The organism is Streptomyces sp. NPDC046985, from assembly GCF_040644415.1.
Taxonomy (GTDB): domain Bacteria; phylum Actinomycetota; class Actinomycetes; order Streptomycetales; family Streptomycetaceae; genus Streptomyces.
Window position 1 is genome coordinate 57,672 of sequence record NZ_JBEYWK010000011.1, and the last position, 57,671, is coordinate 115,342.

General features: G+C 74.4%; 38 protein-coding genes and 1 pseudogene (2 of these 39 cut by a window edge). 20 read left to right on the forward strand and 19 right to left on the reverse strand.

Translation table 11 applies throughout. From position 1 onward, the window contains the following. Nucleotides 1-857, reverse strand: the 5' portion of a protein-coding gene (locus ABZ861_RS16270; RefSeq protein ID WP_361630103.1) for a LysR family transcriptional regulator. 79 nt of this gene lie to the left of the window's left edge; the window shows 857 of its 936 coding nt (coding positions 1-857); its start codon is at nt 855-857; its stop codon lies beyond the left edge, outside the window. Between the two features lie 132 nt (nt 858-989). On the opposite strand from ABZ861_RS16270, the gene ABZ861_RS16275 reads away from it, so the two are divergent. Continuing rightward, on the forward strand, nt 990-2,231 hold the full coding sequence (locus tag ABZ861_RS16275; protein ID WP_361630106.1) for an MFS transporter: 1,242 nt from the start codon (nt 990-992) through the stop codon (nt 2,229-2,231). A 314-nt stretch (nt 2,232-2,545) separates the two neighbouring features. Next, nucleotides 2,546-4,111, forward strand: coding sequence for an alpha-L-arabinofuranosidase B (locus ABZ861_RS16280; RefSeq protein WP_361630109.1), 1,566 nt, complete (start codon nt 2,546-2,548; stop codon nt 4,109-4,111). A gap of 157 nt (nt 4,112-4,268) precedes the next feature. On the opposite strand, the gene ABZ861_RS16285 is transcribed toward ABZ861_RS16280, so the two are convergent. The 5 genes from ABZ861_RS16285 to ABZ861_RS16305 all read right to left on the reverse strand — a co-directional run bounded on the left by ABZ861_RS16285 (nt 4,269) and on the right by ABZ861_RS16305 (nt 11,106). Next, a complete protein-coding gene (locus ABZ861_RS16285; protein ID WP_361630112.1) occupies nt 4,269-4,880 on the reverse strand; it encodes a DUF4232 domain-containing protein in 612 nt (203 codons plus the stop codon). A gap of 482 nt (nt 4,881-5,362) precedes the next feature. Next, complete coding sequence (locus ABZ861_RS16290; protein ID WP_361630115.1) at nt 5,363-5,812, reverse strand: response regulator; 450 nt, start codon at nt 5,810-5,812, stop codon at nt 5,363-5,365. Beyond that, nucleotides 5,809-7,350: a CHASE3 domain-containing protein gene (locus tag ABZ861_RS16295; protein WP_361630440.1), complete on the reverse strand. Its 1,542-nt coding sequence runs from the start codon at nt 7,348-7,350 to the stop codon at nt 5,809-5,811. The genes ABZ861_RS16290 and ABZ861_RS16295 overlap by 4 nt, the downstream gene beginning before the upstream one ends. A gap of 167 nt (nt 7,351-7,517) precedes the next feature. Next, on the reverse strand, nt 7,518-8,687 hold the full coding sequence (locus ABZ861_RS16300) for a fused response regulator/phosphatase (RefSeq protein ID WP_361630118.1): 1,170 nt from the start codon (nt 8,685-8,687) through the stop codon (nt 7,518-7,520). A gap of 868 nt (nt 8,688-9,555) precedes the next feature. Continuing rightward, a complete protein-coding gene (locus ABZ861_RS16305) occupies nt 9,556-11,106 on the reverse strand; it encodes a sulfatase (RefSeq protein ID WP_361630121.1) in 1,551 nt (516 codons plus the stop codon). A 208-nt stretch (nt 11,107-11,314) separates the two neighbouring features. On the opposite strand from ABZ861_RS16305, the gene ABZ861_RS16310 reads away from it, so the two are divergent. Further along, the gene (locus tag ABZ861_RS16310; RefSeq protein WP_361630124.1) at nt 11,315-13,102 is read left to right on the forward strand and encodes a GAF domain-containing SpoIIE family protein phosphatase; all 1,788 of its coding nucleotides are present in this window, start codon (nt 11,315-11,317) and stop codon (nt 13,100-13,102) included. Next, a complete protein-coding gene (locus ABZ861_RS16315) occupies nt 13,099-13,572 on the forward strand; it encodes a response regulator (RefSeq protein ID WP_361630127.1) in 474 nt (157 codons plus the stop codon). The genes ABZ861_RS16310 and ABZ861_RS16315 overlap by 4 nt, the downstream gene beginning before the upstream one ends. Here ABZ861_RS16315 and ABZ861_RS16320 read toward each other — a convergent pair. Then, entirely contained in the window at nt 13,527-15,845 is a 2,319-nt protein-coding gene (locus tag ABZ861_RS16320) for an ATP-binding protein (protein ID WP_361630130.1), read from the reverse strand. The two genes, ABZ861_RS16315 and ABZ861_RS16320, sit on opposite strands and share 46 nt — an antisense overlap. A 189-nt stretch (nt 15,846-16,034) precedes the next feature. Then, nucleotides 16,035-16,625 (reverse strand): TspO/MBR family protein, encoded by a 591-nt coding sequence (locus tag ABZ861_RS16325; protein WP_361630133.1) that lies wholly within the window; start codon nt 16,623-16,625, stop codon nt 16,035-16,037. A 296-nt stretch (nt 16,626-16,921) separates the two neighbouring features. Between ABZ861_RS16325 and ABZ861_RS16330 the strand changes: the two genes are divergently transcribed. The 4 genes and pseudogenes from ABZ861_RS16330 to ABZ861_RS16345 all read left to right on the forward strand — a co-directional run bounded on the left by ABZ861_RS16330 (nt 16,922) and on the right by ABZ861_RS16345 (nt 20,265). Next, nucleotides 16,922-17,623 (forward strand): DUF899 family protein, encoded by a 702-nt coding sequence (locus tag ABZ861_RS16330; RefSeq protein ID WP_361630136.1) that lies wholly within the window; start codon nt 16,922-16,924, stop codon nt 17,621-17,623. Continuing rightward, nucleotides 17,614-17,913, forward strand: a pseudogene (locus ABZ861_RS16335) (helix-turn-helix transcriptional regulator); the annotation flags it as partial. The gene ABZ861_RS16330 and the pseudogene ABZ861_RS16335, both read left to right, overlap by 10 nt. Before the next feature lie 239 nt (nt 17,914-18,152). Further along, entirely contained in the window at nt 18,153-18,962 is an 810-nt protein-coding gene (locus tag ABZ861_RS16340; RefSeq protein ID WP_361630139.1) for a hypothetical protein, read from the forward strand. A gap of 517 nt (nt 18,963-19,479) precedes the next feature. After that, the gene (locus ABZ861_RS16345; protein ID WP_361630142.1) at nt 19,480-20,265 is read left to right on the forward strand and encodes an SDR family oxidoreductase; all 786 of its coding nucleotides are present in this window, start codon (nt 19,480-19,482) and stop codon (nt 20,263-20,265) included. Between the two features lie 75 nt (nt 20,266-20,340). On the opposite strand, the gene ABZ861_RS16350 is transcribed toward ABZ861_RS16345, so the two are convergent. From ABZ861_RS16350 to ABZ861_RS16365, 4 genes are read right to left on the reverse strand one after another with little or no spacing between them, the layout of a single operon-like run. Beyond that, nucleotides 20,341-22,245 (reverse strand): glycogen debranching N-terminal domain-containing protein, encoded by a 1,905-nt coding sequence (locus ABZ861_RS16350; protein WP_361630145.1) that lies wholly within the window; start codon nt 22,243-22,245, stop codon nt 20,341-20,343. Next, complete coding sequence (locus ABZ861_RS16355) at nt 22,242-23,597, reverse strand: trehalase family glycosidase (protein ID WP_361630148.1); 1,356 nt, start codon at nt 23,595-23,597, stop codon at nt 22,242-22,244. Before ABZ861_RS16355 ends, ABZ861_RS16350 begins: the two co-directional genes overlap by 4 nt. Next, nucleotides 23,594-24,394, reverse strand: a complete 801-nt coding sequence (locus ABZ861_RS16360; protein WP_361630151.1) for a sugar phosphate isomerase/epimerase family protein — start codon at nt 24,392-24,394, stop codon at nt 23,594-23,596. The genes ABZ861_RS16355 and ABZ861_RS16360 overlap by 4 nt, the downstream gene beginning before the upstream one ends. A 19-nt stretch (nt 24,395-24,413) precedes the next feature. Further along, nucleotides 24,414-25,460 (reverse strand): zinc-binding alcohol dehydrogenase, encoded by a 1,047-nt coding sequence (locus ABZ861_RS16365; RefSeq protein ID WP_361630154.1) that lies wholly within the window; start codon nt 25,458-25,460, stop codon nt 24,414-24,416. Nucleotides 25,461-25,585: 125 nt separating this feature from the next. Here ABZ861_RS16365 and ABZ861_RS16370 point away from each other — a divergent pair, with 125 nt between their 5' ends. The 7 genes from ABZ861_RS16370 (at nt 25,586) to ABZ861_RS16400 (ending at nt 32,050) form a co-directional block, all read left to right on the forward strand. Next, nucleotides 25,586-26,989 carry an extracellular solute-binding protein gene (locus ABZ861_RS16370; RefSeq protein WP_361630157.1) on the forward strand — a complete coding sequence of 468 codons (1,404 nt, stop codon included), beginning with the start codon at nt 25,586-25,588 and terminating at the stop codon, nt 26,987-26,989. Nucleotides 26,990-27,017: 28 nt separating this feature from the next. Further along, the gene (locus ABZ861_RS16375; protein ID WP_361630160.1) at nt 27,018-28,040 is read left to right on the forward strand and encodes a sugar ABC transporter permease; all 1,023 of its coding nucleotides are present in this window, start codon (nt 27,018-27,020) and stop codon (nt 28,038-28,040) included. Next, nucleotides 28,040-28,906, forward strand: a complete 867-nt coding sequence (locus ABZ861_RS16380) for a carbohydrate ABC transporter permease (RefSeq protein ID WP_361630443.1) — start codon at nt 28,040-28,042, stop codon at nt 28,904-28,906. Before ABZ861_RS16375 ends, ABZ861_RS16380 begins: the two co-directional genes overlap by 1 nt. A 16-nt stretch (nt 28,907-28,922) precedes the next feature. Further along, a complete protein-coding gene (locus ABZ861_RS16385) occupies nt 28,923-30,125 on the forward strand; it encodes an ROK family protein (RefSeq protein ID WP_361630163.1) in 1,203 nt (400 codons plus the stop codon). Nucleotides 30,126-30,202: 77 nt separating this feature from the next. Then, nucleotides 30,203-31,099, forward strand: coding sequence for a Gfo/Idh/MocA family oxidoreductase (locus ABZ861_RS16390; RefSeq protein ID WP_361630166.1), 897 nt, complete (start codon nt 30,203-30,205; stop codon nt 31,097-31,099). A 285-nt stretch (nt 31,100-31,384) separates the two neighbouring features. Beyond that, nucleotides 31,385-31,648: a hypothetical protein gene (locus tag ABZ861_RS16395; protein ID WP_361630169.1), complete on the forward strand. Its 264-nt coding sequence runs from the start codon at nt 31,385-31,387 to the stop codon at nt 31,646-31,648. Between the two features lie 15 nt (nt 31,649-31,663). After that, a complete protein-coding gene (locus tag ABZ861_RS16400) occupies nt 31,664-32,050 on the forward strand; it encodes an SRPBCC family protein (RefSeq protein ID WP_361630172.1) in 387 nt (128 codons plus the stop codon). Between the two features lie 30 nt (nt 32,051-32,080). On the opposite strand, the gene ABZ861_RS16405 is transcribed toward ABZ861_RS16400, so the two are convergent. Together ABZ861_RS16405 and ABZ861_RS16410 are read right to left on the reverse strand one after the other, a co-directional pair. Next, nucleotides 32,081-32,512, reverse strand: a complete 432-nt coding sequence (locus ABZ861_RS16405; protein WP_361630175.1) for a response regulator — start codon at nt 32,510-32,512, stop codon at nt 32,081-32,083. Continuing rightward, nucleotides 32,509-32,871 carry a hypothetical protein gene (locus tag ABZ861_RS16410; RefSeq protein ID WP_361630178.1) on the reverse strand — a complete coding sequence of 121 codons (363 nt, stop codon included), beginning with the start codon at nt 32,869-32,871 and terminating at the stop codon, nt 32,509-32,511. Before ABZ861_RS16410 ends, ABZ861_RS16405 begins: the two co-directional genes overlap by 4 nt. A 115-nt stretch (nt 32,872-32,986) precedes the next feature. On the opposite strand from ABZ861_RS16410, the gene ABZ861_RS16415 reads away from it, so the two are divergent. After that, on the forward strand, nt 32,987-34,564 hold the full coding sequence (locus tag ABZ861_RS16415) for an ATP-binding protein (RefSeq protein ID WP_361630181.1): 1,578 nt from the start codon (nt 32,987-32,989) through the stop codon (nt 34,562-34,564). Between the two features lie 124 nt (nt 34,565-34,688). Here ABZ861_RS16415 and ABZ861_RS16420 read toward each other — a convergent pair whose 3' ends face one another. Next, nucleotides 34,689-36,830 carry an MMPL family transporter gene (locus tag ABZ861_RS16420; RefSeq protein WP_361630184.1) on the reverse strand — a complete coding sequence of 714 codons (2,142 nt, stop codon included), beginning with the start codon at nt 36,828-36,830 and terminating at the stop codon, nt 34,689-34,691. A gap of 96 nt (nt 36,831-36,926) precedes the next feature. On the opposite strand from ABZ861_RS16420, the gene ABZ861_RS16425 reads away from it, so the two are divergent. The 4 genes from ABZ861_RS16425 (at nt 36,927) to ABZ861_RS16440 (ending at nt 38,954) form a co-directional block, all read left to right on the forward strand. Then, nucleotides 36,927-37,406 carry a MarR family transcriptional regulator gene (locus ABZ861_RS16425; RefSeq protein ID WP_361630187.1) on the forward strand — a complete coding sequence of 160 codons (480 nt, stop codon included), beginning with the start codon at nt 36,927-36,929 and terminating at the stop codon, nt 37,404-37,406. A gap of 292 nt (nt 37,407-37,698) precedes the next feature. Beyond that, nucleotides 37,699-38,223: a sigma-70 family RNA polymerase sigma factor gene (locus tag ABZ861_RS16430; RefSeq protein ID WP_361630446.1), complete on the forward strand. Its 525-nt coding sequence runs from the start codon at nt 37,699-37,701 to the stop codon at nt 38,221-38,223. Nucleotides 38,224-38,550: 327 nt separating this feature from the next. Next, complete coding sequence (locus tag ABZ861_RS16435; RefSeq protein ID WP_361630190.1) at nt 38,551-38,772, forward strand: hypothetical protein; 222 nt, start codon at nt 38,551-38,553, stop codon at nt 38,770-38,772. A 2-nt stretch (nt 38,773-38,774) separates the two neighbouring features. Then, nucleotides 38,775-38,954 (forward strand): DUF6480 family protein, encoded by a 180-nt coding sequence (locus ABZ861_RS16440; protein WP_361630193.1) that lies wholly within the window; start codon nt 38,775-38,777, stop codon nt 38,952-38,954. A gap of 135 nt (nt 38,955-39,089) precedes the next feature. On the opposite strand, the gene ABZ861_RS16445 is transcribed toward ABZ861_RS16440, so the two are convergent. The 4 genes from ABZ861_RS16445 to ABZ861_RS16460 all read right to left on the reverse strand — a co-directional run. Beyond that, nucleotides 39,090-39,749: an SDR family oxidoreductase gene (locus tag ABZ861_RS16445; RefSeq protein ID WP_361630196.1), complete on the reverse strand. Its 660-nt coding sequence runs from the start codon at nt 39,747-39,749 to the stop codon at nt 39,090-39,092. Between the two features lie 271 nt (nt 39,750-40,020). Beyond that, the gene (locus ABZ861_RS16450; RefSeq protein ID WP_361630199.1) at nt 40,021-40,644 is read right to left on the reverse strand and encodes a GNAT family N-acetyltransferase; all 624 of its coding nucleotides are present in this window, start codon (nt 40,642-40,644) and stop codon (nt 40,021-40,023) included. Between the two features lie 175 nt (nt 40,645-40,819). After that, nucleotides 40,820-41,023, reverse strand: coding sequence for an MbtH family NRPS accessory protein (locus ABZ861_RS16455; RefSeq protein WP_361630202.1), 204 nt, complete (start codon nt 41,021-41,023; stop codon nt 40,820-40,822). A 154-nt stretch (nt 41,024-41,177) separates the two neighbouring features. Further along, a protein-coding gene (locus ABZ861_RS16460) for a non-ribosomal peptide synthase/polyketide synthase (protein ID WP_361630205.1) crosses the window boundary here: on the reverse strand, nt 41,178-57,671 show its 3' portion. The gene runs 3,531 nt beyond the window's last position; only the last 16,494 of its 20,025 coding nucleotides appear in the window; its start codon lies beyond the right edge, outside the window; the stop codon is at nt 41,178-41,180.

Here is a 57,671-nt window from a genome sequence, read left to right on the forward strand (position 1 = left end):
AGGGCGGCCAGCGCGGGGTGGGGGTTGTCGCGGCGCCACAGGAGCGCGTGCGGGTAGACCGGTGTCGGGTCGGTGATCGGGATGCGGCGCAGGCCGTGGTCGGTGGGCCAGACGAGGCGGGTCCGCTCGCCCATGAAGGTGGCCAGGGCCGGGGTGTCGGCGATGGTGTCCAGGAGCGCGTCGGAGCCGAAGTTGGGGCCGGTCGCCTCGATGGTGAGGCCGAACTCGGCGGCGAGGTCGTCGTAGTAGGCGGCCCACTCGGTGCCGGGGACGATGCCGGGCATCCAGATGCGGTGCCCGGCGAGCTGAGCCAGGGGCGCCGACCGGGCGCCGGCGAGCGTGTGGGCGGGGCCGGTGAGAAGGTGGAGCGGCTCGTCGAGCACCCGGACGGCGTCGACGTCGTCGGGGAGGGGCCGGCCGGGCGCGGCGACGGCGCGGAAGGACGCGTCGATCTCGCCGGACCGGAGGGCGGCGACGGCCGTCTCGACGTCGAACAGCCACACCACGTCCAGCTCGATCTCGGGGTGCGCGCGGTGGAAGGCGCGCATCAGGCCGGACGGCGCGACGCGCGAGGCGATCACGTCGACGCGCAGCGGACGGCGGCCGGGGCGTACGGACGCGGTCGCGCGCTCGGCGACGCGCAGCAGCTCGCGCGCGTGCGGCAGAAACGCCTGCCCGTCGATGGTCAGCTCGGCGCCGCGGGCAGTGCGGGTGAACAACCGCACGTTCAGGTCGCGTTCCAGCGCGGCGATGCGCTTGGAGACGGCCTGCTGGGTGACCGCGAGGGCGGCGGCGGCCTCTCGGAACTGCCGCGCCTCGGCGACGGCGACGAAGGTCCGCACGGTGTCGATGTCCACAGGAAGACCCTACGGTCACAACCGATGGTTGTGGCGGGTGGGTCTCAGGTTGTTTGCTACCTGGTGTGCGGGCCGCTTTGATTCCCTCGGTCGCGGATCGGTTGTGCGGGTGGGCGGTGAAGGGTGACGGACATGGGGAGCGGGCGCCGTCTGGGGCGGCGGTTCGGGTGGCTCTGGGGAGCGTACGGGACCAGTGCGCTCGGCACGTGGCTCGCCTTCGGCGCGTTTCCGCTGATCGCCGTGCGGGTGCTGCGTGCCGGACCGGCCGAGGTCGCCGCGCTCGCCTGTGTGGGGTCCGCGGTGGGCGCGGCCGCCGCGGTGCCGCTCGGCCCGTGGGCGGAGTCCCGCCGCAAGCGGCCGGTGCTGATCGCGACGGACCTGGCGCGGTTCGCGACGCTGCTGACGATCCCCGTCGCGTTCGCGTTCGGCGTGCTCAGCTTCCTTCAGCTCCTGCTCGTCTCGGTCGTCGTCGCGGCGGCCGACATCACCTTCCGCGCTGCCAGCGGCGCGTACCTGAAGACGCTGCTGCCGGCCGAGGACCTGCTCACGGCCAACGCCCGGTTCGAGTCCACCGCGTGGACGGCCACGATCATCGGACCGCCGCTGGGCGGCGCGGCGATCGGGCTTCTCGGTCCGGTGGCGACGGTGGCGGCCGACGCGGTCAGCTACCTGCTCTCGGCCCTGGGCATCGGCGCCATGGGCGGCCACGAGTCGCGGCCCGAGCGCCCGGAGGCCGGACGCCTGCGGGCCGCGGACCTGCTCGACGGCTGGCGGCACATCCTCGCCGACGCGACGCTGCGTCCGCTCTTCTTCAACACCGCCCTGTTCAACGCCCTGGTCATGGCCGTCCAGCCGCTGCTGGCCGTTTTGATGCTCGGCCCGCTGGGGTTCGCGCCGTGGCAGTACGGCCTCGCCTTCGCCGCGCCCTCGATCGGCGGGCTGCTCGGCTCGCGGCTGGCCCGACCGCTCGTGACCCGGTTCGGCCAGCGCCCCGTGCTGGTCGCGACCGGGGCGCTGCGCGCGGTCTGGCCGCTGGGCCTGGCCTTCGTGCGGCCGGGCGCCCCCGGACTGCTGCTGGTGATCGGCGTCGAACTGGGGCTCATCTTCTGCTGCGGGGTCTTCAACCCGGTCTCCGCCGCCTGCCGTCTCGAACGCACTCCGAGCGACCGCGTCACCCGCACGCTGTCCGCCTGGGCGGTGACGACCAGGGCCTCGACCGCGCTCCTGACGGCCCTCTGGGGGGTGCTGGGCGACCTGCTCGGCCCCCGTACGGCCATCGGCGCGGCCGGCGTGCTCCTGCTCGCGACCCCGCTGCTGCTCCCCCGCCGCACGGCGGCGCTCTCCGAACCGGCGCCGACGGCGCACCACGCCTGACGAGCCGCCGCGACCGCCCCGTCGCACGTCGCCCCGGCCGCCGCCGTCACCACAGGGCGCCGCGACCGCGTCAGCCGACGCCTGCCTCTCCGCGGTTTCGTGTTCTTTCGCCTTCGCAGGGGGTTGACGGCTTGCGGCGGCCCGCAAACAATCGCCTCTGGATTTCCGGCGATTGTTCGGTATTTCGACGGCCGGAGGGTCTGGCTTTTCAGTCGAACGTCGTTCGGTATATCGACCATCGCCAGCCCAGAGCGCCGTGCCACCGCACACCAGGAACGGATCACGCACCGCCCCCGACGAATCCGAGGTGCCCCGTGTTCGTGCGAACCCCCCACTTCCGGCGGCCGAAAAGAGCCGTCCTCTCCCTCCTCACGGTCTGCGCCGCCCTCGCGGCCGTCCTCCTCGGCGGCCGCGCCCCGTCCGCCGGCGCCGCGGGCTCGCTGCCCTGCGACGTCTACGGCGGCGCCGGCACGCCCTGCGTCGCCGCGCACAGCCTGGCCCGCGCCCTGTACGGCTCGTACGGCGGCCCGCTCTACCAGGTGCGGCGCGCCTCCGACGGCGCCACCGCGAACATCGGCCTGCTCGCCACCGGCGGCTACGCCGACGCCGCCGCCCAGGACTCCTTCTGCTCCGGCACGACCTGCGTCATCACCACGATCTACGACCAGTCCCCGCGCCACAACGACCTGACCGTCGAGGGTCCGGGCGGGGCCGGCGCGGCCGACGTCGCGGCGCCCGCCGACGCACTGCCGGTGACCGTCGGCGGCCACCAGGCGTACGGGCTGGAGATCTCCGCCGGCATGGGCTACCGCGACAACTCCACCTCGGGCGTGGCCGTGAACGGGCAGCCCGAGGGGATGTACATGGTCACCTCCGGCGCCCACGTCAACGGCGCCTGCTGCTTCGACTACGGCAACGCCGAGACGAACACCCGGGACAACGGCAACGGCCACATGGACGCCCTCAACTTCGGCACCGAATGCTGGTTCCAGCCCTGCTACGGCGCGGGGCCCTGGGTGCAGGCCGACCTGGAGAACGGCCTGTTCCAGTCGAACGCCGGACACAGCACGAACACCGCGAACACCGGCACCGGCCCGCTGCCGTTCGTCACCGCCCTGCTGAAGAACAACGGCCGGGACCACTTCGCGCTGAAACACGGCAACGCCCAGTCAGGCGGCCTGACCACCACGTACTCCGGCGGCGAGCCGACCACGCCCGGCTACTCCCCGATGCGGCAGGAGGGCGCCATCGTCCTCGGCACCGGCGGCGACAACAGCAACGGGTCCATCGGGTCCTTCTTCGAAGGCGTGATGACCGCCGGCATCCCCTCCGACGCCGCCGACGACGCCGTCCAGTCCAATATCGTCTCCGTCGGCTACGGCGGCCCCACCGGCAGCTCCGGGACGCTCAACCCCGCCTCGGAGATCTCGCTGCGCGCCACCACCGCCTGCTGCACCACCGAATACGTCCGCCACCGCGACGGCCAGGTCGTCACCTCCCCGATCTCGTCGGGCAGTTCGGCGCTCGACAAGAACGACGCCACCTGGGTCGTCCGGCGCGGCCTCGCCAACCGCTCCTGCGTGTCCTTCGAGTCGCGCAACTACCCCGGCGACTTCCTGCGGCACTACGACTTCAAGCTGTTGCGCCAGCCGATGGACGGCAGCGCGCAGTTCAGGGCGGACGCCACCTTCTGCCCGGAGAGCGGCAAGAGCGGCGCCGGCACCACCTCGTTCAACTCCTACAACTTCCCGGGCAAGTACCTGCGCCACTACAACCACACCCTCTACATCGCGAGCGACGGCGGCTCCAACGCCTGGGACGCCACCGCCTCGTGGGCGGCCGACGTGAGCTGGGCCGTCAGCTCGCCCTGGGCGCCGTAGCGGGAACCGCCGACGGCGTCCGCCCCGCTCCACGCCACGAGGAGCGCGGCGATCACGGTGACGCCGCCTCGCGACGACGGACCGGCCCGCAGGCCGCCGCCCGCCGCCGCGAGGCGCCCGGCCGCCTGGTGCGGCCGGGCGCCTCGGGTGCGGAAGGTCACCTGGTGACGTCGGCGTGCCGGGTCAGCGCGGTCACTTCGAGGTCGCCGTGGTCGACCCACTGCGGGAAGGCGAGCGTCTTGTGCGCGGTCGCCGCGGGCGGAGTGATCTCAAGGTACGACGCGTGCACCGCGCCGGAGGTCCCGGCGTTGGCGTGGGTCCAGGAGACGACGGCCTCGGCGCTCTCGCCGTCCCGCAGGACGAGCGTCTTCTTGCCGGGATCGGAGAGGTACCAGGTGTCGCCCCAGTGCGTGTGGGAGGAGAGCGTCCGGTGTGCGGAGTCCTCCAGGCCCAGGCCGGGGTAGCCGCGCACCGCGCAGGTCGCGCCGCTGTAGTTGCGGAGCGTGACGACCACGCCCTGGTGGTTCATGCCGCCGGCGAGCTGCTGGCCGAAGGTCGCCTTGAGCGCGGAGGCCGAGCAGGTCGGGGTGGATGCCGCCGTGCTCGCATGGCCGGCCCCCGCGGCCTGCGCCACGCCCACTCCGGCGAGTCCGAGCCCGGCGACGGCGGCCGCGGTGAGCAGCGCGCGGCCCCGCCGACGCTCGCTGCGGCGCCCGGCGGTGGGACGGAGCGCGGCGCTCTGGTCGTTGGTGTTCCGGTGGTCGGTCACAGCAATCGCTCTCCACTCGTGTCATGCGGTGCGGGCTGGCCGCCCGCTCTGCCTTTCGGCGCGGTACACGAGGTTCGATGCGGCGGCGCGGCGAAAAGTTCGCGGCCGCCCGGGATTCGTCCGACGGAGCCCGACGCGAGAGCCTGCGACCGGGCTGGGGCCGGGAGGCGAGCCTGCGACCGGCCGGGCCGGGAGGCGAGCGTGGGGCGGGCAGGGTCTTCGAGGCGGGCGCACGGGAACGGCGGCGGCGCGTATGAGCTGCGTCACACCTCTGCGGGGCTTTCGCTCCGGCCCATGGAGGAATAGATTCCGCTTACCCCGCGAGAGCGCCTTCTCGGCGCCCGCCCGTCGATCCTGGGGCGGCGGGCGCGCGGGGGCCAAGCCGGACGCCGGACGCGGCGCCGCGGGGCCCGTCGCCGCAGCGGCCCCGTCGTGGTGCGCGCCTTTTCCTGCGGCCGTTCGCCGGGCGTGGGGCCGGGTCCTCAGCCGTTGCGCCGGGGCAGGCGCACCACCTGGACGAAGAAGTCGTCGATCTGCCGGACCGCGGCGATGAACTGGTCGAGGTCGACCGGCTTGGTGACGTAGGCGTTGGCGTGCAGCTTGTAGCTGCGCAGGATGTCCTCCTCCGCCGCCGAGGTGGTGAGCACGACGACCGGGATGTCGGTGAGGTCCGGGTCGGACTTGATCCGCTCCAGGACCTGCCGCCCGTCGTACTTGGGCAGGTTCAGGTCGAGCAGGATCAGGTCGGGGCGCGGGGCGTCGGCGTGCCGGCCGCGGCGGAACAGGAAGTCGAGGGCCTCCTCGCCGTCCCGCACGACGTGCAGCGTGTTGCCGATCTTGTTGTCTTCGAACGCCTCGCGGGTCATCAGCTCGTCGCCCGGGTCGTCCTCGACGAGGAGCACGTCGACTGGTGCGGCGCTGCGGGATGTCATGTGAGGGCCTTTTCGGTAGAGCGGGGTGCGGTCGCGCCGGCGTCGCCGGGACCGGACGGCAGGGTGAAGCATACGCGGGCGCCGCCGGTGTGGCCGGTGTCGATCCAGATGCGTCCCCCGTGGTGCTCGACGATCTTCTTGCACAGCGCCAGGCCGATGCCGGTGCCGCCGTAGGCGTCGCGGCTGTGCAGCCGCTGGAAGATGACGAAGACCTTCTCCGCGAACTCCTCGCCGATGCCGATGCCGTTGTCGGTGACGCACAGGAGGTGGCCGGCGCCGTTCGGGTCCTCCTCGCAGGTGATCGTTATGCGCGGGGGGCGTTCGGGGTGGCGGAACTTGACGGCGTTGCCGACGAGGTTCTGGAGCAGCATGCTGAGCAGCGTCGGGTCCCCGACGATCACGGGCAGCCGCTCGGGGCGCTCGATCCGCGCGCCGGCCTCGTCGGCGGCCGTGTCCAGGTTGGCCAGAGCCTTGGTCAGGGCCTGGTCGAGGTCGACGTCCACCCGGGCGTCGTTGAGGCGTCCGACGCGCGAGAAGGTGAGCAAGTCGTTGATCAGGACCTGCATGCGCTTGGCGCCGTCGACGGCGAAGTCGATGTACTGCACGCCGCGGTCGTCTAGCTGGGCGCGGTACCGCTTCTCCAGGAGCTGGCAGAAAGAGGCGATCTTGCGCAGGGGCTCTTGGAGGTCGTGGGAGGCGACGTAGGCGAACTGCTCCAGCTCGGCGTTGGAGCGGCGCAGTTCCACTGCCTGGGCGTCCAGGTCGGCGGCTTGGCGGGCCAGGACGTCCTGCTGGCGGTGGGCGGCGTCCAGGGCGGCGACGATCCGCTGCCGCATGTGCTCGATGCCCCCGGCCACCGCGGTGAGGTCGGCGGGGCCCTCACCGGTGATGACGTGGTCGAACTCACCGCCGGCGACACGGCGGGAGGAGTCGCGCAGGGCCTGGAGCGGGCGGGCCACGAGCAGCCGGATCAGGACCGCGAGGACCACGCCGGTCAGCAGGAAGGCCGCCACCATGCCGCCGAGGACCGCGTCGCGGACCGTGCGGGCGTGGTGGAGCTGGTCCTTGGCGTCCGCCACCGCCCGCGTCAGATCGGCGTTCTCGGCGCTCCATCCGCCGCGGATCCCGTCGAAGACCTTCTTGCCCCGCTCGGCCGTCGCGCGGTCGACCGTGCGGGGCCGGCCGGGCACGACCTGGGCCACGAGCGGCTCCGCGTAGGAGCGCCGCCAGTCCGCCGCCTGGCGCTCGACCGCGTTCAGGCCCGCGAGCAGCCGCGGCTGGTCTCCGATGAGTGCGCGCAGGCGGGCCGCGGCATGGGCCTCGTCGTCCTTGCCCTGCGTGTAGGGGGCGAGGAACTGGAGGTCGGCGGCGATGGCGTAGCCGCGGACGCCGGTCTCCTGGTTGACCAGGGCGGCCTGGAGCCGGTACGCCTGCGTCTGGGCCGGCTGGACGCGGTCGGTCAGCCGGTCGGTGACGCGCACGGTGGCGCCCATCACCTGGACGCCGACCACGGTGCCGACGACCACCATGAGCGCCATCAGCGCCAGCACCGCATGGAACCAGCCCTGCACCGTCAGCCGGCGGCTGATCCGCCGTCTGCCCGGGTGGAGAACGTTCCCGCCGCTCTCGCCGCTCTCAGCGCTCTCAGCGTTGTTGCCGTACTCGCCCACCGCGTTCTTACCCGACACCTTCTCGATCGCCCGTCTCAGTTCCAGCGCAGGTGGAGCACGGCCACGTCGTCGTCGAGGCCGCCCTGGCTCTCGGCGAGCGACTCGGCGCGCTCGATCAGCCCGTCCACCAACGCCTCGGGGGGCAGCCCGGCCACCTCGTGTGCGAGGCGCAGCAGCCCCTCCTCCCCCAGGCGCTCCTTGCCGCGTCCGACGTACCCCTCGAAGAGCCCGTCGGTGAACAGCACCAGGGAGGCGCCCGCGGGCACCGACAGTTCCCGCACCGGCCAGCACGCTCCGCCGGGTACGACGCCCAGCGCCGGGCCGCCGCCGACCTCGACCCACTCCACGCCGCCGTCCTCGGCGCACACCAGGAAGCCGGGATGGCCGGCGCGGACAATGCGCACGTGGTGGCTGCCCGGTTCGACCGTGAGGCTCGTCAGCGTGGCGAAGACGTGGGCGCCGGCCCGCTCGGCCAGCAGGATCTCCTCGACGCGGCTGATCTGCTCGGCGCCGGTGACGCCGCTGAGCACGAGGGTGCGCCAGGCGATGCGCAGCGCGACGCCGAGGGCGGCCTCGTCGGGGCCGTGCCCGGAGACGTCCCCGATCAGGGCGTGCACGGCGCCGTCCGCGCTCTGCACGATGTCGTAGAAGTCGCCGCCGAGCAGGGCGTGGGCGCGGCCGGGCCGGTAGCGGGTGGTCACGTCCACCGGGGCGCCGTTCAGCAGCGGGCGGGGCAGCAGGCCGCGCTCCAGCCGGGCGTTCTCCTGGGCCTGCATCTGGCTGGCCTGAAGGGCCACCGCGGCCTGCTCGGCCTGCTTGCGCTGGATCGCGTAGCGCACGGCCCGTCCGAACAGCTCCGGCTCGACGCGGCCCTTGACGAGGTAGTCCTGCGCGCCGGCGGCGACCGCCGCGAGGCCGGTCGCCTCCTCCGCGAGGCCGGTGAGCACGACGACCGCGACCTGGTCGGTGTAGTCCAGGATGCGGGAGACGGCTTCCAGTCCCCGGGCGTCGGGCAGGTTGAGGTCCAGCAGCACGCAGTCCGGGGCTTCGGTCGCGAGCACCTCGCGGGCCTCGGTCATCGACGGGACCCAGCTCAGGCGCATCTTCAGCGTGGTGTCGGCGACCAGTTCCTCGACCAGCAGGGCGTCGCCCGGGTCGTCCTCGACCAGCAGGACCGACGGCTCCCACCACTGCGGGGCCGCCACGCTTCCAGCCTCAGCGGGCGAGGGCACGTCGGCCGTCCCTGGCTGTGACGCCCAACCCATAATCCCGCCTTCCCCGCCCCTGACCCCGTGCACCTGGAGGCCGCCGGACGGCGACCGCCTCGAATCTACCTGCGATCCCGGCATTATCCGCGATCGATGTCCCGCGAACGCCCACAGGGTGTTCACATCGTTAGCCACGGGTGCGGGCCGCGGGCCCGGACTCGGCGGCCGCCCCGGGCGCGGACGGCGGTACGCCGTTCCCTCTTGGGGGTCGGGCGCTTCGCGCGGGGCGGCACGGTGCGCAGGCGGGTCGCGCCGGAGAGTGAGCGCGGCCCCGTCGGATCCGCCGGGGGCCGGTGGGGACTGCGCCGCGCCTGTCGACGCGGCGGGCTCGCCGACCGGGCTGTTCGGGATTCCCTGGCGCACTGCTCAGTTCCTCCTCGGGACGCAGGACGGGTGTGCACCGCGGGCGGCCGTCGTTCAGGCTGGCCGCCACGCGTGTACCTGCTTCCCAAGCACGAGGTCCGATGGTACAGCCCCCGCCGGTCCGGCTCTGACGCGAGCACGGCGCCCGCACGGCCGTGCCCCGGCCGCGGCGGGCGGCGGCTCTCCCGGCACGTGGTCTGTACCGGGAGAGCCTGAGCCGGGCCGGCCCCCGGGGTAGCCGACCCCGCCTTGTGGTAGGGGTCCCCCGAGCCGCGGCTCTGATGCCCCTCTTCTCTTTCTCTCTTCGCCGGCCCCGCGCGCGCCGCGCGCGAGACGCGGGCTGAGGGCGTGCGGCCCGGGACGCCGCGCCGCCGCACTCCCCGTGGCTGCGGGGGGTGCGACGCGCGACCCGCCTCGCCGTGGAGTGCGGCGAGCGGGCTGTCTAGCCGTGGAGTGCGGAAGCGCTCTCGCAGTTCGCGGAGCCGTGGCAGTGCGCCAGGGCGGAGAGCGTGGCGTGCAGGGACTTCTTCCGGGCGTCGCTCAGCGTGCCGGCCTTGTTCTTCAGCTCGTTGGGGTCGGCGTGCGTGTCGTAGTACTCGCGTTCCCCGTCGGCGTACTCGACCCAGAGGCTGTCGGCGGTCCGGATCGCCTCGTAGGTCGGAGGGTTGCCCGCGGCCTTCGGGGCGGCGTCCGGGTCGCCCGCCTTGGTCTCGGGGTGGTGGTGTTCGATGAGCACCGACTGGCGCCAGTGGTCGGGCGACCGGCCGTGCATCAGGTCGGCGAGGCTGAGGCCGTCCGCCGTGGAGGGCGCCGGGAGTCCCGCCAGCGCCTGGAAGGTGGGGTTGAGGTCCGTGTTCTGGACGAGTTGGGAGACCGTCTTGCCGGCCGGGACGCCCGGTCCGGTGACCATCATGGGGACGCGGACGTCGGTGTCGTAGGCGGTCTGCTTGCCCGGACGCAGGCGGTGCTCGCCCATGTGGAAGCCGTTGTCGGAGCCGAACATCAGGTAGGTGTCGTCCGCGAGGCCCTTCGCCTTCAACTCGTCCTGGATGCGGCCGATCATCGCGTCGACGGCCTGGACGGAGCGGACCCGCTTGGCGAAAGCGGTGTCGATCTGCGTCTTCTCCTTCTGCGTCAGCGGGCTGAGAGCCTTCTGCCACTGGGGAGTCGGGACGGACGGCTTGTCATAGGCGGGAGTCCGCGGGGCCTTGAGGTCGGGGAAGCTGTGGGCGTCCCGCGGCGCCGGCGTGGACGGGGCGTGCGGTGCGAAGGTGGCGACCTCCAGCATGAACGGCTTGCCGTCCTGGGCCGAGGAGTCGACGAACGACCGCGCCTTGCCGGAGACCACGTCGGTCAGATAGTCCTTCGGGTCGTGTCCGTAGTGGACGACCTTGCCGTTCTCGTTGAGGTCGTAGTTGAACTCCGGATAGCCGTTGCCCGCCGTGTCCCACTCGTTCCAGCCCGGCGGGACGTAGGGGTGGTCGGCGCCCTGGGTGTCCTTCGGCTCGTAGCCGTTGAGGTACTTGCCCATGAAGCCGGTGCGGTAGCCGGCCTTCTGGAGGGCCGGCGCGTAGCACTTCTTCTCGTCGCCGTTCTTCATGAAGGCGCCGTAGCCGCCGTCGTCGCCGTTGTTCGTGAACACCCCGGTGTTGTGGGGGTATTCACCGGTGAAGATGGACGAACGCGACGGGCAGCACAGGGAGTCGGTGACGTAGTAGTCGGAGAACGTCGTCCCCTGGTGCTGCATCTGCTGGACGTGCGGCATGTAGCGCACGAGGTTCCAGGAGAGATCGTCGGTCAGCACGTAGATGATGTTGGGCTTGTGGTGCGCGGAACTCGTCGCCGACGAGGAGGCGGACGACGCGGAGGAGACGGAGGCGGTGTTCTCCGTTCCCTTGCCGGGCGAGGAGCACCCGACGAGAAGGGCGGCGGCGGCCGCGACCCCTAGGAGGCCCCGGGCGGTCGCCTTCCGGCCTGGAGGTGATCCGAGCATGGACAACTCAACTCCCGCTGTACGGCGGTTGGATGGGGGAGTGACGGTAGGGACGGTCTTTGTGGAATCTCTGTGCCCGCTTCGCCGTCGTTCAGACGGACCGCCGCAAATCGGCCACCGTCCGTAGTCGTACGGATGTTCTATTTTTTACCTGCCCCGAGGGCCGGACGGACGCGCCCCCGTAGGATGCAGTGATGGAGACGAACACGTGAGCAACCGTGCTCGAACGGCGTCGCGGACGCCGTCGGAGTGGTCGCGTCACCTGCACGAGCTGTGGCTCGCGGCCGCGCTGGTCGACGACGTCACCGCTCTCGCTACGCGCGTGTACTCCGCTCTGGCGCTGGAGCCCGGGACCGTCGCGGTCGTCGGCGCGCGATGGGCGGGGCGCGAGCCGCGCTATCTGCGCCTGCTCACGCCCGACGGCGGCGAGCCCACGACCTGGCACCCCTCGGCGGCCGACTGGCCGGGAGGCACGGCCCCGCCGCCCCTGATCACCACGGTAGGCCAGCCGACGGTGCGCCGGTGCGCTCCCGACGGACCGGAGGCCGTGCAGCCGCTCGCCGCCCCGCTGCTGCGGGAGGCCGGGGCGGTCACCGTGCTGGAGTGCCTCTTCGCCCTCGGCGCCGGGGACGCCATCGGCGTGTGGGTGGGCCTGGACAGCGCGCCGACCGCCGACCAGGAGCGGCGCCTGACCGAGCAGCTCACGCAGGTCGCCGAGATCATCGCGGTCAGCGACAGCCGCATCCTGGAGGGCCGCGTCCACGAGCGGCGGCAGGCGCGGGACGCCTTCCTCGCCGAAGCCTCGCTCCAGATGGACGAGAGCCTGGACGTGGAGGAGACGCTGCGCCGGGTGGCGCGGCTGGCCGTGCCCGCGGTGGCCGAGGGGTGCGCGGTGCACCTGTTCCGGCCGGACGGGGAACTCGAACCGGTCGCCACCACCCATGTCGCCGCCGGCGCGCAGGCGTGGCTCGGCGCGATCGTGCGGGACGACGACTGGCTGACCGCGAAGCTGCGCGGCAGCGCCCGGCAGGTGGGGGGCCGGGTGCTGCGGGACCAGGACCTCGTCGGCGGACCCTTCGGGCCCGACGCCCCGGGCGAGGGGAAGTCGATCCAGGCGCTGAGCATCAGCCCGCTGCGGGCGCGCGGCCGCGTCCTGGGCACGCTCACCTTCCTGTACCACCGGGACGACACCACCCTCTCGGACCTGCCGACGCTGGCCGACCTCGCCGGCCGCGCCGCCCTCGCCATCGACACCGCCACCCTCTACGACCAGCGCCAGCAGCACGTCGAGGTGCTCCAGCGCCACCTTCTGCCCCGCGCCCTGCCGCGGCCCGCCGGAGTCGAGCTGAGCGCCTCCTACGAGGTCGGCGACCCGAGCCTCGACGTCGGCGGCGACTTCTACGACGCGGTCATCGCCGGCGACCGGATCTCCCTGTTCATCGGCGACGTGTGCGGACGCGGAGCGGAGGCGGCGGCCTTCACCGCCCTCGCCCGGTACACCCTGCGCACCCTTCTGGAGGACGGCACGCCGCCGGATCAGGCCCTGGCACGGCTCAACCGGACCCTCATCGGGGAAGGGGCCTCCCGGTTCGTCACCGCCCTGGTCGTGGCCCTCACACCCGCCGCCGACGGCGGCTGGGAGGCCGAGATCGCCGGGGCCGGGCATCCCTGGCCGCTCGTGCGGTACGCCGACGGGGAGGTGGCCGAGACGCCGGCCCGCGGGCTGCTGCTCGGCGTGGTGTCCGACGCCGACTACACGGCCAGCCGGATCCGGCTCGCGGCCGACGACGCGATCGTGCTGTTCACCGACGGCCTGACGGAGGCCAGGTCGGCGGACGGCACCTGCTTCGAGCACTGCCTCCCGGCGGCGGTGCGACGTCTCGGGCCGCTCGACGAGACCTCGGCGGCCCGGCTCGTGGCCGCCGCCTCGGACTTCCGTCGCATGGGCGACGACGACACCGCCGTGCTGATCGCACGGATGAAAGGACGACCGTGAAGCAGGACCACGCGCCGGGCAGGCAACTGGACACCGGTCGCGTTCTGGTGGTGGAGGACTCCCAGGAGGACGCCGAGGCGATCGAGCGCGCGCTCTCCCGCACCCATCCCCACCTGCGCCTGGAGTTCCTCTCCCAGGGCGAGGGCCTGGTGGACCGCCTGCTGGGCGGCGAGGAGGCGCCCGGCATCGTCCTGCTGGACCTCAACATGCCCGGCGTGAGCGGGCACGCGGTGCTGAAGTCGCTGCGCGCCCGGCCGGAGCTGGCCGAGATCACCGTGGTGGTGTTCACGTCCTCCACCGCGCCCGCCGAGGTGGACGCGTGCTACGCCGCCGGGGCGGACAGCTACATCTACAAGCCGCTGAACTTCGAGCTGTTCCGCACCGTCCTCAAGGGCGCCATGGACTACTGGCTGGAGGCCAAGGGTCAGCCGCCGGTTCCGCCCGGCGAGTCGTCGCCGAGGGTGAAGTAGAACGCCGTTCCCTCCCCCGGCACGCCGGCCAGCCACAGCCGGCCGCCGTGGCGTTCGACGATGCGCCTGACCACGGCCAGGCCGACGCCGGTGCCGCCGCCCCGCTCGTGCGGCCCGTGCAGCCGACGGAAGAGGTCGAACACCTCCTCCTGCCGGTCGGGCGGGATCCCGATGCCGTTGTCCCGGACCACGACGGCCGGCGCGGCGGTCTCCGCGCCGGGCGCGACGGCGTCCTCCATCGCGATCTCCACCTTGCGGTCGGGCCGGTCGGCCGCGTACTTGGCGGCGTTGACGAGCAGGTTCACCAGCACTTCGTAGATCCGGTCGGGGTCGGCGCGGACGCGGGGCAGGGCGGCCGGCCGCACCACCCGCACCCCTTCCTCGGCCAGCCGCGGCCCGGCGACCTCCAGCGCGGCGTCCACCACGTCGTCCAGGGCGACGTCCTCGCGCCGCAGCCCAGTCCGGCCCATCCGGGCGTAGTGCAGCAGGGAGTTGAGCAGGTCGTCCATGCGGGCGGCGAGCCGCTGCATAGTCTGGAGCCGGCGCACGCTGGTCGCGTCGAGACCGTCCCCTGCGTCCTCCAGGGTGAACGTGGCGGCGTTCGCGATGCCGCGCAGCGGCTCCTTGAGGTCGTGCGCGGCCACATGGGCGAAGGAGTCGAGGTCCAGGTTGGTCATCCGCAGCTCGTCGTTGAGCAGGCCCAGCGCGTCGGCGTGCCGCAGCACCAGCCCGGTGAGCAGCCGCCGCAGCTCCAGCGCCGCGGCCTCGTCCCGCGCGCTCCACGGCAGGCTGCGGCCCCGGATCATGGACCGGAAGACGGCGCCCGATCCGCGGGGCGTCAGACGCTCGCCGCGGGGGCCGACCAGCACGGGGCGGGCGGGGTCGGCGGCCCACTCCCGGGGCATGGGACGCTCCGCCCGCGCCCAGGCCAGGTAGTCGCCGGGGCCCAGGGACAGCAGCAGCACGCCCGCGGGGCAGGACGCGGTCGCCGACGGCGCGGCGCCGTCGGCGGCGAGGAGTTCCGGCAGCCGGTCCGTGGACCACACTCCGCCGGGCGCCGCGGCCGCGGCGTACCGGCCGAGCAGGTCGGCCAGCTCCTGCGGGGCCGCGACGCCCACGGCGGAGACGCGGCCGCCGCGCACGAGCAGCACGCCGTCGGCCGACACCAGCTCGCGCACCGCTTCGTCGTGGCGCGTCAGCGCCGTGCCGACGTCCTCGGTCAGCATCTCGGCCACCGCCGCCGCGTTGCGGCCCGAGCTCTCCAGGGCGTCGGCCCGCTCCCGCTCCTCGATGGCGGACAGTTGCATGGAGAAGGCCGCGCCGAACAGCTCGCACGCAGAGCGGACCTCCGGCGCCAGCCACGTCGGCCGGGCGCCGTGGCAGGCGATGAGCCCCCACAGGCGTCCCTCACGCATCAGCGACACCGACATCGACGAGCGCACACCGATGTTGCGCAGGTATTCCAGGTGGAACCCGGAGACGGTGCGCAGCGCCGAGCCGGACAGGTCGAGGGGCGCGTCCGTGGCGGGGCGGAGCGGCGGGTGGAGCTGGGCGGTGGGATCGTCGACGTCGCAGATGACGCGGATCCAGTTCTCCTCGTACAGGCGCCGGGCCTGCGGGGGGATGTCGGTGGCCGGGAACCAGAGTCCGAGCCACGGCTCCCATCCGTCCTGGACGTCCTCGGCCACGACCTCGCCGGGTCCGTCGACGCCGTCGAAGCGGTAGGCCACGACCCGGTCGTACCCGGTGAGCCGGCGCACCTCGCCGACCGCGGCGCGGCAGCAGTCGATCACCGTGTCGGCGGACCGCAGCCCGCGCAGCGCCCGGCGGACGCCCTGGTAGAAGCCCGCGAACTGGAAGGCGTCGGCCGCGTCGCGCGGCTCGAACTCCAGCACCACCAGTCCCTCGCGCCGGTGGACGGACAGGTCGAAGTCGCTCAGGCGCCCGGGGGCGCCGGCCGTGACGGGCAGCGTGACGGCCATGGAGTCGCCCTCGGCGGACGCCTCCAGCGCCTCGGCCCAGTCCTCGGCCCCGAGCACACCGGTGACGGGTCGGCCCACCAGGTCCTCGGCGGCGACGCCGAGCAGCGCCTCGGCGTTCTCGGCGGCGGTGTCGACGAGACCGCTCTCCGGCGCCACCGCCAGCAGCGTCCCGTACGACTGGACGCCGCCGAGCCGGTGGATCTGCTCGCGCACGCACAGCGAGAGGTCGAACCCGCCCGCCACCGAGGCCTCCGCGTCACGCGCCCGCGCCGACAACCAGTCTTCCGTCATACGTCGATCATCCTCCACCCTGGATCGGCCGCACCACCGCGGGTCTGGGTACCGGCGGGGAGGCGGTCGGGAGAGGGACGGTCATAGACGGTCATATAGGCGGACGCCCGTCGGATGCCCGCCTCCGGGAGGCGTCGACAAAGCCGCCTAAGTCGACAAATGTACGTGCCGATGTGTCGTCGCGGCCGATCAGCGGTTGCGGCGGGCGATGGAGGCGCTGAGCACGGTGGCGAAGCCGCACCAGCCCGCATACGGGCCGAGCGCCGCGGCGGCCTTCGGATCGCTGCGGGCCACACGGCGGATGAGCGCCAGGTTGCTCGCGTCCAGCAGCAGAGCCCCGCCGACACCGGAGGCCGGGCTGCGCCGGCCGAAGAACAGCCAGGTCCACGCCGCGTTGACGGCCAGGTTCACGCCGAATCCGGCCGCGAGGGCGGCGCGTTCGCGTCCCCGGGAGCGGTTCAGGGCGTGGCCGGCGCTCCACGCGATCGAGGCGTACAGCGGCGTCCACACCACGGGGAAGGCCCAGGTGGGCGGCTGCCAGTCTGGTTTGTTCAGCGTCTTGTACCAGGCGTCGGAGGGGCCGGTCGCGCGTGCTCCCGCCCAGGCCGCCAGCCCCACCGCCGCGCCGGCGGCCGCGTAGGCCCACCGGCCCTCCGACGCGCCCTCGCCGAGGACGGCCTCCTCGGGGGCGCCCTTCTCGGGGGCGCCTTGCCCTAGGGCGCGCTTCGTCTTCCGCCCGCTCCGATACGTCTTCCCGCTCCCGTTCCCGCGTGCATTCATTGCGCTCATGTACCCGCGGGACCGCCATGGAGACTCGGCCGCCTCGGGAAGGCGCGAACACATCCAAGCGGGCGCCGAGCCGCGAGGGCAGACGGACCGGCGGACCGCCTCGGGGCGACCGCGGGCGGCGCCGGGAGCGGGCCCGGCGGGTGGAGGTGCGAGGCGAGCCCGCGCTCGCGCGCGCCCGCATGGCGGCGGGGGCCGGGGGAACCCTCTCCGGCGACCGATGAGTTCCGTGGCCCGACGCGGTCTGTCCCTGCGTCAGCGAAAGCAGCGCACGAACCCTGTGAGGAACCATGACCGCCAACGCACTGCCGCCCGTAGTCGACGCCGCGACCTGGGAGCGCCGGCTTGAGGCGCTGCGCGCCCGGGAGAAGGCGGCGACGCGGGAGCTGGACGCCGTCGCCGCCGAGCGCCGCCGCCTGCCGATGGTGGAGATGCCCGAGTACGTCCTGGAGGGCGAGCACGGCCCCGTCCGGCTGGCGGACGTCTTCGAAGGCAAGAGGCAACTGATCGTCTACAGCCACATGTGGACCGACGGCAAGGAATGGCAGTGTCCGGGCTGCACCGGTTTCACCTCGCAGTTCACCCGCCTGGGCTTCCTGGACGACTACGACGCGCGATTCGTCGTCGTCACCCAGGGCCCGATCGACGAGGCGCTCGCCTACAAGAGGCGGGTCGGCAACCAGATGACCTGGTACTCGACCGCCAAGAGCCCGTTCGGGACGGACGTCGGCGCACCGCCCGACGGGGGGTTCGCGGTCAACGTGTTCCTACGGGACGGCGACTGCGTCTACCGCACCTGGCACACCGACGGCCGGGGCACCGAGCAGCTCAGCCACACCTTCGGGCTGATCGACCTGCTGCCGTACGGGCGTCAGGAGCAGTGGCAGGACTCCCCCGAGGGCTGGCCGCAGTCGCCCACCTACAGCCGGTGGGCGACGTCCCAGGACACCGCCCGGCTCTACGGCGCGGAGGCCGACGGCACGACGGCCTGATCTCCCCCTCGATCACCATCCGCCGCCTGGAGCACCTCGCCCCGCCGCCGCACGGTTCCCGCCCGGCGGCGGCGGGCGCCCGCGCCGCCGCCCGGCTCGCCGAGCCGCTGACCGCACGCGAACTCGACGTCGTCCGCCTGGTGGCCCGCGGCCGCACCGACGACGAGATCGCGGCGGAACTGTATGTGACGCAGGCCACCGTCAAGGCCCACCTCGGCAACGTCCAACGCAGGCTCGCCACCCGCAACCGCGTCGAGATCGCCGCCTGGGCCTGGGAAGTCGGCGTCTGCACCAGCGGCGGACAGCCCGCGGCGGGCCGCCGCCGCTGCCGTGTTTTCTCGTCAACCTCCGTGCCTGCCGCGCGACTTGGCGATGCCTGGCCTGAACGTAGGCCGAGTCCTCTGCGTACTCGGGGACAGGCACGCACTGGCGGGACTCCGGAGACGCCAGACATCGGCAACGATCGGCGTGGGGCCTCTTCGCGAGGAGGCCCTCGTGGCCGGTCGCACGAGTCGGAGGAAGCCGCACGATGGCAAGAAGGCGAGTCAGAGGGCAGTACCGCACGCACCGCATCGTCGGTGCGGGCATCGTGGGAGCCGGCCTGATCGCAGGTTCCCTGGCCGCAGCGGGCGCGTTCGCCGGGGAGAGCGGGGGCGCGGCCACCGCGCACACCGACGCGGCGCAGAGCATCCTGTGCCCCGCCGTCGCGGGGAAGCTGCCCGAGATCCCCGACCGGGCGCAGAGCGAAGTCACCCGGAACCTGGCGCTGCTGGACAAACAGCTAGCCGAGGCCAATCAGCGATTGGCGCGCTCCCAGGGCGAGGGAGGACCCAACTTCGTCCAGAACGCGATTCTGGGACCGCTCGAAGGCAAGCGCAAGGCGACGCTGAACCGGATCGCGACGGCCATCGGCCGTGTCGCCGACAAGCCCCAGGGCCTGGACCAGTTGGCGCCTTGCGCCCTCTCCGGCGCCGGCGCCGCCACCGGTGCGGCCACGGCGTCGGGCGCCCCGTCCGGCGGCCAGTCGTCCGCCGCGGGCGTGCCGACCGTGAACTGCCCGGACGTGGCGGGCAAGCTGCCGAGCGACGTCCCGGCCAAGGCGCAGGCGGAGGTCAGCCGCGAACTCGCCAACCTCACCAAGGAGATCGACGAGGCGAACAGCCGACTGGCGCGCTCCCAGGGAGAGGGCGGTCCGAACTTCATCGACAACGCCATCCTCAACCCCCTGAAGAACAAGCGGAAGGCGGTGATCGACCGCATCGGGATCGACATCAGGCGGGCGGGAGGCCAGGCGCCCGCGGGGCTCGACGCGCTCGCGCAGTGTCAGTTGAACCGCTGACGGTCAGTTGAACCGCTGACGCGGTCCGCGCCGGACTGACGACGGCGCCCACGTCGGGCGGCCTGCGGGGCGACGGCCCTGCAGGCCGCCCGACCGCCGCGCGGTCGCCTCCCCTCGTGACCGCCGTGCGCGGCGTGCGCGGCGTGCGCCCGGGGCCCGTACCGAGAAGGTCCGGGCCCCGCTCCCGTAGCGCGTCCGCCGGGCGGCCGACGGATCGCCCGGCGAGGGCGCCGTCACTCGTCTGCCGCCAGGAGGCGGTTCGAGGGAGTCGTCGACTGAGACGCCCTTGGCGGGCAGGGGACGGCCTACGGGTGCGGTGCGTCAGGAGCGGTCAGGGCCGCTGCGCCGTGTCCGCTCTTCGGGCGGGATGCGGAACTCATCGCGCCATGGCCGGTCCGGCGACAGGTCGTGTACGCGCGCGGGACGTAGGTTGGGCTGACAGGCCGAGGCGCGCTCCCCCGGAGGACGCCTCCTGGCCCGCCGCCACGGAAGCAGGACCGAGCAAGGGGGTCGTTCCATGCCAGCAGCGCACGCCAGGCGTTTCGCCGACAAGGTCGCCGTGATCACCGGCGGCAGCCGCGGCATCGGCGCCGCGGTGGCCGCACGGCTCGCCGCCGAGGGCGCCGCGGTCGTCGTCGGCTACCGCGGCAACCGGGAAGCCGCCGAGAGCGTGGTCTCCGCGCTCACCGCCGACGGCGCCCGCGCCCACGCGGTGCGCGTCGACGTCGCCGAGCCCGACCAGACCGAAGCCCTGATGGAGCAGGCGGTGGACAGGTTCGGGCGGATCGACGTGCTGGCGTCCTGCGCCGGCGTCGAGCACTTCGGCGCCCTGGAGGACATCGCTCCCGCCGACTTCGACCGCGTCTTCGCCGTCAACGCCCGCGGCCAGTTGTTCGCCGCCCAGCACGCCGCCGCCCGGATGCGTCCGGGCGGCAGAATCGTTCTCACGTCCTCGGTCAGCGCCCAGCGGGCCGTCTTCCACCACACCCTCTACGCCGCGTCGAAGGCGGCCGTCGAGTCGATGGCGCTCAACCTGTCCGCCGAACTCGGCGCGCGCGGCATCGCCGTGAACGCGATCGCCCCCGGCGGCACGGACACCGACATGGCCGCCGACGTGGCTTCGCTGTACCAGCATCCGCGGCTGCGGGACACCACCCCGCTGCCCGAGTGGCTGGCCGTGCACGGGGCCCTCGGGCGGCTGGCCCAGCCGGAGGAGATCGCCGCCGGGTACGCCTTCCTCGCCTCCGACGACGCCGCCTACCTCACCGGCCGCACGCTGCCCTTGGATGGGGGCTTCTTCTAACGCTGCGGCCGGACCGTCGCCGTCCGGACCGTCGCCGTCCCGGCCTCGGGCGGGCGCCCGGCGGTCCGGAGCGCGTCAGGTCGTCGCGTTCAGGGCGGTCTTCAGGGCGAGGGGGGTCGCCGCGGCCCACGCCTGGGGCGAGCAGGAGTGGGGGTAGGGCACGGGCCGGGAGGTGGCGGCGCGGTCGTAGCCGGCCAGCACTTCGGGGAGGCGGTAGCCGTGGTGGGCGGCTGCCGCGACCAGGCCCTCGGCGACGGTGCGGGCCTGGTCGGCGAGGCCGTAGCGGGCCAGGCCCAGCGCGATGACCGCGTTGTCGTGCGGCCAGGCGCTGCCGCGGTGGTAGGACAGCGGGTGGTAGGGCCGCTGCCCGGCCGCCAGGGTGCGGATCGCCCAGCCGGAGAAGAAGTCGGGCCGCAGCAGACGGCGGCCCACCCGGTCGGCGTGGTCGTGATCGAGTATCCCGGACCACAGCAGGTGGCCGGCGTCGGAGGCCAGGGCGTCGACTTGGCGGCCGTGGCCGTCGAGGGCGAGCGCGGGGAAGTCGGCGTCCGCCATCCAGAAGTCGTCGTGGAAGCGGGCGCGCAGCGTCGCGGCGGTCTCCCGCAGGCGGTGTGCGTAGGGTTCGTCCCGCCAGACCGAGGCGGCGAGGTCGGCGGTGCGGACCAGGGCGTCGTAGGCGTAGCCCTGGGCTTCCGACACCGCGATGGGGCCCTCCGCCTGGGCGCCGTCGGTGAAGCAGACGGCGCCCGCGGAGTCCTTCCAGTTCTGGTTGACGAGGCCGTCGGGGTCGGGGCGGTAGACGAGGTAGCCGTGCCGTTCGAGGCCGCCGTCGGTCAGCATCCAGTCGACGGCCCGCCGGGCGTGCCGCTCCAGCCGTACGGCGAGCGCCGGGTCGCCGGTGGTCTCGTGGTGGGCGTGCAGGAGCACCAGGAACAGCGGTGTGGCGTCGACGGCGCCGTAGTAGCGGCCGTAGGGGATCTGCCGGAAGTGCGCGAGTTCGCCCTGGCGGGTCTCGTGGACGATGCGGCCGGGCTGCTCGCCGCTGGCGGCGTCGTGGGCGCGGCCCTGGACGGCGGCGAGGGCGCTGAGCGTGGCGGCCGCCGTCTCCGGCCGGTAGGGCAGCAGGAAGTGCGAGGTCAGCAGCGAGTCGCGGCCGAAGAGGGTGAGGAACCAGGGGATGCCCGCGGCGGGGACGCTGACGTCCTCGCCGTCGACGCCGGTGACCGGGATGGTCAGCAGGTCGATGTCGGCCAGGCCCCGCGCGCAGGTGCGGGACAGATCGTCGTCGGCGGCCGTCGCCAGCGGCCGGGCGGCGGGGGCCTTCAGGGGCGCCCCGTGGGGCTCGGCGCGGACGGTGAGGCGGAGGTCGGCCTGCCCGTGCGGGCCGAGGTCCACCTGCCAGCCGAGGGTGCGGGCGGTGGGGCGCTCCGGGTCCTGGGCCGGGTCCAGTGTGGTGGGGGCGGGGCTGCACGCGACGGCGGTGCGGGAGTGCCAGTGGGCGCGGCGGTAGTCGAAGCGCAGTCCGTCGTCGGTGCGGTGGGTCTCGCGCCGGGCGCCGGAGGTGTCGTAGTGCCGGTCGTCGGCGCGCAGCTCGAACAGGTCGGCGAAGTCGGCGTCGGCGGTGATCTCCACGCGGGCGGTGACCGGGTCGGGCCGGTTGCTGACCAGGCGCAGGTGCTCGCTGAAGACGCCGGCGGCGACGCTCTGGCGGCGGAACACGGTGTAGGCGGGCGGGTCGTCGCGGGTGCCCCGCGGGGTCAGGACGCACTCGCAGGCGTCGTCGGCGCCGGTCCGGGCGGGCGTCAGGGCGACGGGTTCGGCGCCGTCCACGGTGAGGCGCCAGCGGCTGAGGTGGCGGGCGTCGCGGGCGAACAGGCCGTCCGGGGCGGCGCCCCGGGTGCCGCTGACGCCTCCGGTGGCGTCGAGCCGGGCGAAGGTGGCGTCCCGGACGAGTTGGACGCGGTCGTCGGCCGAGGTCATGACGTGGGCTCCTCGGGGTCGGCGCACAGCAGGTCGAGGGTGAGGGCGGCGGTCCAGGAGAAGCGCCGGGCGCCTCGGGCGGCGCCGGTGGCCGAGTCGACGTACTCGGCGAAGTCGGACCGTTCGGCCTCCCGCAGGAATCCCCGGCGCAGGCGTGCGGCGTCCTGGTCGCGGCCGTGCGCGCGCAGGGCGCGGTGGATCAGCCAGGCGGTGTTGAACCAGGCGGGGCCGCGCCAGTAGCGCTGGGGGTCGTAGGCGTGGCCGGTCAGGTCGTAGCTGGGCGGCAGGCAGGTGCCGGGGGCCGTGAAGCGCGGGCCGGAGAGCGTCTGGAGCAGGCGGTGCGCGACGTGCCGCGGCAGGCGCGGCTCCAGCAGCGGGATCAGTCCGCTGACGCTGTTCTCCTCGATCAGGGCGTCGGCGGCCAGGTCGCGGGCGCGGAACACGCCGGCCGTCTCGTCCCAGAGCCGGGCCACCAGGCGCCCGGTGAGCGCGTCGGCGCGGGCGGTGTGCCGCGATCCGTCGGCGCCGCTCTCCTCGGCCATGGCGGCCATCGCCCGTTCGCTGGCGATCAGCAGGGCGTTGAAGGCCGGGTCCTCCACGGCGAAGGCGTGCCGGGCGGAGCGGTCGTCGTAACCGGCGTCGCGGTAGTCGGTCGCCAGGCGCACGTAGCGGCCGTAGTCCATGTCGGTGGGCCGGTCGGCGGGCTGGCCGTGGTCGAGGTCCGCGCGCCGGTAGTCGCCGCGCGGGACCGGGTCGACGCGCTGGAGGGGGCGGTCCCAGCAGGGGCTGTTGTCCATCCCGGGCTCCCACGGGTGGACCGCGGCGGCCAGTCCCCCGCCGCCCAGGTCGCGGCGGTCGAGGAGGTAGTCGTGCCAGGCGCCCAGGCGGGGCCGGACGCGGGCGAGGAAGCCGCGCCTGCGCGACTCCTCGCGGTCGGCGCGGTGCACCAGCCAGGCCGCCAGGGCGTGCACGGGGGGCTGGACGACGCCGGAGGTCTCCGGGTCGGCCGGTGCGCCCGCCGCCCGGCCGGCCCGGGAGGAGCGCCAGAAGTCGGGGCTCGGGAAGTAGGCGCCGTCGGGCACGGCGGGGTTGAAGACGATGTGCGGGAGGCGTCCGTCGGCCCACTGCGCGGCCAGCAGCGACTCCAGCTCCTGCTGGGCGCGGCGGGCCGAGAGGTGGCGCAGTCCGACGGCGATGAAGGCGGAGTCCCAGCTCCACTGGTGGGGGTAGAGGGTGCGGGAGGGGACGGTGGAGGCGCCGGTCCAGTTGTCGATGAGGACCCGCGCCGCGGCGCCCCGCAGGGTCAGGGGTGCGGCGTGCTGCGGCGCGGGCCGGTCCAGGGTCGGGTTCACGCGCCGGACCTCTGGAGGAAGGCGGGCACGGAACGGACGGCCTCGGCGGGGTCGCCGGTCAGCCGGCACTCCAGCGCGAGACAGCCGTCGTAGCCGATGGCGTGCAGGGCGCCGAGCCAGGCGGGCCAGTCGAGGTGGCCGGCGCCGGGCTGGAAGCGGTTGGAGTCGGAGACCTGGGCGTGGCCGATGACGTCGGCGTGGGCGAGGATCGCCGCCGCCGGGTCGGCCTCCTCGATGTTCATGTGGTAGCTGTCGACGCCGATCTTGACGGAGTCCAGGCCGACGGCGCGGATCAGGTCGGCGGCCTGCTCCAGCCGGTTGACCATGTGGTCCTCGTACCGGTTGAGCGGCTCCAGGAAGAGCGTGACGCCTTCCCTGCGGGCGTGCTCGCCGAGTTCGGCCAGGCCGGCGAGGAGGACGTCGCGGTCCTCGGCCTCGCTGCGCGGGGGCTCGAAGGGCGGCAGGCGGCGGGAGAACATGCCGTACGAGGCGGGGGTCTGGGCGCCGAGGCCGCCGACTTCGGCGATCACCGTGAGCTGGGACTTCATCTGGGCGAGGGCGTCGCGTCGGCGGTCTTCGTCGAAGGCGCCGAAGAAGTGCAGCATGTCGACGCACACGGTGGGCATGACCACGCCGTCCTTGCGGGCCTGCTTCAGTTCGTCGAGGCGGGAGGCGAAGTGGAAGTCGCCCTTGCCGCGCAGTTCGACGGCGTCGTAGCCGGCCTGCTGGGCGAAGTCCCACTTGTCCTGGAGGCTGGTGCCGGGCAAGAGCTGCTCCTGCGCCGCGGTCTTGAGCATGAGGGGCCTTTCGAAGCGGTCAGAATTCCAGGACGACCTGAAGCGCGTCCGCGGGGCGCTCGTCCAGCAGGACGTAGGCGTCGGCGGCGTCGGCGACCGGGATGAGGTGGCTGACCAGCGAGGTGACGTCGACCTGTCCTTCGGCGACCAGCCGCAGGAAGGTGCGCTGGAGGCGCTCCACGGTCCACCGGTGGGCCAACTGCGGCGGGACGCCGCCGATCTGGGAGCAGACGAGCTGGACGCGGTTGTGGTGGAACTCGTCGCCAAGGCGCAGGCCGATGCCGTCGCCCTGGTAGAACCCGGAGGCGACCACGCGGCCGCCGACCGCGACCGAGCGCAGGGCCTCGTGCAGGGCGGGGTAGGCGCCGCTGATCTCGATGGCGAGGTCGGCGCCGAGGCCGCCGGTGGCCGCCCGGACGCGTTCGGCCACGTCGTCGGTGCGGGCGTTGAGGGTGTGCCGGGCGCCGTAGCGCTCGGCGGTCTTCAGGCGGCCGTCGAGGGCGTCGACGGCGGTGACGCGGGCCCCGTTGAGCTGGGCGAGACGGGTGGTGATCAGGCCGATGACGCCCTGGCCGAACACGGCGACGTCCTCGCCGACGTGGACGTCGCCGGCCAGGACGGCGTTGTAGGCGATGGCGCCGACCCGGGCGAAGGCGCCGGCCAGCGGTTCGAGGCCGGCGGGCAGGGTGTGGCCGATCATCCGCTCGGCCGGGACGACGCCCTCGCTGCGGTGGCCCCAGATGCCCCAGACCAGGTCGCCGGGCTGCGGCAGGCCCGGGGCGCCGGCCGCGTCGGGGGCGACTTCCAGGACTTCGCCGACCTCGGAGTAGCCCCATCCGGCCACCGGGTACTCCATGCCGGCCGCGCCGTCGCGGAACAGCCGCGCCTCGGCGTCCCAGGTGCGGGTCAGATACGGGTTGGTGCCGCGGTAGGCGGTGAGTTCGGTGCCGGCGGAGATGCCCGAGTAGCGGGTGCGGATCCTCAAGTGCCCGGCGGGCAGATCGGCTCGGGGCTGCTCGGCTACCTCCACCTGGCGGGGGCCGGTGAACTGGACGACACGTTCCACGGAGGGCTCCGGAGAGTGTTGGCGGTTTGTTACGTCGACAATAGCTCGCACTTATGTCTTGTCAATAAGCAAAAGTAGTGCTGAGATGCGTGACCAGTAGACGTAAGGCGGAACGAGGACACGCAATGCGCACCAAGAGCCGGCGATACAGCGCTATCGCGGTGGGCGTCACGGCCACTCTGACCCTCGGCGTGCTCGCCGGCTGCTCCGGCAGGACGGGGCCCGGGAAGCCCGACCGGGAGATCACGGTCTGGTCACAGGAGAACCTCCCGGACCGGGTCGCGGCGACGCGGAAGATCGTCGCGAAGTTCGAGCAGAAGACCGGCGTCAAGGTCCACCTCGTCGGGGTCGACGAGGGCCAGATGCCCCAGCTCATCATGTCGGCGGCCGCCGCGGGCACGCTGCCCGACGTCATCGGGGCCGCGCCGATGGGCGAGGTCTGGCAGATGTACAGCAACGGCCTGCTCAACACCCAGATCCCGAAGCAGATCGTCTCCGAGCTGGGGCGCGACACGTTCAACGCCAACGCCCTGGAGCTGACCTCCGACAAGGGCGCGAACCTCGGCGTGCCCTCCGACGCGTGGCTGCAACTGATGGTCTACCGCAAGGACCGCTTCGACCAGAAGCGCCTGCCGGCCCCCGACACGTACGCGAAGGCGCTCACCGCCGCCAAGGCGCTCACCGGGGACGGGCGTTACGGCGTCTCCGCGGCCACCGACCCCAGCGACGTGTTCACCTCGCAGAGCTTCGAGAGCCTGGCCCTGGCCGACGACTGCCAACTCGTCGACGCGCAGCACCACGCCGCCCTCGCGTCGCCGCCGTGCCGGACCGCGTTCAAGACCTACGACGACCTCGCCCGGACCTACGGCGCGCCCGGCGCCCAGACCGTGGACTCCACCCGCGCCACCTACTTCGCGGGGCGCTCCTCGATGCTCGTCTGGTCGTCGTTCCTGCTGGACGAACTCGACGGCCTGCGCAAGGACGCGCTGCCCAGTTGCCCCGAGTGCGCGAACGACCCGCAGTACCTGTCGCGCAACAGCGGGATCGTCACCGCGATGCAGGGCCCCGACGCCGCCGAGAAGGCGCAGTTCGGCGAGATCACCTCCTGGGTGACCACCAAGACCGCCGAGACCGCGGCCTCCCGCCAGTTCATCGAGTACATGATGGGCGCCGGCTACGAGGACTGGTTCGGGATGGCGCCCGAGGGCAAGATCCCGGTCCGCGACGGCACCGCGGCCGAGCCCCGCCGGTACCTCGACGCCTGGCGGCACAGCCAGATCGGCGTCGACACCAAGAAGCCCCTCGACCAGGCCTACCCCGCGAGCCTGCTCGACCGGCTCGCCGACGGAGTCACCCACATCCGGCGCTGGGGCATCACCCAGGGCGACGGCGCCCTGGTCGGCGCCACCAACGGCGAACTGCCGGTGCCCAAGGCCATCGGCGCCATGACCAGCGGACAGACCTCCCCCTCCGAGGCGGCCCGGGAAGCCGACGCCGACGTCGCCGCCCTCCAGAAGTCCCTCCAGTAGCCGCCCCCGCACGCCACGAAGGCCACCCATGACTGCACCTGCCACCGGCGCACCGCAGCGCCGGACCACCGCCGGCTCCGGCGCCGCGCCGCGGCCGCCCGCGCGCGGACGCAAGCCGATGACCGCCGCGCGCCGCGCCAACCGCGCCGGACTCGCGTTCGTCTCCCCCACCTTCGTCGTGGTCCTGGTGGTGGTGATCCTGCCCATCGCGTGGACCGTCCTCCTGGCGTTCCAGCACGCCAAGCTGGTCGACGTCCAGGGCATGGGCCTGTTCGGCCACTGGACCCTGGCCAACTTCACCCAGGTCTTCGCCTCCGCCGGCTTCTGGTCGAGCCTGTCCCACACCGTGCTCTACACCGTCGGCGGCACCCTCGGCTCCGTCGTCCTCGGACTGGTCGCCGCGCTCGCCCTGCGCAGGCCGTTCCGCGGCCGCGGCCTGCTGCGCGCGGCCATGCTGCTGCCGTACGTGGCGCCCGTCGTCGCGGTCGCCTTCGTCTGGGAAGTCGCGCTGAGCCCCCAGTACGGCGTGGTGAACGACTGGGGCCGGCGGCTGTTCGGCTGGCACGACCCCATCGCCTTCCTGACCACGCGCTCCTACCAGGTCGACCTGCTGGGCGTGCACTTCGGCGTCCCGCTGGCGCTGCTGACGGTCATCGCCTTCGAGTGCTGGCGGTACTTCCCCTTCGCGTTCCTGTTCATCCTGGCCCGGCTCCAGGCGGTGCCCGACGGTCTGGAGGAGGCGGCCCTGGTCGACGGCGCCACGCCGGTCCAGCGGTTCCGCCACATCCTGCTGCCGCAGTTGATGCCGGTGATCGCCCTGCTGTGCGTGCTGCGCTTCATCATGACGTTCAACAAGTTCGACGACGTGTACCTGCTGACCGGCGGCGGCGCGGGCACCGACGTCGCGGCGGTGCGGGTCTACGACTTCCTCACCGCCCGCTACGACGTGGGCGCCGCGGCCGCCCAGGCGCTCGTGCTGGCCGTGTCGCTCATGATCCTGCTGGGCTTCTACTTCAAGTTCTTCGCCGCCAAGGTCCAGGAGGAGTCATGATGAGCCGGGCCCAGTTCGAGGAGCGGTTCTTCGGCGTGCTGCGCTGGTTCGTCATCGCCTTCCTCGCCGTGATCACGCTGCTGCCGTTCTACTACATGCTGCTGCTGTCGCTGAAGCCCATCGACGCGCTGCTGCTGGACCCGGGGTCGCTGTGGGTCTCGGCGAAGGACGTCACCCTGTCGACGTACCGGGACGTGCTGCGCTCCGCCGACGACGGCGGCCAGGGCTTCCTCGGGTTCCTGGTGAACTCGGCGCTGGTGTCGCTGGGGACGGTCGTGCTGACGCTGCTGGCGGCGGTGCCCGGCGCGTACGCCGTCAGCCGTCTGAAGTTCTTCGGCCACCGCCAGGTCAGCGCCCTGTTCCTGGCCGTCTACATGTTCCCGGCGACGCTGCTGGCCGTGCCCCTGTTCGTCATCTTCGCCCGGCTGCACCTGGCCTCCAGCCTGGTCGGCCTGGCCATCGTCTACGTCGCCCAGACGGTGCCGGTGTCGATCTACATGCTGCGCAACCACCTGGTGACCATCCCGTACTCCATCGAGGAGGCCGCCGCGCTCGACGGCTGCGGCCGCCTCCAGACCCTGCGCAGGGTGATCCTGCCCCTCGCCCTGCCCGCGCTGATGGCGACCGGCCTGTACGTCTTCATGATCGCCTGGAACGAGTTCCTGTTCGCCCTGCTCTTCCTGGCCGCCGATCCGGGCAAGTGGACGGTGTCCCTGGGGCTGGCCCAGCTCTCCAACGGCGTGGAGGTGCCCAAGACCGTGCTGATGGCCGGGTCGGTGGTCCTGACGATTCCCGTGGTACTTCTGTTCTTCGCCGCCGAGCGCATGCTGACCGAGGGCCTGACCAGCGGCGCCGACAAGAGCTGACACCTTGGGGAACCTGATGCTGACGCCGAACCAGACGTCCGCCGGCGAGCTGCTGCATCTCATCCGCAGCGGACGGGCGAACACCCGCGCGGATCTGCAGCGCGCCACGGGACTGTCCCGCTCGACCGTCGGCCAGCGGCTGGACCTCCTCAACCGCGCCGGGTGGCTGGGGCACAGCACCGGCTCCTCGACCGGCGGACGCCCCTCCCAGCGGATCGAGTTCGACTCGCGGCACGCCTACGTCATCGCCGCGGACCTGGAGACCCGGCACGCCCGCGCCGCGGTGCTCGACCTCGCGGGGAACATCCTCAGCGAGGAGACCGGGCCGATGCCCATCACCGACGGACCGGACACGGTGCTGGACCGGCTGGCCGGCTGGTTCCCCGGCCTGATCGCCGCCGCCGGGATCGACGCCGGGCACGTCTGCGGGATCGGGCTGTCCGTGCCCGGCCCCGTCGAGTGGGAGACCGGCCAGGTCCTCGAACCGCCGATCATGCCGGGCTGGGACCGCTACCCCGTCCGCGAACGCATGCAGACGGCCTACGCCGAGCACGTCGGCCCCAGCTTCGAGGAGGGCCCCGTCCCGGTGTTCGTGGACAACGACGCCAACCTCATGACGCTGGCCGAGCACCGGGCCGGCTACCGCGACTGCACGGGCTTCGTGCTGGTGAAGGTCTCCACCGGGATCGGCGCGGGGATGATGGCCGGCGACGACGTGTACCGCGGCGTCGACGGCGGCGCCGGGGACATCGGTCACATCCGCCTTCAGGAACGGTCCGACGCGCTCTGCATGTGCGGCGCCTACGGCTGCCTCGCCGCCGTGGCCAGCGGCCGGGCCGTCGCCCAGGAGCTGACCGCCCTCGGCACGGACGCTGCCTCGGCCTCCGACGTCAAGCGGCTGCTCGCCGACGGCCACACGGACGCCGTCCGGCTGGCCCGGGAGGCCGGCCGGAGGGTCGGCGAGGTCCTGGTGACCGTGGTCAGCCTGCTCAACCCCGGCGTCCTGATGATCGCGGGCGAGCTGTCCGGGCCGCCGTTCATGACCGGCGTCCGCGAACTGCTCTACCAGCGCGCCTTCCCCCGCGCCACGGCCAACCTCCAGGTCGTCCCCTCGCGCCTGGGCGACCACGCGGGCCTCGTCGGGGCGGCCGCCATGGTCGTGGACCTCCTCTATTCCCCCGACCGGGCCGACGCACGCCTCAGCCGCCTGCCCGCCTGATCTCCGTACCCCGTGACCCCGTGCGCGACGGCTTCGGCCCTCCCGGACCGCGGCGCCCCCGCACAGACAGGAACATCGTGACCGGCACATCCGTCTCCTGGCCGCACCGACCCGTCGAGGTCGGGCTCGTGGGCGCCGGGCCCTGGGCCCGCGCCATGCACGCCCGCATACTCGCCGCGGGACCCGAGACCCGCCTCGCCGCGGTCTGGGCCCGCCGCACCGAGGCCGCCGAGCAGGCCGCCGCGCCCTACGGGGCGCGGGTCGCGGCCTCCTTCGACGACCTCCTGGACCGGTGCGAGGCCGTCGCCTTCGCCGTGCCGCCCGCCGTGCAGGCGGACCTGGCGCCCCTGGCCGCGCAGCGGGGCAAAGCCCTCCTCCTGGAGAAGCCGCTCGGCCCCGACCTGCCGGCCGCGCAGCGGGTCGCCGACGCCGTCCAGGACGCCGGAGTCGTCTCCCAACTGGTCCTGACCAAGCGCTACCACCCGGCCACCGACGCCTTCCTCAAGGCCGCCCGCGACCGCGAGGTCACCGGCGCACGCGCCTGCTACCTCCACGGCGCCTTCCTGGGAGGCGAGTTCGCCACCGGCTGGCGCCTCGAACACGGGGCCCTGCTCGACCTCGGCCCGCACCTGCTGGACCTGCTGGACTCGGCCGTCGGGCCGATCACCGGCATCCGGTGCACCGGCGACCCCCGCCGCTGGGTCGAGCTGAGCTGCGAGCACGAGAACGGCGCCGTCAGTCAGGCCTCGCTCTCCGGGTCCGTCGCGGTGCCCCGCACCCTGACCCGCGTCGAACTCTTCGGCGCCGAGCAGCCGTTGGCTTACGACACGGCGGAGATCGACCACGAGGAGTGCTGGCCGGTCCTGCGCCGGACCTTCGCCGCCGCCGTGCGCGAGAACCGGCCGCCCGAACTGGGCGCGGCCCGCGGGCTGTACCTCCAGCGCCTCATCGATCAGGCCATGCGCTCCGCGTGAGGCGTGACGACCATCGTCATGGCGCTGACGCCCGTCGCCTGACGCCTGACGCCTGACGTCTGACGTCTGACGCCTGACGCCTGACGCCTGACGCCTGACGCCTCGGGAGCGTCCCGGGGCGCGGCGGAGTGGGCGGGCGGCGGTGGCGCCCCGGGGGGGCGCGGCAGGGGTGACTGCCTGGGCCGCGCGTGGGTACGCCGCCGGAAAGGATGCGGCGAGCGCTGTGTGCCGCGATGGTGGAGGGGCTGAACCGCTGCTACTCCGACGCGAGGGTCAGGTGTGCACATGGACAGGTCACAGCTCGTGGAGATGACCGCTCGCCGCGCCGCCGAGCAGCCGGCCGGCCGGCAGGTCGCCGTGGAGGACGTGGACCGGATCCTCGACGCCCTGTTCGGCACGGTGGAGCGTCCCGGGTCGATCGCCGAGGCGCTGCGGGCCCGGGAGACGGTCGCGCTCGGCAGCTTCGGCAGCTTCCGCGCCGACGACGAGGCGGCCGCGTTCCGGCCGGGCAGGGCGCTGGCCGAGTACCTACGGGACGAGGTCGGATGAGCGCCCGCTGACGTCATGGGACGCCTCACGCTCCGCGCGGCCGGTCCGGCACGCCCCGGCACGGTCTGGCGGCGCTATGTGCTGCTGGACCAGTGGGCCTCGTGGTCACCGCAGATCAGGGCCGTGCACGCCGACGGCCGGGTGATCGCTCCGGGACTGAGCGGCACGGTCGAGTCGGTCGCGGGCATCCGCGTCGCCTTCCTCGTCGAGGCCGTCGACCACGACCGGCGGGACTGGACCTGGGAGGTCCGCCTGGGTCCCGTCCGGCTCCGGATGCGCCATGACGTGCTCGCGCACGCGCACGGCAGCAGGACCAGCCTCACCCTGCACGGCCCGGCGCCCGCCCTGGCCGCCTACGCTCCCCTCGCCCGGCTCGCCCTGCGCCGCCTCGTGCGGCCCTGACCCAGGTCCCTCCGCGCCCGCGGGCGGATGTCAGCCGCGCGGGAGGCGGGTGACGGTTTCGAGGTAGAAGGCGTCGATGCTGTGCACGGCGCGCTCGAAGTCCTCGAGGTTGACCGGCTTGGTGACGTAGGCGTTGGCGTGCTTCTGGTAGGCGCCGGCGACGTCGTCGGGGGCCGAGGAGGTGGTGAGGACGACCACCGGGATGGTGCGCAGCTCGTCGTCGTCCTTGATCACGGCGAGCAGTTCGCGGCCGTTCATGCGAGGCATGTTGAGGTCCAGGACGATCAGGTCGGGGCGCGGGTTGGTCCGGTCGCGCAGGTACGCGAGGCCGGCGACGCCGTCGTGGACCTGGGTGAGGTTGCGGGCGCCGCGGGTCAGGAGCGCGTCCTCGATGAGCAGGGCGTCGGCCTCGTCGTCCTCGACGAGCAGCACGTCGTAGGGGCGGGCAGGGGCGATCATCATCGGGTGCTCCCGGGCTGGGGTTCTGTGGTGGCGGACGGGGGGCTGAGCAGGCCCGGCCAGCGGCGGCGCGCGCCCTGCCGGGTCATGTTGGAGGCGCGGCCGATCTCGGGGTAGCCGGCGCCGGCGTCGGCGGCCTGGTGGGCGGCGCGGGCCTCCAACTGGTCCACGGCCTGCCGGAGGTGCGTCAGCAGACGGAGGTGTGCCAGGGCTTCCGCCTGCTCCGAGGTGTGGCCGCCCGTGCCGTCCAGGTGCGCGAACATCTGGGGGACGAGTCGTGCGACGAGGCCGTCGACCTCGCGGGTGGTCAGCTCGGCGATCTCGGCGTCGGTCATCCGCGGGGAGAAATGGATGCCTGGCATGCGCTCACTTTAGGGGGAACCGGCGGGCGATGACAACAATTGTTGTCGTGACGCTAGAGTGTCTCCGCCGCGTGCACGTCAGAGCGGCCGTCTGGACACCCGAGGAGCACCCGCGATGACCGCTGGGCAGGAAGAGGCCGCCCGCCAGGGCGCCCTGTCGAACTGGACGACGCACCGCTGGCTGCGCGCCGGGGTGAGCGCCGCCCTCGTCCTGCTGGCCGTCCTGAGCGGGCTCGGACTCTGGGCGATGGACCGCGCCACCTCGATCACCGGCGACCTCGTCGGCACCCGGTCGCCCGCGCTGACCAACTCCGTGCGCCTGGAAGCGGCGCTGGTCAACCAGGAGACCGGCATCCGCGGTTACGGCCTGACCGGCGACATGCGGTTCCTCCAGCCCTACCAGCAGGGCACGGCCGACGAGAAGAAGGCCGTAGGCAGGCTCGACGACCTGCTGGCCGGGAACGCGCACGCCCTCGCGGACCTGCACACCGTCCTCAGCCGCGCGGACGCCTGGCAGCAGCGCATCGCCACCCCCATATCCCGCGCTCCCGGCGGCGCCCCGGTCCAGCTCGCCACCGCCCGCGCCGCGGAGGGCAAGGACGCCTTCGACCGGCTGCGCCAGGCGATGACGGAGCAGCAGAACCGCCTCCTGAGCGCCCGCATGAGCACCGTGGACGACCTCACCCGCGCCGAGACGCTGCGCAACCGGGTCTTCGGCGCCATCCTGCTGGTGATCGTGCTGATGGCCGTGGCGGTGTTCGAGGGACTGCGCCGCGGCGTCACCGGCCCGCTGACCCGGCTCAGCCGCGACGCCGGCATGGTCACCCGCGGCGACTTCCGCCACCGCATCGCCGCCTCCGGCCCGGCCGACCTGCGCCGGCTGGCGGCGGACGTCGAGTCCATGCGCCGGCGGCTGGCCGACGAGCTGACCACCAGCGAGCAGCACCGCCGTCTCCTGGACGAGCAGTCCGTCGACCTCAAGAGGTCCAACGAGGAGCTGGAGCAGTTCGCCTACATCGCCTCCCACGACCTCCAGGAGCCGCTGCGCAAGGTCTCCAGCTTCACCCAGCTCCTCCAGCGCCGCTACGGCGGCCAGCTCGACGACCGCGCCGACCAGTACATCTCCTACGCGGTGGACGGCGCGAACCGCATGCAGGTGCTGATCAACGACCTGCTCGCCTTCTCCCGGATCGGCCGCCTGCACGACACCCAGGAGGAGGTCGACCTCAGCACGCTCGTGGACAAGACCCTCGACACGCTCAGCATCTCCATCGAGGAGTCCGGCGCCCGGGTCACCCGGGACGAGCTGCCGACCCTCGTCGGCGACAGCACCCAGCTCGGCATGCTGTGGCAGAACCTCATCTCCAACGCGGTCAAGTTCCGCGCTCCCGACCGCGCTCCCGAGATCCGCATCACCGCGGCGCAGGAGGAGGGCCGGTGGCGGTTCACCGTCGCGGACAACGGCATCGGCATCGATTCGGAGTACGCGGACCGCATCTTCGTCATCTTCCAGCGCCTGCACACCAAGGACCGCTACCCCGGCAGCGGCATCGGCCTGGCCATGTGCAAGAAGATCGTCGAACACCACGGCGGCGCCATCGCCCTCGAACCCGGCGCCGGGCCCGGCACCCGTATCAGCTTCACGCTCCCGACCAGGCCGTCGGCTCAGAGCGGCCGTACGGCGGAGGTCTGAGAGACCCCAGGGCCCCGGACGCCCGTCGCGGCGCCGTGCCGTTCGCCGCACGGAGCGAGGCGAACGGCACGGGACCAGTGCTGTGGCCGGAAAGGCGAGCCGGTGGACCTGTCCGGTCACCGCATTAGCGCGGTGTGGCCGAGCCGTCCCGCTCCGGCGGCTGGGCCGGGAGTTTCGCGTGCTGTGCGTCGGCGCTCTCGCGGCCGAGGCGGCTGGGCCACCAGACCGCCGGCCCGATGTCCCGCACCAGGGCCGGCACCAGGACGGAGCGCACCACCACGGTGTCCAGCAGCACGCCGAAGGCCACGATGAAGGCGATCTGCGCGAGGAACGCCAGGGGGATGACGATGAGCGCCGCGAAGGTGGCCGCCAGCACCACTCCCGCCGAGGTGATGACGCCGCCGGTGGCGATCAGCCCGTGCAGCATGCCCTGCCGGGCGCCGAGGCGGACGGTCTCCTCGCGCGCCCGGGACATGAGGAAGATGTTGTAGTCGACGCCGAGGGCGACGAGGAAGACGAAGCCGTAGAGCGGGACCGACGCGTCCGTGCCGGAGAAGCCGAAGCCGTGCTGGAACACCAGGCCGGCGACGCCGAGCGTGGCCATGTAGTTCAGCGCGACGGTGGCGACCAGCAGGACGGGCAGCAGCAGGCAGCGCAGCAGGGCGATGAGGATGACCAGGATGATCGCCAGGACGACGGGGATGATCAGGGTCCGGTCGCGCTCCGCGGTGCGCTGGGTGTCGTACTGCTGGGCCGTGTAGCCGCCGACGAGGGCGTGCGCGCCGGTGGCGTGCAGCCGGTCCCGCAGCCGCTGCACGGTCTGCTTCGCCGCGTCGCCGTCCGGCGTGTCGGTCAGCACGGCGTCGATGCGCACGCGGCCCCGCACCACCAGGGGTGCGCCGCCCGGCCGGCCGGAGGCGCCGAGGGCCTGCGCGCCGGACACGCCCGGCGTCCCGGCCGCGGTCCGCGTCGCCTGGGCGCGCTGACCGGCGTCGGCGATGATCACCACTGGCTGTCCGGAGCCGCCGGGGAAGTGCCGGCTCAGCGTCTGTTGTGCGGCGACGGACGGCGCGTCGTTGACGAAGAGTTCGCTCAGCGGCACGCCCTTCGACTGGAGCGCCGGGAAGAAGGCGGCGCCGACCGCGAGCAGGGCGCAGGTCCCCAGCCACAGCCGCCGGGGGCGGGTGTCGACCCACTGGGCCACGCGCCGCCAGATCCCGTGCCCGCCGGTGTCCGCGTCGGCGGACCGGGGCTTGGCCGGCCAGAGGGCGGCCTTGCCCAGCAGGGCGAGCACGGCGGGCAGGAAGGTCAGCGTGGTCACGACGGCGCAGACGATGCCGATCGCTCCGACGGGGCCCAGCGCCCGGTTGTTGGTGAGGTCGCTGATCAGCAGGGCGAGCAGTCCGAGGGCGACCGTCGCGGCGCTGGCCGTGATCGCGCCCAGGGAGCCGCGCAGCGCCGCCCAGGACGCGGCGGCGCGGTGCGCGCCGCGGGCCAGTTCTTCGCGGAAGCGGGCGGTGAGCAGCAGCGCGTAGTCGGTGGCCGCGCCGATGACCAGGATGGAGAGGATGCCCTGGACCTGGCCGTCGACGCGCACGACGTCGTGCTCGGCCAGCACGTACACGAGGGCGCAGGCGATGCCGAGGGCGAACACGGCGCTGACGATGATCGTAAGGGGCAGCAGCACGCTGCGGTACACCAGCAGGAGGATGAGCAGGACCGCGGCCAGCGCGACGCCCAGCAGGATGCCGTCGATGCCCGCGAAGGCGTCGGCGAGATCGCCTTGGGTTGCCGCGGGACCGGCGATCTGGACGCGGGCGCCGGGCACCCCGGCGGCGGCGTGCCGCACCTCGTCCAGCACGCTCTTGAGCTGGTCTCCGAGGTCCGCCTTGAGGGGCACCACGCCTTCCAGCGCCGCGCCGTCCTTGGACTCCAGCGGCGGGGACGCCGGGCCCTGCACGCCCTTGGCCCCGCTGAGCGACCGCAGCGCGCGGGCCGCGTCGGCCTGCTGCTCCGCTGTGACCCGGCCGCCGGACGTCGCGGTCCAGACGACGACGGCCGGCAGGGTCTCCTTCTGGTCGAAGGCCCGCTGCTGCTGGACGACCTCGGTGGACTCGGCGTTGCGGGGCAGGAAGGCGGCCTGGTCGTTGGTCGAGACCTCGCCGAGCTTCCCCGCGTAGGAGCCGAACATTCCGCCCAGGCCGAACCAGACGATCACCAGGGCAAGAGGGACCAGCCATCGGGCGGGTCGTCGCGCGGCGTTCATTCACTCCCCATCGAGCGGGCGGACCCCAGCAGGCCCGCGGACAACTTCACTCAAGCCTAAAGTATCTCAACGATTGAGAGATCATATCCTGGGAGCATGCAGCACGACAGCACGGAGCACCCCGCTGACTCCGCCGACGACCTTCAGACCTACGCCGTCCTGTTGCGCACCCTGAACAGCGAGTTCAACCGCATCGCGCACGCCTTCGCGCAGGCCCACCGCCTGCACGCCACAGACGTCCACGCGCTCGCCGCGATCATGGACGCGTCGTTCACCGAGGGGCGCCCCATGACGCCGTCGCGGCTGCGGGAGCGCCTCAACCTCACCTCGGGCGCCGTCACGGCCTGCCTGGACCGCCTGGAACGGTCGGGGCACGTCTACCGCACCCGCGACGAGGCGGACCGGCGCGTGGTGCACCTGCACTTCAACCCGGCCGCCCGCACGCTCGCCCGCCGGTACTTCGCCCCGCTGGCGCGCAGCACGGAGGCCGCGCGGGAGCGGTTCTCACCCGAGCAGCTCGCGACGATCGCCGAGTTCCTGCGCGTTCTCAACCGCGAACTCGCGCAGGAGCACTGAGGGCCTCCGGCCCGTACCTGGCAGCCCGCGCTCGCACCTGGCCGCGTGCGGGCGGGGGCCGCGCAAACCACGCACGGGCGACGCGAATTGTGCGCGGCCCGACATGCCGCGACCCTGGAGGGGACGGTTCCGCTCAGCGCGGCCGTCGGCGACCCGCTGGCACCGCCGGACGTGCCGCACTGCGCACAGGAGTGGCCGACCCATGAACGCTACGCACACGGTCCCCGCCGGGCCGGGCGGCGGCCCGGCCCGGCCGGCGCGCGCCTGCGACGCCGATCTGTGCGCCCGTTTCATGTCCGGCGACGAGGACGCGCTGGCCGAGCTGTACCGGGCCTGGGGCTCGCTGGTCTACTCCCTCGCACGGCGCGTCCTGGGCGACGCCTGCGAGGCCGAGGACGTCACGCAGACGGTGTTCCTGGCGGCCTGGCGCGGTCGCGCCGGGTTCCGGCCCGAGCGCGGCATCCTGTCCGCGTGGCTGGTGGGCATCACCCGGCGCAAGATCGCCGACGCCCTGGCCGCCCGCACCCGGCGGTCGGAGCTGGTGGCGGCCGCCGGCTCGGTGCTGCTGCTCGACGACCAGCGCGGGGCCGACCCCCAGGCAGCGCTCGACCGGGTGCTGGTCGGGCAGTCGATGGCGTTCCTGACCGAGCCGCAGCGCACGGTGCTGCGGCTGGCCTTCTTCGAGGACCTCACCCACGCGCAGATCTCCCGGGTGACCGGCCTGCCGCTGGGCACGGTGAAGAGTCACGCGCGGCGCGGACTGCACCGGCTCGGCCACTGCCTTCAGGACGGCGAGCCGCTTCCGCGCGCCGCGTAGCCGTACCGCCCGCAGACGCCGCGTAGCCGTACCGCCCTCAGACGGGCGCCGCCCGTACGGCCCCCCGCACGACGGCGCCGCCCGTGCTCCCCGGAGGGCGGAGCGGGCCGCCTCGGGATCCGCTCGCCCGTCGGCGGCAGGGGGCGAAGCCCGCGGTCCGCGCGCCGCGGGCGACACGCGGCGATCTGTTCTGCCGTGACCGCGCGGTCGGCGCATCCGATCGGGCGGTCACGGCAGAACAGAGTAGTACGTGCCGGTTCATCCCTTTTGCGGGTCGACTCGGCGCCGATGGGTTGCGACCCCGAACACCACACCGGGAGAGAAATCATGATCGTCAAGAAGCTTCACGACGCCGGCGTCAAGAGCGAGCACGCTTACATCGCCGCCAGTGCGTCCATCGGCCTGTCGCTCGCCTCCTGGCTCACCTCCACCAAGACCGAGAACCTGGAGCGCGCCGACCGCTGGGGCATCTTCGTCGGGGAGTGGGCTCCCACCTTCTTCGCGCTGGGCCTGGCGCTGGCCAACTACGAGGATCCGCGGAAGGTCTGATCATGCCCGATCCGCTACAGCCTCCGGGCGAGACGCCTCCCGTGGAGGGATCGACCGCCGAAGCGCACCCCGAGCGACCGGACGGCGGCGTCTGGGAGCACCCGTTCTTCTGGCTGTCGCTGATCATCCTGGGCTGCCTGCTCGTCGCCGCGTTCTTCGTGATGCGCATGGTCGACCTCTGAGTCGACTCCCCTCGCACACGGCGCCGCGGCCGCGCCGGGCGGCTGAGCCCGGTCGCGTCGGCGTGCTCGGGCGAACGCCTCCTGAGCGCCCGGGGACGAGCGCCAGAGCGCCGGACGACGACGGACGTCCGGCGCTCAGGCATGTGCCGTCACCAGGGCCTCGACCAGCAGGTCGACGGCGTCGGCGACCGAGCGCCCCGGCGGCAGCGGCGGCGGGGCGCCGACGACGGCGCGCCCCGCGAAACCCGACTCGACGTGCGGCAGCCGGACGTCGAGGACCGCCACGCCCGAGCGCCGCCGCTCCCGGCGGACCGACGCCAGCCACGCGGCCAGCGCCGCCTTCGACGCCGCGTAGTCCGCCATGCCGGCCGGGGCGCCGTCGACGACGGCCCCGGTCACCGCGGCGAGGACGCCGCCCGGCGGCACCACGGCGAGCCCCGCGCGCAGGAACGCGATGGGCGCCAGGGCGTTCACCGTGAACAGGTGTTCGGCCACCTCGTCCCCGACCGATCCGGCCGGACCGAACCCGGCGACGCCCACGCAGACCAGGACCGCGTCGAGGCCGCCCAGTTCGCCCGCCGCCCAGTCGACCGTGCGGGCGCAGGCGGTCAGGTCGTACGCGTCGAACCGACGCGTCGGCGCGTCCCCGGCGGCCGCCGCGACGCGCTCCAGCGCGGCCGGATCGCGGCCGGCCAGCGCCAGCCGCGCGCCCAGACCGTGCAGCCGCCGCGCCAGGGCGGCGCCGATGGCGCCGGTCGCGCCGGGCAGCACGATGCGCGCGTTCTGGACGTCCACGGGGCCTCCTCTCGCGGGGCGCTCGCGCCGGCCTGGGGTTCAGGGAGGGCGGGGCGGCCCTGTGGCGGGTGTCCGGGACGGTGGGCCGGGCCGAAGGGCCGGTTCGGCGGCGGCGCGGGGCGGACGGACGGGCAGGCGCTGGGTTCCGCTGCGCGCCGAGGGCCGCCGCGATGCCGACGGCGACCCGGGCCGCCCTGTCCCCGCCTCTCACCCCTGACTTCCGAGGACGGGCGGGGAAAGGTTGCACCGCGCGGGGGGCCCGTCCGCCTCGTCAGCCGCCGGTCGTCTGCAGCTCCCCCGCCCCGTCCGGCGGCTTCGGCGCGTCCGCCGCGACCACGCCGCCGACCGTGCCGACCGTGCCGACCGTGCCGACCGCGTGATCGTCCCGACCGGCTCTCGTCGCGATGACCAGCATCTTGGACACCGTCCCGTCGTCGCCGACGACGTCGCGCAGGTGCCGGAAGCCGAGGCGCCGGCACATCGACAGGCTGGCGGCGTTCTCCGCGCCGACCATGCCGTACGCCTCCTCCAGGCCCCGGTTGTCGGCGGCGTGGCGCAGCAGGCCCTCGACCACCTCGCCGCCCAGGCCGCGACCCCAGTACGGCGGCGCCAGCGCGGTGACCATCTCGTGGCCGTCGACGTTGCCGGTCTTCTTCAGCTCCGCGTGGCCGACGTAGGCGCCGTCGAGCCACAGACCCCAGACGTCGAAGCGGTCCTGGGGGTAGACCTCGGTCAGGATGGCGCGGAACAGCGCGCGGACGTCGGGTTCGGGCACGAGATCCTGGCCCATCCAGCGGCACACGTCCTCGTCGCGCAGGAGGGCGACGAAGTGGTCCTCGTCCTCGGGCCGGTAGGGCTGGAAGCGCAGGCGGGCGGTGTGCAGTACGGGGGTCATGGCGGGCTCCTCGGTGACGGTGCGGCGGCGGACTGGGGTGGGGGCCGAGGGCGGTGGGGCGCCGGGCTGACGGGCGGATGCCGGGAGGGCGGGGCGCCGGGCCGCGTGAACGGTCCGGCGCCCCGCCGGCGGGCACTTGCGGAACGGGGAGCGGGGTCGAGCGGGGAGGGCCCGGTCAGGCGCCGGCGCTGTCCATGCGCTCGCGCAGGCTGCGCGGGCGCATGTCGGTCCAGACCTCGTCGACGTACGCGGAGCACTCGGCCTCGGTGCCCTCCTTGCCGACGGGCTGCCAGCCCGCGGGCACCTCGACGTCGAGCGGCCAGAGGGAGTACTGCTCCTCGTCGTTGCGCAGCACCTGGTAGCGGGTGTTCTCGTCCATGGCGTGTTCCTTAGCAGTCGGTGGGTTCCGGATGGGCTGGGCAGGTTCCCGATGGCTCGGGAGGGTCAGGGGGCGACGCGGGTCGGGGCGCGGGGGGACCGCGGGCCGTGCCGGGCGGCCCGGACGGCCTGCGACTCGCGGGGGCGCGGCAGGGTCACCGGCCGCCCCGGGCGTGCCGGGCGATGTGGCGCAGGGCCTCGGCGAACTCCTCGGCGACCCGCCGGACGGTCGCCGTGTCGTGCACGGCGGGCCGGTGGTGCCAGGTGAAGGCGAGACGGCCGTGCTGCACGGCGCCGACCACCTCCACCAGGTGCGAGCCGCTGTCCCGGGGGTCGTGGTCCAGGCCGAGGGAGCCGTGCTGGGCGCGGATCAGGCCGCCCTCGGACGTCTCGGGGTGGGCGTCCCACTGGCCGAGGTAGTTGAACACCACCTGGCCGTGGGCGCCGCCGAGGCGCTCGCGCACCTCGGGCGGCCCGAAGGCGCGCAGCGCGCCGAAGCCGATGCCGTTGCCGGGCACGGCGCGCAGTTGGCGGCGCACCGCCTTCACCAGGGCCCGCCAGTCGCGGTCCGCGTCCAGCAGTCCGGGTTCGGTCACCTCCAGGGCGACGGGGTGGACGCTGGTGAACCAGCCGACGGTGCGGGAGAGGTCGACGCCGTCCAGCAGGTCCTCGCGGCCGTGTCCCTCCAGGTCCAGGCGGACCCGGTCGTGGCCGGTCCAGCGGGCCAGGGCGAGCGCGAGGGCGGCCAGCAGGACGTCGTTGATGCGGGTGCGGTAGGCGGTGGGGGCGGCGCGCAGCAGGGCCTCGGTGTCCTCCTCGTCGAGTTCGACGCCGACCACCGCGGCCGGTCCCGTTTCGGCGTCCTCGGGCACGTCCGCCGGGGCGGGTTCGGCCCGCACCGCCTCCTCCCAGTGGGGCAGCTCGTGGTCAAGGCCGCCCTCGGCGACGTGCGCGGCGAGCGAGCGGGACCAGGTGCGGAAGCTGGTGGCGCGCTCCCCCAGGGTGACCTGGGCGCCCTGGACGGCCTGCTGGTAGGCGGTCTCCAGGTCGTCGGTGAGGATGCGCCAGGAGACGGCGTCGACGACCAGGTGGTGGGCGACGAGCAGCAGGAACACCGGCCGGTCCGCGTCGCCGGTGAACAGGGCCGCCCGCATCTGCGGGCCGCGGGCCAGGTCGAAGCCCGCGTGCAGCGCGTCGGCCGCCTTCTCCATCGCCGCGTCCGCGTCCGCGGCGGACAGACCGGACAGGTCGTGGCGGACGAGGATGCCGTGGTCGCCGCGCTCGGCGGCCTCGGCGGGCGGCGGGTTGAACTGGCGCCAGCCGTCGTCGCCGCGGGTGAAGCGCATGCGCAGGGCGTCGTGGTGTTCCAGGAGCGCGTCCAGGGCGGCGCGCAGGGCGTCCGGGTCTGGGGCGCCGTCGAGTTCGAGCAGCGCCGACTGGTTGAAGTGATGGTGGGCGACGCGCGGGGAGGTGAGGAACCAGTCCTGGATGGGGGTGAGCGGCACGTCGCCGGTGGCCGGGCCGTCGCCGTGGCCGCGGGGCGCGGTGCGGACGACGCCGGCCAGCTCGCCGAGGGTCTGGTGGGTGAACAGGTCGCGGGTGGCCAGGTGCAGTCCGTCCCGGCGCAGCCGGGAGACGACCTGCATGCTGAGGATGGAGTCGCCGCCGAGGGCGAAGAAGTTGTCGTCGACGCCGATGTCGCTCACGCCGAGCACGTCGGACCAGATCCGGGCGATGCGGCGCTCGGTGTCGGTGCGCGGCGCGGTGTGCGGGCCGCCGCCCGCCTGGGCGGGGCCGGGGGCGGGCAGGGCGGCGCGGTCGGTCTTGCCGTTCGGGGTGAGCGGCAGCCGCTCCAGCGGCACGAAGACCGAGGGCACCATGTGGGGCGGCAGCAGTCCGCCGAGGTGCTCGCGCAGGGCCGCGGCGGGCGCCCGCTCCGCGAGCGGCACGGCGGTCTCCGCTCCGTCGCCCGCGGGCGGCTCGGCCGGGACGACGTAGGCCACCAGCCGTGCGGGTCCCGCGGCGGCCTGCGGCGCCGGGGCGTCGGCGCGGACCACGACGACCGCGTCCCGCACCAGGGGGCTGCGGCGCAGCGCGCCCTCGATCTCCCCCGGCTCGATGCGGAAGCCGCGCAGCTTGACCTGGTCGTCCACGCGTCCGGCGAAGGCGAGTTCGCCGTCGGCCGTCCAGCGCACCAGGTCGCCGGTGCGGTACATCCGCTCCCCCGGCGCGCCGTGCGGGTCGGCGACGAACCGCTGGGCGGTGAGGCCGGGGCGGCCGAGGTAGCCGCGGGCGAGGCCGGGTCCGGCCGCGTACAGCTCGCCGGTGACGCCGGGCGGCACGGGGCGCAGGGCGGCGTCGAGGACGTACAGGCGGGTCGCGCCGGAGGGGCGGCCGATGGGCGGGGCGCCCGCCGCCGGGGACAGCGGCTGGGTCCAACTGGCGACCACCGTGGACTCGGTGGGGCCGTAGGAGTTGATCATCCGGCGGCCGGGGGCCCAGGTCTCGACCAGGTCGGCCGGGCAGGCTTCGGCGCCGACGATCAGGGTGCGCAGGTCGGGCAGTTCCGTGCCGGCCGGGACGGTGGCCAGCGCCGCCGGGGGGATCAGGGTGTGGCTGATGCGCCGCTCGGCGAGCGCCTCGGCCAGCCGGTCGCCGACCAGCGGCCCTTCCTCGCCTGCCACCAGGGCGGCGCCGCTGAGCAGCGAGGTGCACAGCTCCAGCACGGAGGCGTCGAAGCTGGGCGAGGCGAACTGGAGCACCCGGTCGCCGGGGCCGGCGGCGTACCGCTCGGCCGCCGCCGCGGCGAACGAGGCGAGGCCCCGGTGGGTGACGACGACGCCCTTGGGAGTCCCGGTGGAGCCGGAGGTGTAGATGACGTAGGCGGGGTGGGCGGCGGTGAGCGGGGCGGTGCGGTCGGCGTCGGCGGGCGCGGTGTCCGGTCCCTCCGCGGACCACACCTCGGCCTGGTCGTCCACGGTGCGGCACGCGCCCGCGTCGCGGATCATGAACTCGCGGCGCTGGGCCGGGTAGTCCGGGTCCACGGGCAGGAACGCGCCGCCGGCCTTGGCGACGGCGAGCTGGGCCACCGTCGTGGCGGCCGAGCGGGGCAGGGCGAGGGCGACCACCTTCTCGGGTCCGACGCCGTCGCGGATGAGCCGGTGGGCGAGCCGGTTGGCCGCCCGGTCGACGTCCGCGTAACTCCACTCCCGGTCGCCCTCGGCGAGGGCGACCGCTTCGGGGGTGCGGGCCGCCTGCCGTGCGAACAGGTCGGCCAAAGTGGCTTCCGGCACCGCGGGGAAGTCGCCCCGGCCCTGGTGCAGGAGGGCGCGCACCTCGTCGTCCGAGGTCAGCGGCAGGGCGCCGAGCGGGCGAGCGGGGTCTGCGGCGACCGCGGCGAGCAGGGCCCCGAGCCGGGAGGCGATCCGTTCGGCGGTGACCGCGTCGAACAGGTCGGTGTTGTAGGTGATCAGCCCGTGCAGCGTCCCGTCGTCCGCTTCGGCGAACTCCAGGGTGAGGTCGAACGCGGCCTGCTCCGAGCCGGATTCGACGTCGGCGACGTCCAAGCCGGGCAGGTCGAGGTCGGCGGCCGGGGTGTTCTGGAGGACGACCATGACCTGGAACAGGGGGCTGCGGCTGGTGTCCCGGACCGGCTGCACCTCGTCCACCACGCGCTCGAAGGGCACGTCCTGGTGGGCGAAGGCGTCCAGCACGGTCTGCCGGACTCCGGCGAGGAACTCGGTGAACGGCTGCCGGTCCTCGACCCGGGAGCGCAGCACCAGGGTGTTGACGAAGAAGCCGACGAGCCCTTGCGTCTCGGCCCGGTCGCGGCCGGAGGCGACGGTGCCGACGGCGACGTCCCGCTGTCCGGAGAGCCGGGCGAGGTACGCCTGGGCGGCGGCGACCAGCGTGGTGAACAGGGTGGTCCCGCGGTCCCGGGCGAGCTGGGTGAGCCGCTGGGCGGTGTCGGCGGGCACCGTGAGGCTGGCCGTGGCGCCGTTGCTGGTGCGCACGGCGGGCCGGGGGCGGTCGGTGGGCAGGTCCAGCGGCGCGGTGTCGGCCAGTTGCCGCTTCCAATAGTCGAGTTGCGCCTCCGTGCCGGCCCCGCCGGCGGTGCGCTGCCAGTGCGCGTAGTCGGCGTACTGCACCGGCAGCGGCGGGAGTTCGCCCTGCTCGGCGCCGAGTTCGGCGCGGTAGAGGTGGGCGAGGTCGCCGAGCAGGACCGAGGTGGACCAGCCGTCGGTGACGATGTGGTGCAGGGTGAGGGCCAGTACGTGGTCGTCGTCGGCGAGCCGGAACGCGAGGGCGCGCAGCAGCGGTCCCTCGCGCAGGTCGAAGGGGCGGGCGCGCTCCTCGGCGAGCAGCCGGCCGAGGGCCGGCTCCCGCTCCTCGCCCGGCAGCCGCGTCAGATCGCGCAGCGGCAGCGGCACGTCGTGCGGCGGGTGGACGATCTGGACGCCGTGGCCGTCGGCGCTGTCGAAGGTGGTGCGCAGCGACTCGTGCCGGGCCGCCAGGGCGGTGAGGGCGGCGGTCAGCGCGTCGGTGTCCAGGGGGCCGCGCAGGCGCAGGGCGAGCGCGGTGACGTACTCGGCGCCGCCGGGCGCGAACTCTTCGAGGAACCAAAGGCGTTGCTGGGCGTAGGACATCGGGGTCGGGGCCGTCGCGTCGCGCGGGACGGGGACGATGGCCGAGCGGGCGGGGGGCCGCTGCTCGGCGAGCAGGGCGGCGAGTCCGGCCGGGGTGGGGCGGGTGAAGACGTCCCGGGGCGTGAGGTCGGCGCCGAGGGCCTCGGTGAGGCGGGCGGCGAGCCGGATGCTGAGGATGGAGTCGCCGCCGAGCTGGAAGAAGTCGTCCTCGACGCCGGGCGGTTCGATGCCGAGCACCTGGCCGAAGACCTCGACGGTGCGGCGTTCGGCCTCGGTGCGCGGTTCGACCCGCTCGCGTGCGGCGGGGGCCTGGGGCGCCGGGAGGGACGCCCGGTCGACCTTGCCGTTGCCGCTGAGCGGCAGCGCGTCGAGCGGCACGAACGCGGAGGGCACCAGGTAGTCGGGCAGCGCGCGGCCCGCGAAGTCCGCGAGTTCCGCGGCGTCCTGGCCGGCCGGGCCGACCACGTAGGCCACCAGCCGTTTCGCGCCGGGTCCGTCCTGGCGGGCCAGGACGGCCACGTCCACGACGCCGGGGTGGGCCGCGAGGACGGCTTCGACCTCGCCGGGCTCCACGCGGAAGCCGCGGATCTTGACCTGGTCGTCGGCGCGTCCCAGGAACTCCACGGCGCCGTCGGGGCGGCGCCGGGCCAGGTCGCCGGTGCGGTACATGCGGTCTCCGGGCGGACCGGCGGGGTCGGCGAGGAAGCGGGCGGCGGTGTCGCCGGGGCGGCCGAGGTAGCCGCGCGCGACGCCCTCGCCGGACAGGTACAGCTCGCCCGCGCAGCCCGGCGGCACCGGCCGCATGCGGGCGTCGAGCACCTGCACGCGCATGTCGTCCAGGGGATGGCCGATGGGCACGGCGCCGGGGACGGCCGCGGGGTCGCTGAGGGCGAAGGACGTCGCGAAGGTGGTGGTCTCGGTGGGTCCGTAGCCGTCCACGACGCTCAGGCCGGGGCAGGCGGCGAGCACCCGGCGCACGGCCGCGGCGGGCACGACGTCGCCGCCGGTCCAGACCTGGCGCAGCCCGGCGAAGCAGTCCGGGGCGTCCTGGGCGAGCAGCCGGAACACACCGGCGGTCAGCCACAGCGCGGTCAGCTCCCCCGCTCCCGCCAGCCGCCGCAGCAGGGCGGCGTCCACGGTCTCCTGGGCGGCGACGACCACGCGTCCGCCGGTGAGCAGCGGCGTCCACACCTCGAAGGTGGCGGCGTCGAACGCCACCGGGGAGTGCAGCAGCACCCGGTCGCACACCCCGCTGGCGAAGCGGCTGTCGGTGGCCAGCGCCGCCACGTCGCGGTGCCTCACGGCGACCGCCTTGGGACGGCCGGTGGAGCCGGAGGTGAACATCACGTAGGCAAGACGGTCCGGGTCGGCGGCCGGCGGCTCGGCCGTCACGGCGGCGCCAGTGCGGGCGGCGGCGACGTCGGCGGCGGTGAGCCGGACCGCCACGCCCGCCTGGGCGAGCAGGACGTCGCGGCGCTCCTTCGGGGCGCGGGTGTCCACGGGCAGATAGGCGCCGCCCGCGACGAGGACCGCGAGCTGGGCCACGACGAGGGAGGCCGAGCGGTCCATCAGCAGCGCCACCCGGTCCTCCGGGGCGAGGCCGTCGGCGACGAGTCGGGCGGCGAGCCGGTCGGCCCAGTCCGCGAGTTGACGGTACGTCAGTTCGGTGTCGCCGTCGCGGACGGCGACGGCGTCCGGGGTGCGGCGGGCCTGTGCGGCGAACAGGCCGACGGGGCTGGCCGGGACGGCGGTGCGGGCCGGGGCGTTCCAGTCGGCCAGCAGCTCGCGGTCGGCCGGGGTCAGCGGGTCCAGGTCGGCGAGGTCGCCGTCGAGGCCGTCGGCGAGCGCGGTGAGCAGCACGGCGAGGCGCCCCACGGCGCGCTCGACGGTGGCGGCGTCGAACAGCGCGGGGTCGTAGGCGAGGTCGAAGCCGAGCCGTTCGGCGAGGTGGGCGCGCAGGCACCAGGGGAAGGTGGTGGCGTCGTCGGCATGCACCTCGGCCACGTGCACGCCGGTGCGGGCGGCGGCCGCCTCGTCGACCGGATAGTTCTCGAACACCACCATGCTGTCGAACAGCGGCTCCCCGGCGGGGACGCCGGTGCGGGCCTGGATGCGGGGCAGGGCGAGGAAGTCGTGCCGGCGCGCCTCGCTCTGCGCCTCCTGGAGGCCGCGCAGCCAGGGCAGCACCGCGCCCCGGGGCAGCCGGACCCGGGTGGGCACGGTGTTGATGAACATGCCGATCATGCTCTCGACGCCGGGGAGTTCGGCCGGGCGTCCGGAGACGGTGGCGCCGAACAGCACGTCGTCGCGTCCGCTGGTGCGGGCCAGCAGCAGCGCCCAGGCGCCCTCCACCACGGTGTTGACGGTCAGTCCCGCGCGGGCGGCGGTCCGCCGCAGCCGCTCGGAGACCCGCTCGTCCAGCTCGCGGCGGACCAGGGCGGCGGAGCGGGCGCGGTGCGCCTCGCCGGGCGTGCGGTCGTACGGCAGCGGGGTGCGGGCGGTGAACCCGGCCAGCGCGTCCGCCCAGTGCTCCTCGGCCGCCGTCTCGTCCTGCTCGTGCAGCCAGCGCAGGAAGTCGGCGAACGGCCGCCGCACCGGGGGCGCGGCGTCGGGGCCGCCGGTGAGCGCGGCGTAGCGCTCGCACACCTCGGTGAGCAGGTGCCCGCTGCTCCAGCCGTCCAGGGCGATGTGGTGGGTGGACCACAGCAACAGCACCTCGTCACCGGGCAGCGCGGCCAGGGTGAGGCGGGTGAGGGGCGCGGTGGTCACGTCCATGCCCGCGGCGCGGTCCTCGGCGAGCAGCCGCCCGGTCTCCTCGGTGCGCCGCTCGGCGGTGAGAGCGCGCCAGTCGAGGTGGCGGACGGGCAGTTCGGCGCGGCGGTGGACCACCTGCACCGGGTGCGGCAGGTCGCGCCAGTGCACGCTGGTGCGCAGCGCCGGGGTGCGGTCGGCGACCTGCTGCCAGGCGGCGGCGAACGCCCGCGGGTCGGCCACCCCGGACAGCCGTACCGCGATGCGGTCGAAGTAGGCGCCCTCGGTGTCCACCAGGCCGTGGAAGAGCATCCCGGACTGGAGCGGGGTGAGCGGCAGCACGTCCTCGACGTGCCGGCCGTCGCCGACGAGCCGGTCGAGCCGGTCCTGCGGCAGCCCGGCGAGCGGGTAGTCGGACGGGGTGCGGCCGCCCGCTTCGGGGCGCGCGCAGTGCGCGGCGATGTCGCGCAGGGCCGCGGTCATCCCCTCGGCGAGCGCGCGCACCGCGTCCTCGTCGTACACGGCCGCCGGGTAGGTCCAGCCCAGTTCGAGCCGTCCGCCCTGGACCACGCCGGTGACGTCCAGGACGTACGGGCGCGGTGCGGCGGGGTCGGTGTCGCGGCCCGCCGGGGGCAGGGAGGCGCGGTAGAGGCCGTCGTCGTCGCCGCCGGCGTCCCACTGGCCGTGGTAGTTGAAGCCGACCTGCGGGGCGGGCGCGCCGGTGAGCGGGCCGTCGGGCAGCAGGTGGCGCAGCGCGCCGTGGCTCAGTCCGTGCAGCGGGACCGCGCGCAACTGCTCCTTGACCGAGCGGAGGGTGTCGTGCCAGCCGGCGGCCGGGTCGACGCGCAGGGCGAGTGGGAACTCGGCGGTGAACCAGCCCACCGTGCGGGACAGGTCGACGTCGGCGAAGAGATCCTCGCGGCCGTGGCCCTCCACGCCGATCAGGACGGCGTCCCGGCCGCACCACTGGGCGAGGGTGTGGCCGAGGGCGCTGAGCAGCACGTCGTTGATCTGGGTGCGGTACACGTCGGGGACGCGGCGCAGCAGGGCGTCGGTGGTCTCGGCGTCCAGGGCGACGGTGACCGTGGCGGCGTCGCCGTAGGCGTTGGGTCCGGGCCGTCCGGCGGGCAGCTCGGCCGGGGCGTCGCCGGTGCGCCGCCAGTGGTCCAGGTCGGCGTCGAGGGCGCCGGAGCGGGTGTGCCGCTCCAGGCGCTGGGCCCAGTGGCCGAAGGAGGTGCCGGCGGGCGGCAGCGTCGCGGGCCTCCCGTCCGCGGCCGCCCGGTACGCGGCGGCGAGGTCCGCCAGCAGGATGCGCCAGGAGACGCCGTCGACAGCGAGATGGTGCACGGTGACGACGAGCTGGCCGGGCCGCTGGGCGCCGCGGTCGAAGAACAGGACGCGGACGACCCGGCCCGCGGTGGGGTCGAGGGCGGCCTGCGCCTGGTCGGTGAGCCGCTGGACCTCGGCCTCCAGCGCCGCGTCGTCGAGCCCCGCCGCGTCGTGCCGGACGAAGACGGCGTCCGGAGCGCCGGGAAGGGGTTCCTGGCGCCAGCCCGCGTCGCCGTGCGCGAAGCGGGTGCGCAGGGCTGCGTGCCGGTCCACCAGGGCGTCGGCGGCCCGGCTCAGGCGGGACGCGTCGGCGCCGGGGGCCAGTTCGAGGCGCTGGGTCATGGTGAAGCGCAGCGGGTCGCCGGGGCCGCGGCCGTCCAGGTACCAGCGCTGGATCGGGGTGAGGGGCGCCTGGTCCGGGGGCCGCTGGCCGGAGACGGCCGCGGCGGGGGCGGTCTCCCCCGCGCACAGGGCGAGTTCGGCGACGGTCTGGTGCCGGAAGACGTCCTTGGCGGCGAGGGCGAGTCCGGCCTGCCGGGCGCGGGAGACGATCTGGATGCTGAGGATGGAGTCGCCGCCGAGCGCGAAGAAGTTGTCCCGCGCGCCCACCCGTTCGACGCCGAGCACCTCGGACCAGATCGCGGCCAGTCGCTCCTCTGCCCCGGGCCGGGGCGCGACGTACGAGGTGAGTCCGTCGGGCTGCGCGGGCGGGTCGGGCAGGGCGCGGCGGTCGGTCTTGCCGCTGGTCGTGCGGGGGATCCGGTCGAGCGGGACGAACGCGGCGGGCACCATGTGGTCGGGCAGCGTCTGCCGCAGCCGCAGCCGCAGGTCGTCGGCGGAGGGGGCGGCGTCCCCGGCGGGGACCACGTAGGCGACGAGCATCAGCCGGCCGGCGTGCTCGCGGGCGGCGACCGCGGCCTCGGCGACGTCCGGGTGGCCGAGCAGGGCGCTCTCCACCTCGCCGGGCTCGATGCGGAACCCGCGGATCTTCACCTGCTCGTCGGCCCGGCCCAGGAACTCCAGGAGTCCCGCCCGGTCCCAGCGGGCCAGGTCGCCGGTGCGGTACATCCGCTCCCCCGGCGCGCCGAACGGGTCGGGCAGGAAGCGTGCGGCGGTCAGGCCGGGCCGGTTCAGGTAGCCGCGGGCCACCTGGGCCCCGGCGAGGTACAGCTCGCCGGGGACGCCGGGCGGCGCCGGGCGCAGCGCGGCGTCCAGGACGTAGGCGCGCAGGCCGCCGCCGGGGCGGCCGATGACGGGGCGGTCGGGGCGGTCGGCGCAGCGACCGTAGACGGCGTCGACGGTGCACTCGGTGGGCCCGTACATGTTGTAGACGGCGATGCCCAGCTCGTCCTCGGCGGCGGCCAGTTCGCGCCAGGCGGCGGCGGAGACGGCCTCGCCGCCGACCAGCAGCAGCCGCGGGCAGTGCCGGCCGGGGGCGAGCAGTCCGGCGGAGGTGAGTTCGCGCAGGAAGGACGGGGTGACGTTCACCAGGTCCAGGGCCTCGTCGGCGATCTGGGCGCAGAACGCCTCGGGGTCCAGGCGCACGTCGTCGTCGATCAGGTGCACCTGCTGGCCGAGGGCGAGCAGCAGCGGCCCTTCCCAGGAGGTGTCGAAGGAGAACGAGGCGCTGAGCGCGGCCCGCAGCCGGCCGCCGTCCGCGGTGTGCGGGGCGACCAGGTGCGCGCGGTGGTCGTGGCAGAGGTTGACCAACTGCCGGTGTTCGACGGCGACGCCCTTGGGGCGGCCGGTGGAGCCGGAGGTGTAGATGAGGTACGCCGTGTTCTCCGGCCGCAGCGGGCGGACGCGGTCGGCGTCGGTGGGATCGTGCGAGGGCAGCCGGTCCCAGTCCAGCGCGCGCAGGTCGTCCTCGGTGAGCACGCTGTGCGGGCGGGCGTCCTCCAGGAGGAACCGGGCGCGCTCCTCGGGCAGTCCCGGGTCGAGGCTGAGCAGCGCGGCGCCCGACTTGGCGACCGCGAGCAGCGCCGCCACCAGGTCGCTGGTGCGCGGCAGCCGCAGGGCGACCACGGTCTCGGGGCCGGCGCCCAGGGCGATGAGGTGGTGGGCGAGCCGGTTGGCCCGCTCGTTGAGCGCGGCGAAGTCGTGGGCGCCGTCGCGTGCCACCAGGGCGGTGAGGTGCGGGGTGCGGGCGGCCTGCGCCTCGAACAGGGCGGGGAAGGTGCTGTCCGGCGCGGGCAGCGGCTGGCCCTGCCCGTGCCGCAGCACCCGCTGCCGTTCGGCGCCGCTCATCAGCGGCAGGTCGCCGACGGCGCGGTCCGGGTCCTCGGCGGCGGCCTCCAGCAGGATGCACAGCCGGGCGGTCAGGTCCTCGGCGGTGTCGGCGTCGAACAGGCCGGTGCTGTACTCCAGATGGCCGGTGAGGCCGCCGTCCTGCTCGACGAAGTCGAAGGCGAGGTCGAAGGTGGCGTTGCGGACCGGCGGGGTCACCGGCCGCACCTCCAGGCCGGGCAGCCGGGGCGCCTCGGCGCCCAGGTTGTGCAGGGCCACCATGACCTGGAACAGCGGGGTGCGGCTGGTGTCCCGCTCCGGCTGGAGGGCGTCCACCACGCGTTCGAAGGGCACGTCCTGGTGGGCGACGGCCTCCAGGACGGTGCCGCGCACCTCGGACAGCAGCGTGCGGAACGGCAGGTCCGGGCGCACCTGGGCACGCAGCACCAGGGTGTTGACGAACATGCCGACCACGTCGTGCAGTTCGGGCCGCTCCCGGCCCGCGGTGACGGTGCCGACGGTGACGTCCTGCTGGCCGGCCCAGCGGGCGAGCAGAACCTGACAGGCCGTCAGCAAGGTCATGTACAGGGTGGCGTCGGCCTCCCGGCCGCGCTCGCGCAGCCGGTCGGTGAGCGCGGCGGGCAAGGCGAAGGTGACCAGGGCGCCGTCGCGGGTGCGCACGGCCGGGCGCGGCCGGTCGGTGGGCAGCTCCAGCGGCGTGACGCCGTCCAGCGCCCGCCGCCAGTGCGCGAGATCGGTCTCGGCCTGCTCGGTGCGGGTGCGCTGCCAGGCCGCGTAGTCGGCATACCGCACGGACGGCTCGGGCAGGTCGGGGCGGCGGTCTTCCAGGGCCGCCGCGTACAGTTCGCCGAGGTCGCGGCCGAGGACGCCCATGGACCAGCCGTCGGTGACGATGTGGTGCACGGCCAGCACCAGGACGTGCTCCCCGTCCTTCTCGTCCTCCCCGTTTTCCGCGTTCGTCTCGTTCTGCTCGCCGGTGAGCCGGGCCAGCCGGGCGCGCAGCAGCGGACCGGCGCCCAGGTCGAACGGCTGGGCGGCCTCGCGGTCCACCAGGGCGTCCAGCGCGTCGGCGTCCGGGCAGTCCTCCACCGGGAGGTCGACCGGCGCGGGCGGGCGGACGATCTGCCGGGCCTGGCCGTCCTGCTCGCCGAAGACGGTGCGCAGCGACTCGTGCCGGGCGACCAGGCCGTCCAGCGCCGTGTGCAGGGCGGACCGGTCGAGCGGGCCGGTGAGGCGCAGCACCGACAGGGTCGTGTACTCGGTGCTGCCCGGCTCGAAGCGGTCCAGGAACCACAGCCGCTGCTGGGCGTGGGACAGCGGCGCGGGCGCGGCCGGGTCGGCGGCCGGGATGGCGCGGGCCGGCGCCGCGGGCGCGTCGGGTGGGTCGCCGAGGGCGGCCGCGAGGTCGGACAGCGTCGGGTGGGTGAACAGCAGCCGCGGCGAGACGTCTGCGCCGAAGGCGGCGCGCAGCCGGGAGGTGACGCGTACGGCGAGGATGGAGTCGCCGCCGAGGGCGAAGAAGTCGTCGTCGGCGCCGATCTCGCCGGTGTCCAGGACGTCGGTCCACGCGGCGGCGACCAGCCGTTCGGCGGCCGTGCGCAGCGGGGTCCGCTCGGCGTCGGCGGCGAAGCCGTCGGGGCCGGGCGCGGGCAGGGCGCGCCGGTCGAGCTTGCCGTTGGGGGTGAGCGGCAGGGCGGGCAGCGGCACATAGGCGGCGGGCACCATGTGCGCGGGCAGCGACCGCTCCAGGTGCGCGCGGAGTTCGGCGGCGGGCGGCGGCGGCAAAACGTCGGCGCCGCTGCCGGCGCCGACGACGTGGGCCACCAGCCGCCGGGTGCCGGCGGCGTCCTCGTAGACGCCCACGGCGGCGGCGCCCACCCCCGGGTGGGCGTGCAGGGCGGCCTCGATCTCGCCGGGTTCGATGCGGTAGCCGCGGATCTTCACCTGCTGGTCGGCGCGGCCCAGGTACTCCAGGGCGGCGTCGGCCCGCCAGCGGGCCCGGTCGCCGGTGCGGTACATGCGGGCGCCGGGGCGTCCGAACGGGTCGGCGACGAAGCGGGTCGCGGTGAGGCCGGGCCGGTTCAGGTAGCCGCGGGCCAGGCCCTCTCCGGCGACGTACATCTCCCCGACCGCGCCCGGCGGCACGACGTTCAGCGCGCCGTCGAGGACGTAGACCCGCAGGTCGGGGATGCCGGCGCCGATGGGGCTCGCGGCGCCGGGGCGGGCCGCCGCCCGCTCCAGCGGGGCGTAGGTGACGTGCACGGTGGTCTCGGTGATGCCGTACATGTTCACCAGGCGCGGCGCGTCGTCCGGGTGGCGGGCGTACCAGTCGGCGAGCCGGGACACGTCCAGCGCCTCGCCGCCGAAGACCACCGTGCGCAGCGCCAGCCGGGCGCTGACGTCGGGGAGTTCGGCGTCCGCGCGGACCAGCGGGTAGAACGCGGACGGCGTCTGGTTGAGGACGGTGACCTGTTCGTCGGCGAGCAGGCGCAGGAAGTCCTCCGGGGAGCGGGCGGTGTCGTCGGGCACGACGACGAGCCGGCCGCCGTGCAGCAGCGGGCCCCACAGCTCCCAGACGGAGAAGTCGAAGGCATAGGAGTGGAACAGCGTCCACACGTCGGTGTGGTCGAAGCCGAACCACTGGCTGGTCCGGGTGAACAGGCGGACCACGTTGGCGTGCGGGATGACGACGCCCTTGGGGCGGCCGGTGGAGCCGGAGGTGTAGATGGCGTAGGCGGGGCTCTCGGGCAGCGGCCCGCGGTCCGGGCCGGCCGGGCCGGTCACCGGGCGCCGGGCCAGGTCGGCGCGCACCTCGGGGTCGTCCAGGCGCAGCACGGGCACGGCGCCGTCCCCGGCCGTCTCCGCGGCGGTCACCCAGGCCGCCGGGGCGGCGTCGGCGAGGAGGTGGGCGACGCGTTCGGCGGGGAGCTTGGGGTCGACGGGCAGGTAGGCGGCCCCGGTCTTGAGGACGGCGAGGACGGCCACCACCAGGTCGGCGCCGCGGGGCAGCGAGAGGGCCACGAACCGCTCCCGCCGCGCCCCGAGTTCGGCCAGGCGGTGGGCGAGCCGGTTCGCCCGCGCGTCCAGCTCGGCGTAGTCGAGGCGGTCGTCGCCGCAGGTGACGGCCTCGGCGGTCGGGGTGCGGGCGGCCTGCGCCTCGAAGAGGCCGACGAGGGTGTCGGCGGGGCGGCCCTCCTCGGCGCCGTTCCACTCGGTGAGCAGGCGGCGGCGTTCCTCGGCGGTCGTCCAGGCGAGCGCGCTCAGCGGGCGCTCGGGGTCGTCGGCCAGCTCGGTGAGCAGCAGGCACAGCCGGTCGGCGAGCGCCCGCACGGTGGCCGCGTCGAACAGGTCGGGGTCGTAGGCGACGTCGAAGCCGAACCGCTCGCCCTGGTAGGCGCGCAGCACCAGCGGGTAGTTGGTGGCGTCGCGCGAGGAGACGTCGGCCAGCCGCACTCCGGAGCCCGCCGAACTCGTGTCGTCGAAGGGGTAGTTCTCGAAGGCGACCATGCTGTCGAACAGGGCGGCGCCGGTCGGCACGTCGCTGAGCGCGGTGAGTTCGGCGAGGGACGCCGCGGCGAAGCGGCGCGCGTCGGCCTGCGCCTCCTGAAGCTCGCGCAGCCAGGCGGCGGCGGTGCGCCCTTCGTCGACGCGGACCCGGGTGGGCAGCGTGTTGATGAACATGCCGACCATGGACTCCACGCCCGGCAGGTCGTCGGGGCGTCCGGAGACGGTGGTGCCGAACAGCACGTCCGGCTCGGCGGCGTAGCGGGACAGCAGCAGCGCCCACGCGCCCTGCACCACGGTGCCCAGGGTGAGTCCGGCCGCCCGCGCGGCGCCGCTCAGACGTGCGGACGCGGCGTCGGAGAGGGCGGCGGTGTGCACCCCGGCGGAGCGGGTCTCGTGCCCGGCGCGGCGCGGCCGGTCCACGGGCAGCGGGGTCGGGGAGGCGAAGCCGTCGAGGACGGCGCTCCAGTGCGTGCGGGCGGCCTCGGCGTCCTGGTCGGCGAGCCAGCGCACGTAGTCGCCGAAGGGCCGGCGCACGGCGGGCTTCGGTTCGGCGCCTGCGGTGAGGGCCGTGTACTCGGCGAACACGTCGGTGAGCACCTGGGCCAGGCTCCAGCCGTCCAGGATCAGGTGGTGGGAGGTCCACAGCAGGTGCAGCCGGGCGTCGGGCAGCCGGACGAGGGTGAGCCGCATCAGGGGCGCGGCGGCCAGGTCGAGGCCGCGCGCCAGGTCGTCGGCGCGCAGCCGCTCCAGCCGGGCGTCCCGCTCGGCCTCGTCCAGCGACCGCCAGTCCGCGTGCTCGACGGGCAGCCGGACCTGGCGGTGCACGACCTGGAGCGGGGCGGGCACGCCCTCCCAGACCACCGAGGTGCGCAGGGCCGGGGTGCGGTCGACGACCCGCTGCCAGGCGGCGGCGAGCGCGTCGGGGTCGTTCACCCCGTCGAGGAGCAGCGCGGCCTGGTCGACGTACACGTCGTCGGGGCCGCCGACCAGCCGGTGGAAGAGCATGCCCTCTTGGAGCGGGGTGAGCGGCAGCAGGTCCTCCACGGACCGGCCGTCTCCGGCGACGCGGTCGACGCCGGCCTGGTCCAGGCGGGCCAGCGGGAAGTCGGAGGGAGTGCGTCCGCCCGCGCCGGGGCGCGCGCAGTGCTCGGTCACCTCGGTCAGCGCCCGCACCAGGCCGTCCGCGAGGTCCTGGACGGTGCTCTCCCGGTGCACCTGGTCGCTGTAGTGCCAGGTGATCTCCAGCTCGCCGTCGGCGACGGCGGCCGACACGTCCAGGAGGTGGTCCAGCGGCTCGGCGGCGTCCATGTCCCGGCCGAGCGTCTCGGCGGCCGGGGCGAAGTCCCCTCCCTCGGCCGTCTCCCACTGTCCGTGGTAGGTGAAGCACACCTGGGGCAGCGGCAGTTCGCGCAGGGCGGCGGCGGCCTCGGCGGGCGAGCCGAGCCGGGCCAGCGCCTCGTAGCTCAGTCCGCGCCGGGGCACGGCCCGCAGCCGCTCCTTGACGGACTTCAGCGTGGCGCCCCAGTCGGGGGCGCCGGGCGGTCCCGCCGGGGCGAGGGTGACCGGGTACTGGGTGGTGAACCAGCCGACGGTACGGGAGAGATCGGCGCCCTCGGCGAGGTGGTCCTCGCGGCCGTGGCCCTCCAGGGCGACGGTCACCTGCTCGGCGCCCGCCCAGTCGGCGAGCACCCGGCCGAGCGCGCTCAGGAGCACGTCGTTGACCTGGGTGCGGTACACGCCGGGGACCCGGCGCAGCAGGGCGTCGGTGGCGGCGCGGTCCAGGCGGCCGCGCACGGTGCGCACCGAGCCGGCCAGCGGGGCGCCGGGCAGGTCGACGGGCAGCGGGGTGCGCGGCCGGGCGGTCTCGGCGGTCCAGTAGGGCAGGTCGTCGTCGAGGTCCGCGGACCGCACCCGTTCGGTCAGCCGCCGGGCCCATGCGGTGAACGGCGTGTGCTCGGGGTCCAGTCGCGGCGCCTGGCCGTTCGCCGCCTGCCGGTAGGCGACTTCGAGGTCGGCGAGCAGCACCCGCCAGGAGACGCTGTCGACGGCGAGATGATGCGCCGTCAGGAACAGTTGCGGGCGGCCGCCGTCGGCGGGCGGCAGCAGGGCGGCGCGCAGGAGGGCGCCCGTGGCGGGGTCGAGGGCGGCGCGGGCGGCCTCGGCGGCCTC

Excerpts from the sequence above, each read along its gene's own strand:
- ABZ861_RS16275 (WP_361630106.1), top strand. The coding sequence starts at position 990 with ATGGGGAGCGGGCGCCGTCTGGGGCGGCGGTTCGGGTGGCTCTGGGGA.
- ABZ861_RS16290 (WP_361630115.1), bottom strand. The coding sequence starts at position 5,812 with ATGACATCCCGCAGCGCCGCACCAGTCGACGTGCTCCTCGTCGAGGAC.
- ABZ861_RS16295 (WP_361630440.1), bottom strand. The coding sequence starts at position 7,350 with ATGGCGCTCATGGTGGTCGTCGGCACCGTGGTCGGCGTCCAGGTGATG.
- ABZ861_RS16305 (WP_361630121.1), bottom strand. The coding sequence starts at position 11,106 with ATGCTCGGATCACCTCCAGGCCGGAAGGCGACCGCCCGGGGCCTCCTA.
- ABZ861_RS16320 (WP_361630130.1), bottom strand. The coding sequence starts at position 15,845 with ATGACGGAAGACTGGTTGTCGGCGCGGGCGCGTGACGCGGAGGCCTCG.
- ABZ861_RS16325 (WP_361630133.1), bottom strand. The coding sequence starts at position 16,625 with ATGAATGCACGCGGGAACGGGAGCGGGAAGACGTATCGGAGCGGGCGG.
- ABZ861_RS16330 (WP_361630136.1), top strand. The coding sequence starts at position 16,922 with ATGACCGCCAACGCACTGCCGCCCGTAGTCGACGCCGCGACCTGGGAG.
- ABZ861_RS16340 (WP_361630139.1), top strand. The coding sequence starts at position 18,153 with ATGGCAAGAAGGCGAGTCAGAGGGCAGTACCGCACGCACCGCATCGTC.
- ABZ861_RS16345 (WP_361630142.1), top strand. The coding sequence starts at position 19,480 with ATGCCAGCAGCGCACGCCAGGCGTTTCGCCGACAAGGTCGCCGTGATC.
- ABZ861_RS16350 (WP_361630145.1), bottom strand. The coding sequence starts at position 22,245 with ATGACCTCGGCCGACGACCGCGTCCAACTCGTCCGGGACGCCACCTTC.
- ABZ861_RS16360 (WP_361630151.1), bottom strand. The coding sequence starts at position 24,394 with ATGCTCAAGACCGCGGCGCAGGAGCAGCTCTTGCCCGGCACCAGCCTC.
- ABZ861_RS16370 (WP_361630157.1), top strand. The coding sequence starts at position 25,586 with ATGCGCACCAAGAGCCGGCGATACAGCGCTATCGCGGTGGGCGTCACG.
- ABZ861_RS16375 (WP_361630160.1), top strand. The coding sequence starts at position 27,018 with ATGACTGCACCTGCCACCGGCGCACCGCAGCGCCGGACCACCGCCGGC.
- ABZ861_RS16380 (WP_361630443.1), top strand. The coding sequence starts at position 28,040 with ATGAGCCGGGCCCAGTTCGAGGAGCGGTTCTTCGGCGTGCTGCGCTGG.
- ABZ861_RS16385 (WP_361630163.1), top strand. The coding sequence starts at position 28,923 with ATGCTGACGCCGAACCAGACGTCCGCCGGCGAGCTGCTGCATCTCATC.
- ABZ861_RS16395 (WP_361630169.1), top strand. The coding sequence starts at position 31,385 with ATGGACAGGTCACAGCTCGTGGAGATGACCGCTCGCCGCGCCGCCGAG.
- ABZ861_RS16400 (WP_361630172.1), top strand. The coding sequence starts at position 31,664 with ATGGGACGCCTCACGCTCCGCGCGGCCGGTCCGGCACGCCCCGGCACG.
- ABZ861_RS16405 (WP_361630175.1), bottom strand. The coding sequence starts at position 32,512 with ATGATGATCGCCCCTGCCCGCCCCTACGACGTGCTGCTCGTCGAGGAC.
- ABZ861_RS16410 (WP_361630178.1), bottom strand. The coding sequence starts at position 32,871 with ATGCCAGGCATCCATTTCTCCCCGCGGATGACCGACGCCGAGATCGCC.
- ABZ861_RS16415 (WP_361630181.1), top strand. The coding sequence starts at position 32,987 with ATGACCGCTGGGCAGGAAGAGGCCGCCCGCCAGGGCGCCCTGTCGAAC.
- ABZ861_RS16420 (WP_361630184.1), bottom strand. The coding sequence starts at position 36,830 with ATGAACGCCGCGCGACGACCCGCCCGATGGCTGGTCCCTCTTGCCCTG.
- ABZ861_RS16425 (WP_361630187.1), top strand. The coding sequence starts at position 36,927 with ATGCAGCACGACAGCACGGAGCACCCCGCTGACTCCGCCGACGACCTT.
- ABZ861_RS16430 (WP_361630446.1), top strand. The coding sequence starts at position 37,699 with ATGTCCGGCGACGAGGACGCGCTGGCCGAGCTGTACCGGGCCTGGGGC.
- ABZ861_RS16435 (WP_361630190.1), top strand. The coding sequence starts at position 38,551 with ATGATCGTCAAGAAGCTTCACGACGCCGGCGTCAAGAGCGAGCACGCT.
- ABZ861_RS16440 (WP_361630193.1), top strand. The coding sequence starts at position 38,775 with ATGCCCGATCCGCTACAGCCTCCGGGCGAGACGCCTCCCGTGGAGGGA.
- ABZ861_RS16450 (WP_361630199.1), bottom strand. The coding sequence starts at position 40,644 with ATGACCCCCGTACTGCACACCGCCCGCCTGCGCTTCCAGCCCTACCGG.
- ABZ861_RS16455 (WP_361630202.1), bottom strand. The coding sequence starts at position 41,023 with ATGGACGAGAACACCCGCTACCAGGTGCTGCGCAACGACGAGGAGCAG.